This is a genomic window from Rhodoferax sp. (assembly GCF_028714215.1).
GTDB lineage: Bacteria > Pseudomonadota > Gammaproteobacteria > Burkholderiales > Burkholderiaceae_C > Rhodoferax.
The window spans coordinates 1-55,937 of sequence record NZ_JAQTMS010000026.1 but is presented as its reverse complement, the minus strand read 5'-3'; the positions used below and the strand labels follow the sequence as shown (position 1 = coordinate 55,937).

Annotated in this window: 56 protein-coding genes and 2 pseudogenes (1 of these 58 running past the window's edge); 29 read left to right on the top strand and 29 right to left on the bottom strand. The window is 61.1% G+C overall.

Annotation, left to right across the window (positions count from 1 at the left end):
• On the bottom strand, positions 1-142 hold the 5' portion of the coding sequence (locus PHS32_RS13320) for a TetR/AcrR family transcriptional regulator (protein ID WP_301079493.1). Its footprint begins 509 nt before the window's first position; only the first 142 of its 651 coding nucleotides appear in the window; its start codon is at positions 140-142; the stop codon falls past the left edge of the window.
• A 169-nt stretch (positions 143-311) separates the two neighbouring features.
• Between PHS32_RS13320 and PHS32_RS13315 the strand changes: the two genes are divergently transcribed.
• From PHS32_RS13315 to PHS32_RS13300, 4 genes are read left to right on the top strand one after another with little or no spacing between them, the layout of a single operon-like run.
• Positions 312-908: a dihydrofolate reductase family protein gene (locus PHS32_RS13315; protein ID WP_301079492.1), complete on the top strand. Its 597-nt coding sequence runs from the start codon at positions 312-314 to the stop codon at positions 906-908.
• On the top strand, positions 905-2,113 hold the full coding sequence (locus tag PHS32_RS13310; RefSeq protein WP_301079491.1) for a serine hydrolase domain-containing protein: 1,209 nt from the start codon (positions 905-907) through the stop codon (positions 2,111-2,113). Before PHS32_RS13315 ends, PHS32_RS13310 begins: the two co-directional genes overlap by 4 nt.
• 15 nt (positions 2,114-2,128) lie before the next feature.
• Positions 2,129-3,019 (top strand): hypothetical protein, encoded by an 891-nt coding sequence (locus PHS32_RS13305; RefSeq protein ID WP_301079490.1) that lies wholly within the window; start codon positions 2,129-2,131, stop codon positions 3,017-3,019.
• 14 nt (positions 3,020-3,033) lie between these two features.
• Positions 3,034-3,426, top strand: a complete 393-nt coding sequence (locus PHS32_RS13300) for a DUF1801 domain-containing protein (protein WP_301079489.1) — start codon at positions 3,034-3,036, stop codon at positions 3,424-3,426.
• A gap of 6 nt (positions 3,427-3,432) precedes the next feature.
• Here PHS32_RS13300 and PHS32_RS13295 read toward each other — a convergent pair whose 3' ends face one another.
• Positions 3,433-3,870: a hypothetical protein gene (locus tag PHS32_RS13295; RefSeq protein ID WP_301079488.1), complete on the bottom strand. Its 438-nt coding sequence runs from the start codon at positions 3,868-3,870 to the stop codon at positions 3,433-3,435.
• Positions 3,871-3,932: 62 nt separating this feature from the next.
• Here PHS32_RS13295 and PHS32_RS13290 point away from each other — a divergent pair, with 62 nt between their 5' ends.
• Entirely contained in the window at positions 3,933-4,859 is a 927-nt protein-coding gene (locus tag PHS32_RS13290) for an alpha/beta hydrolase (RefSeq protein WP_301079487.1), read from the top strand.
• A gap of 10 nt (positions 4,860-4,869) precedes the next feature.
• Here the strand turns inward: PHS32_RS13290 and PHS32_RS13285 are convergent, their stop codons facing one another.
• The 5 genes from PHS32_RS13285 to PHS32_RS13265 form a co-directional block, all read right to left on the bottom strand.
• Complete coding sequence (locus PHS32_RS13285) at positions 4,870-5,292, bottom strand: hypothetical protein (protein ID WP_301079486.1); 423 nt, start codon at positions 5,290-5,292, stop codon at positions 4,870-4,872.
• Between the two features lie 20 nt (positions 5,293-5,312).
• Positions 5,313-8,426 carry an efflux RND transporter permease subunit gene (locus tag PHS32_RS13280; RefSeq protein ID WP_301079485.1) on the bottom strand — a complete coding sequence of 1,038 codons (3,114 nt, stop codon included), beginning with the start codon at positions 8,424-8,426 and terminating at the stop codon, positions 5,313-5,315.
• Positions 8,427-8,433: 7 nt separating this feature from the next.
• Positions 8,434-9,585, bottom strand: a complete 1,152-nt coding sequence (locus PHS32_RS13275; protein WP_301079484.1) for an efflux RND transporter periplasmic adaptor subunit — start codon at positions 9,583-9,585, stop codon at positions 8,434-8,436.
• Between the two features lie 36 nt (positions 9,586-9,621).
• Complete coding sequence (locus PHS32_RS13270; RefSeq protein ID WP_301079483.1) at positions 9,622-11,124, bottom strand: efflux transporter outer membrane subunit; 1,503 nt, start codon at positions 11,122-11,124, stop codon at positions 9,622-9,624.
• A 151-nt stretch (positions 11,125-11,275) separates the two neighbouring features.
• Entirely contained in the window at positions 11,276-11,698 is a 423-nt protein-coding gene (locus tag PHS32_RS13265; protein WP_301079482.1) for a hypothetical protein, read from the bottom strand.
• 160 nt (positions 11,699-11,858) lie between these two features.
• On the opposite strand from PHS32_RS13265, the gene PHS32_RS13260 reads away from it, so the two are divergent.
• The 8 genes from PHS32_RS13260 (at position 11,859) to PHS32_RS13225 (ending at position 17,079) form a co-directional block, all read left to right on the top strand.
• Positions 11,859-12,701: a helix-turn-helix transcriptional regulator gene (locus PHS32_RS13260; protein ID WP_301079481.1), complete on the top strand. Its 843-nt coding sequence runs from the start codon at positions 11,859-11,861 to the stop codon at positions 12,699-12,701.
• A gap of 160 nt (positions 12,702-12,861) precedes the next feature.
• Positions 12,862-13,476, top strand: a complete 615-nt coding sequence (locus PHS32_RS13255) for a dihydrofolate reductase family protein (RefSeq protein WP_301079480.1) — start codon at positions 12,862-12,864, stop codon at positions 13,474-13,476.
• 92 nt (positions 13,477-13,568) lie between these two features.
• Positions 13,569-13,982, top strand: coding sequence for a VOC family protein (locus PHS32_RS13250; protein WP_301079479.1), 414 nt, complete (start codon positions 13,569-13,571; stop codon positions 13,980-13,982).
• A 68-nt stretch (positions 13,983-14,050) separates the two neighbouring features.
• Entirely contained in the window at positions 14,051-14,458 is a 408-nt protein-coding gene (locus tag PHS32_RS13245; protein WP_301079478.1) for an SRPBCC family protein, read from the top strand.
• A gap of 283 nt (positions 14,459-14,741) precedes the next feature.
• The gene (locus tag PHS32_RS13240; protein ID WP_301079477.1) at positions 14,742-15,215 is read left to right on the top strand and encodes a VOC family protein; all 474 of its coding nucleotides are present in this window, start codon (positions 14,742-14,744) and stop codon (positions 15,213-15,215) included.
• Positions 15,212-15,682 (top strand): VOC family protein, encoded by a 471-nt coding sequence (locus PHS32_RS13235; protein ID WP_301079476.1) that lies wholly within the window; start codon positions 15,212-15,214, stop codon positions 15,680-15,682. Before PHS32_RS13240 ends, PHS32_RS13235 begins: the two co-directional genes overlap by 4 nt.
• Positions 15,683-15,724: 42 nt before the next feature.
• Entirely contained in the window at positions 15,725-16,150 is a 426-nt protein-coding gene (locus tag PHS32_RS13230; RefSeq protein WP_301079475.1) for a DUF6157 family protein, read from the top strand.
• The gene (locus tag PHS32_RS13225) at positions 16,147-17,079 is read left to right on the top strand and encodes a GyrI-like domain-containing protein (RefSeq protein ID WP_301079474.1); all 933 of its coding nucleotides are present in this window, start codon (positions 16,147-16,149) and stop codon (positions 17,077-17,079) included. The genes PHS32_RS13230 and PHS32_RS13225 overlap by 4 nt, the downstream gene beginning before the upstream one ends.
• Before the next feature lie 64 nt (positions 17,080-17,143).
• Here the strand turns inward: PHS32_RS13225 and gap are convergent, their stop codons facing one another.
• Both gap and tkt read right to left on the bottom strand, forming a co-directional pair.
• Positions 17,144-18,142, bottom strand: coding sequence for a type I glyceraldehyde-3-phosphate dehydrogenase (gene gap, locus PHS32_RS13220; RefSeq protein WP_301079473.1), 999 nt, complete (start codon positions 18,140-18,142; stop codon positions 17,144-17,146).
• 50 nt (positions 18,143-18,192) lie between these two features.
• Positions 18,193-20,238, bottom strand: a complete 2,046-nt coding sequence (tkt, locus tag PHS32_RS13215) for a transketolase (RefSeq protein ID WP_301079472.1) — start codon at positions 20,236-20,238, stop codon at positions 18,193-18,195.
• A gap of 224 nt (positions 20,239-20,462) precedes the next feature.
• Here tkt and PHS32_RS13210 point away from each other — a divergent pair, with 224 nt between their 5' ends.
• From PHS32_RS13210 to PHS32_RS13175, 8 genes and pseudogenes are all read left to right on the top strand, one after another.
• Positions 20,463-21,584, top strand: coding sequence for an NADH:flavin oxidoreductase/NADH oxidase (locus PHS32_RS13210; RefSeq protein WP_301079471.1), 1,122 nt, complete (start codon positions 20,463-20,465; stop codon positions 21,582-21,584).
• A 27-nt stretch (positions 21,585-21,611) separates the two neighbouring features.
• A pseudogene (locus PHS32_RS13205) lies at positions 21,612-21,776 on the top strand (sugar phosphate nucleotidyltransferase); the annotation flags it as partial.
• Positions 21,777-21,911: 135 nt separating this feature from the next.
• Positions 21,912-22,331 carry a putative toxin-antitoxin system toxin component, PIN family gene (locus PHS32_RS13200; protein ID WP_301079470.1) on the top strand — a complete coding sequence of 140 codons (420 nt, stop codon included), beginning with the start codon at positions 21,912-21,914 and terminating at the stop codon, positions 22,329-22,331.
• Positions 22,328-22,555, top strand: coding sequence for a toxin-antitoxin system HicB family antitoxin (locus PHS32_RS13195; protein WP_301079469.1), 228 nt, complete (start codon positions 22,328-22,330; stop codon positions 22,553-22,555). The genes PHS32_RS13200 and PHS32_RS13195 overlap by 4 nt, the downstream gene beginning before the upstream one ends.
• Entirely contained in the window at positions 22,552-23,937 is a 1,386-nt protein-coding gene (locus PHS32_RS13190) for an aminopeptidase P N-terminal domain-containing protein (protein ID WP_301079468.1), read from the top strand. Before PHS32_RS13195 ends, PHS32_RS13190 begins: the two co-directional genes overlap by 4 nt.
• Before the next feature lie 10 nt (positions 23,938-23,947).
• Positions 23,948-24,625 (top strand): methyltransferase domain-containing protein, encoded by a 678-nt coding sequence (locus PHS32_RS13185; RefSeq protein WP_301079467.1) that lies wholly within the window; start codon positions 23,948-23,950, stop codon positions 24,623-24,625.
• 158 nt (positions 24,626-24,783) lie between these two features.
• Positions 24,784-25,080: a hypothetical protein gene (locus tag PHS32_RS13180; RefSeq protein WP_301079466.1), complete on the top strand. Its 297-nt coding sequence runs from the start codon at positions 24,784-24,786 to the stop codon at positions 25,078-25,080.
• Positions 25,081-25,104: 24 nt separating this feature from the next.
• On the top strand, positions 25,105-27,624 hold the full coding sequence (locus PHS32_RS13175; RefSeq protein WP_301079465.1) for a glycosyltransferase family 41 protein: 2,520 nt from the start codon (positions 25,105-25,107) through the stop codon (positions 27,622-27,624).
• A 55-nt stretch (positions 27,625-27,679) separates the two neighbouring features.
• On the opposite strand, the gene PHS32_RS13170 is transcribed toward PHS32_RS13175, so the two are convergent.
• The 8 genes from PHS32_RS13170 to sucC form a co-directional block, all read right to left on the bottom strand.
• Positions 27,680-29,263, bottom strand: coding sequence for an O-antigen ligase family protein (locus tag PHS32_RS13170; protein WP_301079464.1), 1,584 nt, complete (start codon positions 29,261-29,263; stop codon positions 27,680-27,682).
• A gap of 238 nt (positions 29,264-29,501) precedes the next feature.
• Positions 29,502-29,918, bottom strand: a complete 417-nt coding sequence (locus PHS32_RS13165) for a pilin (RefSeq protein ID WP_301079463.1) — start codon at positions 29,916-29,918, stop codon at positions 29,502-29,504.
• Between the two features lie 185 nt (positions 29,919-30,103).
• Positions 30,104-32,434, bottom strand: a complete 2,331-nt coding sequence (locus PHS32_RS13160) for an ATPase, T2SS/T4P/T4SS family (RefSeq protein WP_301079462.1) — start codon at positions 32,432-32,434, stop codon at positions 30,104-30,106.
• Between the two features lie 142 nt (positions 32,435-32,576).
• On the bottom strand, positions 32,577-33,167 hold the full coding sequence (locus PHS32_RS13155) for an FHA domain-containing protein (protein ID WP_301079461.1): 591 nt from the start codon (positions 33,165-33,167) through the stop codon (positions 32,577-32,579).
• A 45-nt stretch (positions 33,168-33,212) separates the two neighbouring features.
• Positions 33,213-34,001: a Stp1/IreP family PP2C-type Ser/Thr phosphatase gene (locus PHS32_RS13150; protein ID WP_301079460.1), complete on the bottom strand. Its 789-nt coding sequence runs from the start codon at positions 33,999-34,001 to the stop codon at positions 33,213-33,215.
• Positions 34,001-34,693 carry a TerC family protein gene (locus PHS32_RS13145; RefSeq protein ID WP_301079459.1) on the bottom strand — a complete coding sequence of 231 codons (693 nt, stop codon included), beginning with the start codon at positions 34,691-34,693 and terminating at the stop codon, positions 34,001-34,003. The genes PHS32_RS13150 and PHS32_RS13145 overlap by 1 nt, the downstream gene beginning before the upstream one ends.
• A 118-nt stretch (positions 34,694-34,811) precedes the next feature.
• Positions 34,812-35,705, bottom strand: a complete 894-nt coding sequence (gene sucD / locus PHS32_RS13140; RefSeq protein ID WP_301079458.1) for a succinate--CoA ligase subunit alpha — start codon at positions 35,703-35,705, stop codon at positions 34,812-34,814.
• Between the two features lie 69 nt (positions 35,706-35,774).
• Complete coding sequence (gene sucC, locus PHS32_RS13135; RefSeq protein ID WP_301079457.1) at positions 35,775-36,938, bottom strand: ADP-forming succinate--CoA ligase subunit beta; 1,164 nt, start codon at positions 36,936-36,938, stop codon at positions 35,775-35,777.
• A gap of 254 nt (positions 36,939-37,192) precedes the next feature.
• Between sucC and argC the strand changes: the two genes are divergently transcribed.
• Positions 37,193-38,116: an N-acetyl-gamma-glutamyl-phosphate reductase gene (argC, locus tag PHS32_RS13130; protein ID WP_301079455.1), complete on the top strand. Its 924-nt coding sequence runs from the start codon at positions 37,193-37,195 to the stop codon at positions 38,114-38,116.
• Here the strand turns inward: argC and recX are convergent.
• Positions 38,100-38,543 carry a recombination regulator RecX gene (gene recX, locus PHS32_RS13125; protein ID WP_301079454.1) on the bottom strand — a complete coding sequence of 148 codons (444 nt, stop codon included), beginning with the start codon at positions 38,541-38,543 and terminating at the stop codon, positions 38,100-38,102. The genes argC and recX overlap by 17 nt on opposite strands.
• Positions 38,544-38,571: 28 nt before the next feature.
• Positions 38,572-39,654: a recombinase RecA gene (recA, locus tag PHS32_RS13120; RefSeq protein WP_301079453.1), complete on the bottom strand. Its 1,083-nt coding sequence runs from the start codon at positions 39,652-39,654 to the stop codon at positions 38,572-38,574.
• 282 nt (positions 39,655-39,936) lie between these two features.
• Here recA and PHS32_RS13115 point away from each other — a divergent pair, with 282 nt between their 5' ends.
• The 3 genes from PHS32_RS13115 (at position 39,937) to PHS32_RS13105 (ending at position 42,559) form a co-directional block, all read left to right on the top strand.
• Entirely contained in the window at positions 39,937-40,356 is a 420-nt protein-coding gene (locus PHS32_RS13115) for a MarR family transcriptional regulator (RefSeq protein WP_301079508.1), read from the top strand.
• Positions 40,357-40,436: 80 nt separating this feature from the next.
• Positions 40,437-41,111 carry a response regulator transcription factor gene (locus PHS32_RS13110; protein WP_301079452.1) on the top strand — a complete coding sequence of 225 codons (675 nt, stop codon included), beginning with the start codon at positions 40,437-40,439 and terminating at the stop codon, positions 41,109-41,111.
• Positions 41,108-42,559 (top strand): sensor histidine kinase, encoded by a 1,452-nt coding sequence (locus PHS32_RS13105; RefSeq protein ID WP_301079451.1) that lies wholly within the window; start codon positions 41,108-41,110, stop codon positions 42,557-42,559. The genes PHS32_RS13110 and PHS32_RS13105 overlap by 4 nt, the downstream gene beginning before the upstream one ends.
• Here PHS32_RS13105 and PHS32_RS13100 read toward each other — a convergent pair.
• The 3 genes from PHS32_RS13100 to PHS32_RS13090 are packed head-to-tail and all read right to left on the bottom strand — an operon-like array spanning position 42,556 to position 44,529.
• A complete protein-coding gene (locus PHS32_RS13100; protein WP_301079450.1) occupies positions 42,556-43,212 on the bottom strand; it encodes an SPOR domain-containing protein in 657 nt (218 codons plus the stop codon). The two genes, PHS32_RS13105 and PHS32_RS13100, sit on opposite strands and share 4 nt — an antisense overlap.
• A gap of 28 nt (positions 43,213-43,240) precedes the next feature.
• Positions 43,241-44,041, bottom strand: coding sequence for a biotin--[acetyl-CoA-carboxylase] ligase (locus PHS32_RS13095; protein ID WP_301079449.1), 801 nt, complete (start codon positions 44,039-44,041; stop codon positions 43,241-43,243).
• The gene (locus PHS32_RS13090) at positions 44,038-44,529 is read right to left on the bottom strand and encodes an SET domain-containing protein-lysine N-methyltransferase (RefSeq protein ID WP_301079448.1); all 492 of its coding nucleotides are present in this window, start codon (positions 44,527-44,529) and stop codon (positions 44,038-44,040) included. The genes PHS32_RS13095 and PHS32_RS13090 overlap by 4 nt, the downstream gene beginning before the upstream one ends.
• A gap of 102 nt (positions 44,530-44,631) precedes the next feature.
• Here PHS32_RS13090 and PHS32_RS13085 point away from each other — a divergent pair, with 102 nt between their 5' ends.
• The gene (locus tag PHS32_RS13085; protein ID WP_301079447.1) at positions 44,632-47,601 is read left to right on the top strand and encodes a DNA topoisomerase III; all 2,970 of its coding nucleotides are present in this window, start codon (positions 44,632-44,634) and stop codon (positions 47,599-47,601) included.
• A gap of 56 nt (positions 47,602-47,657) precedes the next feature.
• On the opposite strand, the gene PHS32_RS13080 is transcribed toward PHS32_RS13085, so the two are convergent.
• Genes PHS32_RS13080 through PHS32_RS13070 form a run of 3 tightly spaced genes read right to left on the bottom strand, consistent with a single transcriptional unit; the run spans position 47,658 to position 49,490 of the window.
• On the bottom strand, positions 47,658-48,083 hold the full coding sequence (locus tag PHS32_RS13080) for a YchJ family protein (RefSeq protein ID WP_301079445.1): 426 nt from the start codon (positions 48,081-48,083) through the stop codon (positions 47,658-47,660).
• Positions 48,084-48,086: 3 nt separating this feature from the next.
• Positions 48,087-48,599 (bottom strand): TlpA disulfide reductase family protein, encoded by a 513-nt coding sequence (locus PHS32_RS13075; RefSeq protein ID WP_301079444.1) that lies wholly within the window; start codon positions 48,597-48,599, stop codon positions 48,087-48,089.
• Between the two features lie 9 nt (positions 48,600-48,608).
• Positions 48,609-49,490, bottom strand: coding sequence for a M48 family metallopeptidase (locus PHS32_RS13070; RefSeq protein ID WP_301079443.1), 882 nt, complete (start codon positions 49,488-49,490; stop codon positions 48,609-48,611).
• 62 nt (positions 49,491-49,552) lie between these two features.
• Here PHS32_RS13070 and PHS32_RS13065 point away from each other — a divergent pair, with 62 nt between their 5' ends.
• The 3 genes from PHS32_RS13065 (at position 49,553) to PHS32_RS13055 (ending at position 52,962) form a co-directional block, all read left to right on the top strand.
• Positions 49,553-50,878 carry an AmpG family muropeptide MFS transporter gene (locus PHS32_RS13065; protein ID WP_301079441.1) on the top strand — a complete coding sequence of 442 codons (1,326 nt, stop codon included), beginning with the start codon at positions 49,553-49,555 and terminating at the stop codon, positions 50,876-50,878.
• Between the two features lie 75 nt (positions 50,879-50,953).
• The gene (locus tag PHS32_RS13060; protein ID WP_301079440.1) at positions 50,954-51,658 is read left to right on the top strand and encodes a response regulator transcription factor; all 705 of its coding nucleotides are present in this window, start codon (positions 50,954-50,956) and stop codon (positions 51,656-51,658) included.
• Between the two features lie 20 nt (positions 51,659-51,678).
• On the top strand, positions 51,679-52,962 hold the full coding sequence (locus PHS32_RS13055) for a HAMP domain-containing sensor histidine kinase (RefSeq protein WP_301079439.1): 1,284 nt from the start codon (positions 51,679-51,681) through the stop codon (positions 52,960-52,962).
• A 235-nt stretch (positions 52,963-53,197) separates the two neighbouring features.
• Here PHS32_RS13055 and waaF read toward each other — a convergent pair whose 3' ends face one another.
• The 4 genes and pseudogenes from waaF to PHS32_RS13035 form a co-directional block, all read right to left on the bottom strand.
• Positions 53,198-54,208: a lipopolysaccharide heptosyltransferase II gene (waaF, locus tag PHS32_RS13050; protein ID WP_301079507.1), complete on the bottom strand. Its 1,011-nt coding sequence runs from the start codon at positions 54,206-54,208 to the stop codon at positions 53,198-53,200.
• 60 nt (positions 54,209-54,268) lie between these two features.
• Entirely contained in the window at positions 54,269-54,475 is a 207-nt protein-coding gene (locus PHS32_RS13045; protein ID WP_301079438.1) for a zinc-finger domain-containing protein, read from the bottom strand.
• A gap of 56 nt (positions 54,476-54,531) precedes the next feature.
• Complete coding sequence (locus tag PHS32_RS13040; RefSeq protein ID WP_301079437.1) at positions 54,532-55,470, bottom strand: branched-chain amino acid transaminase; 939 nt, start codon at positions 55,468-55,470, stop codon at positions 54,532-54,534.
• Positions 55,471-55,627: 157 nt separating this feature from the next.
• Positions 55,628-55,937: pseudogene (locus PHS32_RS13035) on the bottom strand (glycerate kinase); the annotation flags it as partial.

Sequence of the window (55,937 nt, the reverse complement as noted above, 5' to 3'; positions counted from 1 at the left end):
GCCGCGTTGCTTCACGCAGCACAACAGCCTCGGGACCACCTTGGCGCGCCAGCTCGATGCCGGCCTCCAGCAATGCACGATGCAGGTCGCCGTGACGGTAGGTGCTGCGCACCGGCGGCGTTATTGTTGATCTGGCAGTCATGGCATTGCGGGTTGTGGACACTGTCCATTATCCCTGCTATTCTATTGTGTACGGCGTACACAATTCAAGCGTATTCCCTCGATGCCGCCAAGTCGGGTTGCTGCGCAAACGGCATGCACCGGCCGGTTGGAAAGGTACAGGTTGGTAATCAGACATTGGAGAAAAGAGCGTGAGAAAACTGATATTGCAAATGCAGATGTCGGTCGACGGCTACGTCGCCGCTGCCAATCCCGATCTCGATTGGCAGGTCTGGAACTGGAACGACCCATGCCCATGGGACCAGCAACTCAAGAGCGACTTCAATGTCATTTTCGATTCGATCGACAGCATTCTGTTAAGCCGCAAGATGGCGGAAGAAGGCTACCTTGAGCACTGGGGCCGGGCTGCCGCCAATTTTCCTGCCAACCCGCACTACGCTTTTGCCCGAAAAATAGTCGATGCAAACAAGATCGTGGTTACCGACAAGCTCCAGAAATCGAAGTGGGACCGCACGGTGGTGGCTGACGGCGGCATGATCAGGGAAGTGAAGGCGCTGAAGCGTCGACCTGGCAGGAACATCATCACTTTTGGCGGCGTCGGCTTCGCGTCGGCCTTGGTCGCGGCTGGATTGGTCGACGAGTTTCAATTTTTCGTGAATCCGACTGCGGTCGGGGATGGATTGTCGATTTTCAACAATCCGCGCGAAGGCCTGAAGCTCAAGTTGCTCGAATCAACTTCCTATAGCTGCGGCATCGTCGTCAACCGGTATCGGTCGCTCGGGAAATGACTACAAACAAACTCAACAGGACGCGCCTCGCGGATCTGCGCCGCGCGATGATGGGCTACGTCGAACACGGCGCTATTCCCGGCATCGTCACGCTGCTAAGTTGTGGCAACGAAATTCACGTCGATGCGATCGGTATGAAGACGGTTGATGGAAAAGATCCAATGCGCCGCGACACCATCTTCCGGGTTGCGTCGATTACCAAGCCGATCACCGCGGCCGCCACCATGATGCTGGTCGACGACGGCAAACTACGGCTTGACGATGCCGTTGAACGCTGGCTGCCTGAGTTGGCCAAGCGCAAGGTGCTCAGGCGCATTGACGCGCAACTCGACGACACGGTTCCCGCCCAGCGCCCAATCGCACTGCGCGACCTGCTGACGTTTTGCTTCGGCTTCGGCAGTGTCATGGCGCTGCCGGGAAGCTGTCCCATTCAGCAACCGATCCGTGACGGGCATCTGGGCGGTGATGGCCCACCACATCCGTCGCTGATGCCTGGCACGGATGAATGGATGCGCCGATTGGGCGAGCTGCCGCTGATGTACCAGCCGGGCGAGCGTTGGGCCTACAACACGGGCTGCGACGTACTGGGCGTTTTGCTGGCCCGTGTTGCCGGGAAATCCTTCGAAGCCTTCCTGCGCGAGCGGCTGTTCGATCCGCTGGGTATGAAGGACACGGCGTTCAGCGTTCCGGCGTCAAAGATGGATCGACTGCCGGGCCTCTATCAGTTCAATCACGATAGCAAAAAACTGGAACTGTTCGACAGTTCGCAGAACAGCGAATACAGTCGCCCGCCAGCCTTCCAATCGGGCGCCGGTGGACTGGTATCAACGGTCGACGACTACCACGCCTTCTGCCGCCTGCTCTTGAACAAAGGTGTCTGGGGTCGCGAGCGACTCCTATCCAAGGCCGCCATCGAAGCGATGACCCGCGATCAACTCACGCCTGAACAGCGACGAGGCGCGCAGATATTCTTCGGCAATCACAGCAGTTGGGGTTTTGGCATGGCAGTCAACATCCACCCGGAGCAGCCATGGACCGTGCCGGGCCGCTTCGGCTGGGACGGCGGTTTCGGCACTTCCGCCTACTCGGACCCGACGCACGACTTCGTCGGCATCCTGTTGACGCAACGCTTGATGGATTCACCGGAACCGCCGGCGGTGTTCAAGGATTTCTGGACCCATGCGTACCGTTCGCTGGAAGCCTGATGGGCGAAGAAAGACATGAAGACGACTATTTTCATCGTGCTCAAAGTCGCCGCCCTGACGGCGATTCTCTTCATCTGCTTTGCCGTGGCAGCCAGCGCAGTGGGCTTGCAGGGCAATGCTCCGGCGCCTGAAAATTCCGGCGCACCGGCGGCCGGGCTGCTGCTGGCGGACTGCTTTTTATGCACGCTGGTTTTGACATATCTTGTTCTTCGCTCCCGCTGGGCCGGCTGGCGGCTTGTTGCGACCGTGTTTTTTGTCTTTTATGGCGTGATGACGTTCATGTCGCAAATCGAGACGGCCGTGTTTGTCACGCGTCTGCCAGCGGGCATGTTGCCGCGCTTGTTTCTGATGGGTGCCCTGATTGCTGCCCCCTTCTCGGCGCTTGCCGTTCTCGTACTGGGAAAGAGGAAAGCCGAAGCCGACGACGACCAGGAACTCAATCCGCGCTTGCTCATGCCCGCGCCGCAATGGGCCTGGCGGCTGGCGGCACTGGCTTTGGCTTACCTCATTGTGTATTTCACTTTTGGCTATTTCATTGCCTGGCGAAACCCTGCGGTGCCGGCGTATTACGGCGGTGTCGACGAAGGCAGCTTCCTCGCCCGCATGAGCGTCGTGCTGACAGACACCTTTTGGCTGATCCCGTTCCAGATCCTGCGCGCCCTGTTGTGGGTGGCGATCGCCTTGCCGGTGGTGCGCATGACGAAAGGGCGCTGGCCGGAGACCGCCCTGATGGTCGGCTTGCTGTTCGCCGTGCTGATGAGTGCCCAGCTTCTGCTACCCAACCCCTACATGCCTGAAGCAGTACGCATGGCCCACCTGAGGGAAACCGCCTCCTCCAATTTCATTTTTGGTTGCCTGGTCGGCTGGCTGCTGACGCTGCGCCATGAGCCCGCGAAACTTTCATGAACCAGGAGCCGAACATGAAAACGCCAGCCGAAAAAATCGCGTCAATCGACCAATACATCCAGGGGTTTCCCGAAGCTGTGCAAGCCATCTTGCAGGAACTGCGATCAGCCATCAGCCTGGCGGCACCCGAGGCCATCGAGAAAATAAGCTATCAAATGCCAACCCTTTACTTCAAAGGCAATCTTGTGCATTTCGCTGCCTTCGAGCGACACATAGGACTCTATCCCACACCGAGTGGGATCGCCCCATTCCAGCACGAGTTAAGAATCTACAAAACCTCCAAAGGTGCCATTCAGTTTCCCATCGACCGGCCACTGCCGCTGAAACTGATCAAGAAAATCGTTGCGTTTCGCGTGCAGGAAAACTCACGGAAGAAAGACCGGAAAATGAAGGTTGAACTGGCGTGATCCCGCCTATTCAAGAGGCCTCAGTTTTGACTGGCGACGGCGGTCTGGTCTTGCCATCTGAGCGGGTGGCAACACACCACGAAACATTTTGGTGATGGCGGCCAACTTGTCGCGCGCCACATGTTCGCCACAATGCGCTGACAGCAGCGCCATCAGATCAATGCGCAAATACCAAAGTGTCTGGATGTTGGCGGCCCGCGATACCTTGGCCCAGACCCGGGTCCAGGGCGCCGATCGTGCGCCCTGCTGATCCGGGAGTTCCGACATGATGGCCAGCATTTCCCGGCGGATTTCCTCGACCCGAATTTCAACTTCTGCGCTCGATGCCGATTCGCCGATAAGGCCCATCAGACTGGTCGTGAAACGGGAAACAAGGGAAAACATTTTTGGAAAATACCGATTAGCTGACAATTTGGGCAGAGCCCATGCCCCCAGTGCCGGCATCTTCCCAGTTGAGTCTTAGGGATTTCTTAAGGTAGAGTGAACAGCCCCTGGAGGAGCAAATCATGATGGTGACGAACCAAAGACCGATGCTGTTGGCGAAGGCGTGGACCCTGGCCCTGTTGCTGGGGTGCGCACTGTGGGCGCCTTCGATGGCGCACTCGGAGCAAGCAATTTCCGACCGGCTGGTGGCCGTCTCGGCGGACATCAAGCTGCGCGTGATCGAGGCCGGCCCAAAGGACGCCCAGGTCATCCTGTTGGTCCCCGGCTGGTGCTTCACGGCGGACATCTGGCGCAAGCAGATCACCGCCTTGAGCGAGCGCTACCACGTGGTGGCGTTCGATCCGCGCTCACAAGGCGGCTCGACCCAACTGGATCACTCGAACAGCCCGGACCATCGGGCCGTCGACATCGCCAACCTGATCAAGACGCTGCATTTGCACAAGCCGGTGCTGGTCGGCTGGTCGCAAGGCGTGCAGGACGTGGCCGCCTACGCGCTGGCGTTCGGTACCGCGGAAGTCGCTGGCCTGGTGCTGGTCGATGCCACGGTGTCGGCCGGCGCCGCCGACGTCGACATCCGGGAGCTGCGCTCAAGCCTGGGACGGATGCCCTTCTATGCAGCTAATCCGCGCGAGTACCTGGAGGCCATGATGCCGTACATCTTCAGCCAACCGCTGTCGCCCGCTGAACTCGACACGATCGTCGGCAATGCCATGCGAACCCCCAGCAGCGTGGGCGTGGCCAATCTGGTGCTCGATTTCATGGGCAAGGACTACCGGCCGGCGCTGCGGCGCATCGAAGTGCCTACCCTGCTGGTGGTGGCCGGCACCGCGGAGGACCGAAGCGAACAGTTGCAGCAGGCGATTCCGCTGGCCAGCAGCGCCGTCGTCGAAGGCGCCGGCCACGCCGTGTTCTACGACCAGCCGGCCAGGTTCAATCAGCTTCTGGTGCAGTTTGTCGAACAGCGCGTCAAAGCCAAGGCGCCCTCGTGAGCTGGCTCGCTCAAGTGGCCTCGGCGTAGACGTAGGATGGCCAGGGGCAGAAGCGCTTGACCGTGTTGAGCCAGTAGTCCTGGTTGGCTTCAACCATGCTGGGCCGGCCATCGCACAGCTCGATCGCCGACTCCACCAGAGCGGCGTCCGAGAAATGCCAGCTCCAGCCGGTGTTCACACCGGCACTGCCGGCGGCGATGGCGCCGTTGACAAAGAGGCTGCGCTGCGCTTCGGGCAGCAGCAGTTGCGCCCGGGCCTTGGCGATGAAGTCGGCCGAGGCGGTTGCCACACGAAACTCCTCGCTGCCGGGAAACCCGTGCAGCCGCATGACGAAGCTGACCGTGCCCGGCGGAGTTGGCGCGTCGCCGCCCCCGCCACAGGAAACCGCCGACAGGCTGAGGAGGGTGACCGGTAGCAGGTGCAGAGATTTCATGTTGCGTGGCTCCTGACTTTTCAATGTGCGTCGGCCGCTGCCGGTGCTGCCGGCGCTGGCGCCACGGCCTCAGGCCGGAAGCGCCGGCTCAGGCTTTGCACCAGATCGTCGACGAAAGTGAACACCACCGGGATCACCAGCAGGCTGAGGAAGGTGGAGGTGATCAGACCGCCGATCACCACGATCGCCATCGGCGCGCGAAAGCTCGGGTCGGTGCCGAAGCCGATGGCAATGGGCAGCATGCCGGCGCCCATGGCGATGGTGGTCATGACGATCGGGCGGGCGCGCTTGCGGCAGGCGTCCAGCAGGGCGTCCCAGCGGTTCAGGCCGTGCTCGCGGCGCGCCATGATCGCGTACTCGACCAGCAGGATGGAGTTCTTGGTGGCGATGCCCATCAGCATGATCATGCCGATCATGGACGGCATGGTCAGGTCGGTGCGGGTGATGAAGAGGGCCAGGATGGCGCCCGGGATCGACAGCGCCAGCGCCACCAGGATGGTGACCGGCTGCACCCAGGCGTGGAACAGCAGCACCAGCACGATGTAGATGCACAGCACGCCGGTGGCCATGGCCAGGCCGAAGCTGGCGAACAACTCGCCCATCGCCTCGGCGTCACCGACCGCGGTCTTGCTGATGCCGCTGGGCAGCTTGGCCAGGCTGGGCAGCGCATCCGCCTCGGCCTGTACCTTGCCGAGCGGCTGGCCATTGAGCTCGATCTCGAAATTGACGTTGCGCAGCCGGTCGTAGCGGTCGATCTGCGCCGGTCCGCTGTCCATCGCCAGCGTTGCCACGTTGCCCAGCGCCACCGGTCCGCGGGCACCGGGAACCGCCAGCCGCTCCAGCAAGCGCAGGTCTTGCCGGGCGGCGTCGGGCAGGCGCACCACCACCGGGATCTGGCGTTGCGAGAAGTTGAGCTTGGCCAGGCCCTGGTCGTAGTCGCCGGTGGTGGCGATGCGCAAGGTGTCGGCAATCGCCGCCGAGGTCACGCCCAGGTCGGCGGCGCGGGCGTTGTCCGGCCGCACCACCAGTTCGGGGCGCTGCAGGCTGGCGGTGGAGGTCACCGCGCCGATGCCGGGAAGGCCGCGCAACTCCTGCTCCACCAGCGCGGCGTGGGCGTTCAGTGCCTCGCCATCGACACCGGCCAGCACCAGCATGAATTTCTCCGACGAGCCGCCGAAACCGACGTTCAGGCGCGCTCCGGCCACGGCTTCCAGGGCGCGGCGCAAATCGCCTTCGATCGCCTGCTTGCTGACGCCGGGGCGTTCGGCGCGCGGCGTCAGGTTGATCGTCAAGGTGGCCTTGCGCACCTCGGCCGCGCCGCTCGACAGGAATGGGTCGGCACCGGCCTTGCCGCCGCCCACCGCGGTGTAGACCATCTTCACATGAGGGTTCTTCTGCACGATCTGGCGCGCCTGCTCGGCCACCGCCAGCGTCTGCCCGAAGGTGCTGCCGGGCGGCAGCGAAATGTAGACCTGGGTCTGCGACAAATCGTCGGGCGGGATGAAGCCGCCGGCGATCTTGCCGACGAACAGGGGCGTGCAGGAGCCCAGCGCGAACAGCACGGTGGCCAGCAGCGTCCAGAGGCGGTGCTTCAGGCACCAGGCGGCCAGGCGCAGATACCCCTTCAGCCAGCGCGGCTCCACGTGCGGCTTCTTCGGCGCACGCAGGATGTAGGCGGCCATCATGGGCGTCAGCATGCGCGCCACCGCCAGCGAGAAGAAGACCGCGATCGCGGCGGTCCAGCCGAACTGCACAAAAAACTTGCCGGCCACGCCGTCCATGAAGGCGGTCGGCAGAAACACCGCGATCAGCGTGAAGGTGGTCGCGATCACCGCCAGCCCGATCTCGTCGGCCGCCTCCAGTGCCGCCTGGAACGGCGACTTGCCCTGGCTGAGGTGGCGCATGATGTTCTCGATCTCGACGATCGCATCATCAACCAGGATGCCCACCACCAGCGACAGCGACAGCAGCGTGATGACGTTGACGCTGAAACCCATCCAGTGCATGGCCGCGAAAGTCGGGATGATGGACAGCGGCAGTGCCACCGCCGAGATGAAGGTGGCACGCCACTCGCGCAGGAACAGCCAGACCACGATCACCGCCAGGATCGCGCCTTCGAGCATCAGCGCCAGCGAGCCGTTGTAGTTCTCGATCACCGGGTCGACGAAGTTGAAGGCCTCGGTGATCGTCACGTCCGGGTGCTGGGCTTTGAGCGTATCGAGCGCGGCGTGCACGCCCTTGGCAACCTCCACCTCGCTGGCGCCGCGCGAACGCGTGATCTCGAAACCGACCACCGCTTGGCCGTTCAGCAAGGCCGTGGCGCGCTGCTCGGCCACCGTGTCGCTGACGCTGGCGACCTGGTTCAGGCGGATGCGCCGGCCGTCACCCAGGGTCAGCTCCAGCGCGCCCAGCTCCTGCGCCGAATGCACGGTGGCGATGGTGCGCACCGATTGCTCGCCGCCGCCCAGGTCGGTGCGGCCGCCGGAGGCGTCCTGCTGGACCTCGCGCAGGCGCCGCGAGATCTCCGCCGCGGTGGCGTTGAGCGCAAACAGGCGCGCCGGGTCGAGCTCGATGCGGACCTCGCGCTGCACGCCGCCGACGCGCCCGACGGCGCCGACGCCGCGCACCGCCAGCAGCGCCTTGCTGACCTGGTTGTCGACAAACCAGGACAGCGCCTCGTCGTCCATGCGCGACGACGACACGGTGTAGGTCAGCACCGGCATGCCGGCAAAATCCATCTTGCTGATGGCCGGGTCGCGCAGCTCGGCCGGCAGGTCGGAGCGGATGCGCTGCACCGCGTCGCGCACGTCGTCCATCGCCTCCTGGGTCGGTTTCTCGAGGCGGAACTCGGCCGTCACGGTGGCCATGCCGTCCTGCACCTTGGTGTAGATGTGCTTCAAGCCCTGTATGCTGGCCAGCGAGTTCTCGATCTTGCGCGCCACCTCGGTTTCCATCTGCGCCGGGGCGGCGCCCGGCAGCGACGCGCTGACGATCACCATCGGCAGATCGATGTCGGGAAACTGCTGGATCTTCATGGCGCGAAAACTCATCAAACCCACCAGCGTGAGCATGATGAAGAGCAGCACCGAGGGTACCGGTTTGCGGATCGACCAGGCGGAAACGTTTATTGCCATGGCCCGCTCACCTCGCCTGCGCGCCACTGGCGCTGGCCGCGCTCTTCGGTGCCGGCGCCGATTCGACCACCCGAACCGTGTCGCCATCCGACAGAAAGCCGCCGCCGGCGGCAACGACACGCGCCTTGGCGTCGAGTCCGCCGGTGATCTCGATGCGCTCGCCGGCGCGCCGCCCGACCGCGACTTTCGTCAGGGCGACCTTGGAATCGGCACCCACGCGCAGCACATAGCTGAAGCCGTCGCGCAGCAGCACCGCGCTCTGCGGCAGCGTCAGCGCCACGCCGCTGCCGGTCTCGAACTCGCCGCGCGCAAACATGCCGGCCTTGGCCGCGCCGTGCGCCGGCAGGTCGACGTAGACCAGGCCCATGCGGGTGGCGGCATCGACCGTTGGCGCCACCATGCGCAGCGTGCCCTTGATGCGCGTCCCGTTGGCCGGCGTGACGCTGGCGCTCATGCCGGGTTTGAGGTAGGCCAGATCGGCCGAAGAGACCTCGGCCCGCCATTCCAGCCGGCCCTGGCGAATCATGCGGAACAACTCCTGCCCGGCCGGTAGCACCGCGCCCACGGTGGCGCTGCGGGCCGAGATCACGCCCCTGTCGGGCGCCAGCACCTGGGTTTGCGCCAGTCGCAGTTGCTGCGTTCTGGCGATCGCGCGCTGCGCCTCGACGCGCGCTTGCGCGGTGCGTTCGGCGGTCAGGTACTGGTTGATCTGCTGCGCGCTGAGGGCGCCGGTAGTCTGCAATTCGCGGGCTCGCTGGGCGTTGGCGGCGGCCTCCGCCAAGGTGGCTTCTTCCTGCGCCAGGTTGGCGCGCATCTGGGCCAGGTCGGCCAGAATCATGTCGGGCGCGAAAGTGGCCAGCACCTGGCCGCGCTCGACCTGGTCGCCGACGTTGACGCGCACCTCGGCCAGCCGCAGGCCGTTGGCCTCGGTGCCTATGCTGGCTTCCTGCCAGGCCGCCAGGTTGCCGTTGGCTTCGATTTTCATTGGCAGCGTCGTCCTCTGCGGCTCGGTGAGGTTGACCGTGAGTGCCGGTTTGACCTGGGCGGCGGGCTTCTTGGCCTCGGGCGTGCGATCGGTGAGGGCCAACGAGGCCAGGCCCAGCAGCACCAGCGAGGCGACTGCCAGCACGATCCAGCGGGGTTGAAGATGGTATTTCATGGACATGCTTGAATGAGGAAGGAAATTCGGGGAAGGTCAGTCCTGGCTGGCGGCCTGCGCCGCGGCTGGCGCCTCGGCGGTCCAGCCACCGCCCAGCGCGCGGTACAAGGAGATCCAGGCGGCGACGCGTTCGCGCTGCAATTCGATCAGGGTACTCTGCGCCTGCAGCAGGCTGCGGCGTGCGTCTTCCAGTTCGAACAGGCTGGCCAGGCCGCCCTTGAAGCGCGCCTCGGTGGCCCGGTACGAGACGGCAAAGCCCGCGCTGGCGACCTGCGCGTCGCCGCTGCGCGCGGCCGTGCTTTGCAGCGTGATCAAGGCTTCTTCGACTTCCCGCACTGCCGTGCGCAGCCGGGCTGCGTAGTTGGCGCCGGCCTCCCGGTAGCGCGCGCGGGCCGCTTCCACGTTGGCGCGGCGCGCGCCGCCGTCGAACAAAGGCAGCGACACCGACACCGGACCCAGGCTCCACAGCGTGTCGTCCAGCGTGCCGGCGGCGCTGGCGAAGCGGGCGGCGGCGATGTTGCCGCTCAAAACAATGCGCGGATAGCGTTGCGCCTGCGACTGGCTCAGGTCGGCGCTGGCGGCCAGCACCTGGCGCGCGGCGTTGAACAAGTCCGGGCGCTGCGCCAGCACTTCGGCCGGAACGCTGCTGACGGCGATCTGCGCCGGCTGCGGCAACTGCGCGCTGCCGCCGGCAAGTTGGCTGCGCAAAGCAGGCTCGGCCAAGCCGGTCAGGGCCACCAGCGACTTGACGCCAAGGTCGCATTGGGCGCGCTGTTGGGTCAGCAGGCTGCTGCCCTGGGCCGCGCTGGCGCGTGCCAGCGCGGCAGTGGCAGAGGTTTGAAAGCCGGCCCTGGTTGCCAGTTCGGTCAGGCGCGCGGTCTCGGCGCGCGAGCTGGCGTCGAGCTGCGTTTGCGCCAGTTGGGCCTCGCAGGCGCGCAGCGCGAGGTAGGCGCCGGCCACCTCGGCCGCCACTGACACGCGGGCTTCATGCCACGACGCCTGGGCGCCGGAGAGCCGGGCTTGCGCCGCGTCACGGCCGGCGGCGTTGCCGCCGAACAGGTCCAACTCCCAGGCCGCTTGCAGGCCAGCCGATGTGCTGCTGCCCAGCGGCAGGCTCAAGTCCTGGCGGCCGCGGCTGGCGCTGAAGCTGGCGTTCAGGGTCGGGCCCAGTGCGGCACCAGCCGCCACCTGCGCCGCGCGCGCTTGCGCGATGCGCGACTGCGCCGCCGCCAGCGTCGGGCTGAGCGCCTGCGCGGCGTCGATGAGCTGCGTCAGCAGCGGGTCGTTGAACTGTTGCCACCAGTGACTGAGGTCGGTCAGTTGACCGCCGTGCGGCAGTGGCGCCTGCCATTGCGACGGTGCCGTCAAGCTTGCTGCTGTCGATGTTTGGTTGGCGCTAGGCGGCAGGCCGGCGCAGGCGCCAAGCGCCAGCGCCAGCGCCAGCAGCGGCAGCCAGCGGCGCTGCCGGTCGGAAAAATGGCGCGCCACGGGCCGGCGCCGGACCACACGGTAGCCCTTGAGGGCTGCTGCAACAAGCATGTAAATTCCCTAAAAACCGAGGCGGCAAGGCGTCACCCAGGCGTTTCAATTTGACTTCGGAGGGTCGAACGCTTCAGGGTACAAGTATTCAATGTGGACGCCATCCACAATTAAATGCTAACACCGATTATGGACACTGTCCACATGCGAATTATAGGGCCACCTTGGCGCTGGTTTGACGCTGCCGGCACAGACCGAAAAACTGCAAGTCGGCCAGCACGCACACCGTCAGCGCCTGAACCAGCAGATACGCCGTGCCAAGCGCGGTGGCTACCACGCTGCCGCTGACCAGCAGCAGCAGGCAAGCCAGCGCCCAGCCCAGATTGCCGGCCAGCAGCAGCCAGACCAGCGGCCGCGGCAGCGGCACGCGGGTGGAGAGAAAGGCCACCAGCGCGGCGTAGAGCAGCAGAAATTCGCCGCTGTACACCAGCAGCGCGGGCGGCAAGCCCGTCAATGGGGCCATGGTGTCGGGGACGACGACCTGCAGCAGGCCGCAGGCCAGGCACGACATTGCATCGGCGCGCAGCACGTTGCGCAAAAAGTTGGGGGCAGACATGAACGAGGTGGTAGACATGAGCAAACTCCTTGGGTTGGGATAGCCGGCAACGGGAGCGAGTCGGCGCAGCGGGCTATCGGATCGCTGCGGCCGGGCTGCATCATTGCGGTGCCGCTGCCGCCAGTCGATGACCTGGCAGGTAATGGAACACCGGCCGGCCAGGCTTTACGATGGCGCCATGAATGCAAGCACCCCATACCTCGGCAGTTCGTCGCGCGGCACGGCGCCGCCGTTTGGCGACCACTTGCGCCACTGGCGTCAGCGCCGGCGCCTGAGCCAGCTTGAGTTGGCGCACGAAGCCGACATCTCGACCCGGCACCTCAGTTTTGTCGAGACCGGACGCTCGCTTCCCAGCCGCGAAATGGTGTTGCGCCTGTCGGCGCGACTGGACATTCCGCTGCGTGAGCGCAATGCCTTGCTGGTGGCGGCCGGCTACGCGCCGATGTACCGCGAGCGACCGCTGGGCGACCCGGCGCTGGATGCGGCGCGCCAGGCGGTGGAACTGCTGCTGACCAGCCACGAGCCCTATCCCGCGCTGGCGCTGGACCGGCACTGGAATCTGATCGCCGCCAACCGCATGCTGGCGTCGCTGCTGGCCGGAGCCGATGCGTCGCTGCTGCAAGCGCCAGTCAACGTGTTGCGCCTGAGCCTGCACCCGCTGGGCATCGCCGGCAACATCGTGAATCTGGCGCAATGGCGCAGCCACTTGTTCGAGCGCCTGCGCCAGCAAATCGGGGCCACCGCCGACCCGCTGCTGGCGGCTCTGCTGGCGGAACTCATGACTTACCCGGTGCCCGACGCGGCCGCCGGTTCAGCGCCGGAAGGCGAACCGGCGGGCATTGTGGTGCCCTTCAAGTTCCGGACCGCGATCGGTGTGCTCAGCTTCATCAGCACCACCACCATCTTCGGTTCACCGGTCGACGTCACCTTGCAGGAACTGGCGCTGGAAACGTTCTTCCCGGCCGACCAATTCACCCGGCAAGCGCTGCTGGCCTTGCTGGCGTCGTCACAAGGCGCTTGATTTCAGTCTGGCCGGCGGCTGTGTGCCGTGGGCTAATTGTTGACACGGCAGTCATGGCATTGCCAATTGTGGACACTGTCCATTATTATTCGCTTATTCAATGTGTACTCTGTACACAAATGAAATCAAATTCGACTTGCACGGGAAATTGGAGACACTTGTGGCTGAACTGACTTTGACGACATTCCTGACGCTCGATGGCGTGATGCAGGCCCCCGGTGCTCCGGGCGAGGACCGCAGCGGCAACTTCCCTTATGGTGGCTGGCTGTTCCCCCATGCCGACGAAGACATGGGCCAGACCATGGTGGAGATCTTCTCGAAGGCGGATGCCTTCCTGCTCGGTCGGACCACTTACGACATCTTCTCGGGCCATTGGCCGCGGGTCACCGATGCCGACGACCCGATTGCCAGCAAGCTGAATTCGCTTCCCAAATTCGTCGCTTCGCGCACACTGACGACGTTCAACTGGAGTGCCAGTTCGCCGGTTCGCGACGTCGTGAAACAGGTCGGCGAACTCAAAAAACGCTTCTCGCGCGAGGTGCAAGTGCATGGCAGTTGCGGCCTGGCGCAGACGCTGATGGCGCATGACCTGATCGATGAGTACCGGCTGTTGACCTTTCCGGTTGTGCTGGGCACCGGCAAGCGGCTGTTCGGCGCCGGCAGCGTGCCGGCCACCTTGAAGTTGCTGCGCTCGCACGCCACCAGCAAGGGCGCCATTGTCAGTGTGTATCGACGTGCCGGAGAACTCAAGACCGGCTCGTTTGCGCTCGATTGAAGCCGGCAGCCAGACCTAAACCCACAAGCAAAAAATCATTCTTCTGATCGATAACTTTGTCCAGCCCTGTAACCACCGAAAAAGGAGTTCCCATGAAAGTCGAGCCCTATCTGTTTTTCAACGGCCAAGGCGAAGAAGCCATCGCCTTTTACCAGCAGGCACTGGGCGCCGAGGTCGTCATGCAGATGCGCATGGACGAAAGCCCCGAGCCACACCCGCCGGGCATGCTGCCGCCGGGTTTCGAGCACAAGATCATGCACGCCAGCCTGCGCATAGGCGAGACCACGCTCATGCTCTCGGATGGCAACAGTGCCACGAAGGCCAACTTCCAGGGCTTTTCGCTCTCCGTCGGGGCGGCGGACGCGGCGCAGGCCCAGCGTTTCTACAACGCATTGGCCAACGGCGGCCAGATCCGGATGCCGCTGGGCAAGACTTTCTTTTCGCCCTGCTTTGGCGTGGTGGCCGACCGCTTTGGCGTGAGCTGGATGGTGATCGTCCCGCAGTGAGCCAGCCGGGCAGCGCCGCAGAAGTCGCTTGATATTGAGTCAGTTGCCATCCCACAAGGAGTCACAGCATGAAAATCAGCGTTGAAACCAGCGTCAAAGCGCCCCTCGCCAAGGTCTGGAGCGCCTACACAACACCCGACGACATCAAGCAATGGAATACCGCATCCGAGGATTGGCACACCACCAAAGCCTCTGTCGATTTGCGCGTGGGTGGAGCGTTCACCTCGCGCATGGAGGCCAAGGACGGCAGCTTCGGCTTTGACTTCGCCGGAACGTACACCAGGATCGTACCGGGCGAGTTGATCGAGTATCGGTTTGGAGACCGTACTGGCGCAGTCGAGTTCGTGACGGACGCAAACGCTGTCACGCTGCGCGTCACGTTCGATGCCGAATCCGAAAATCCGGTGGAGCAACAGCGCCAGGGATGGCAAGCCATCTTGAACAATTTTGCCAGGCACGTTGAAAAACTTCAGTGAACGGGTTGTGTCAGCGATGACCCGGACCGGAGAAGTCACATGCTTAAAACCAGCGTCATCGCCGTGCTCGTGCTGCTCGCCGCCGTCCTGCTCCATGCCACAACCCTGCCGGACACCTTCTACGTGGCACGCAGAATTTTGTCGTGAAAGTCATGAGTCTGTTTTATAGCCTGGACAAAATGGTCGGCAAGGACTTCGAGTTGGGTCTCACCAGGCTCAAGGCGGTGGCGAAAAAGTGGTTTCAGTGCTTGCCCGAAAAGCAGGCGTAAAGGAGTAACACAGCATGCAAAAAATCACCCCCTTTCTGTGGTTTGACCATCAGGCCGAGGAGGCTATGAATTTCTACGTTTCGATTTTCAGGAACTCCAAGGTTCTGACTGTCAATCGTTACGGCGAGGCCGGGCCGGGACCCAAGGGTTCGGTCATGACCGCCAGTTTTCTGCTCGACGGACAGGAGTTCGTCGCCTTGAACGGTGGCCCGGTCTACCAGATCTCTCCCGCCATCTCGTTTGTCGTGAACTGCGAGACGCAGCAGGAAGTCGATGACATGTGGGACAAGCTGGGCGCCGGCGGGCAGGAGGTCCAATGCGGCTGGCTGACCGACAAATTCGGCGTCTCGTGGCAGATCGTTCCGACCGTCCTGGTCAAGTTGCTGAGTGACCCCGATCCGGTGAAATCGGCAAGAGTGATGCAGGCCATGCTGCAAATGAAGAAAATCGATATTGCCGCTTTGCGGCGAGCCCAGGAGCCAGCATGAACGCAGTCAAGCACATCCCCACGGGATTTCACGCCATCACGCCTTACCTTGCCGTCAAGGATGCGAAGGCCGCCATCGAGTTTTACCGGCGCGCCTTCGGTGCCAGGGAGATCGGGCGCATTGCCATGCCGGGCGGCACTGTGGGGCATGCCGAACTGCAGGTCGGCGATGGCCGAATCATGCTGGCCGAGGAGATGCCGGCCTGGGGCAACAAAAGCCCGGCGACCCTGGGCGGCTCGCCGGTGGGCATCGCTTTCTACGTGGTCAACGTGGACGCCACCTTCCAGCGCGCGCTGGATGCCGGCGCGACGCTGATCGAGCCGGTCAAGGACCAGTTCTATGGCGACCGATCCGGCACGCTGCTCGATCCGTTCGGCCACAAGTGGCATATCCTGACGCATATCGAGGACGTGTCGTTCGACGAAATGCAGAGGCGTTGCGACGCCATGTTTTCAGCTCGGCAGTGATGCCTTGAATTTGCCAGCTGCCGACAGAATGAAGGCGCGAACATGAATCCCTGCAACCAGTTCATCCAGATCGCGCCAGACTGCGCGACCCGGACCGCCATCGTGCCGCAAGACCGGGGCCAGCGGCGCTCCATCGCCAGCATCGAATACCAACTGCTGAGCAGCAAACCCTATGGCTACACCCTGGAAGAACTGAAGTTCGCCACCCACGTGCAGCACAAACAAATACCGCCTGCCGTGTTGCAAGCCCAGCGCCAACAGCTATGGGAAGCGTACTTCGTGAAGCCTTGCGCTTGCATGCGGGCCTCGCCGTTGACCAAGAAATACGGTTGGGGCGCGCACTATGACCAGCACGGCCGAATCGCCATCTATGCCGTCGAAAGCGAGGCTTACCGGGGCTTCGTGCAAGACAAAAAAATGAAAAAATATTCCGCCCTGCGCAGCCGGCGCGGAACGCAAGAAACGTGAATTCTCAGGACAAGCGGTCCCGCTATGACGCCCGCATGCACCGGGTGCTCCAGCATATCGACCGGCATCTGGACCAATCGCTGGCCCTCGCCGACCTGGCGCAAGTAGCCCATTTTTCCACCTTCCATTTTCATCGCCTGTTCGCTGCCTGGATGGGCGAGACGCTGGGCGATTATCAGCGCCGGCGGCGGCTGGAGACGTCCGCCACACGTCTTGTGGCGCAGCCACGGGTACCGGTATTGCAGATCGCTCTATCGGTCGGTTTTGGCTCGGCGGAAGCCTTCTCCCGTGCCTTCAAATCCAGATTGGGCTGCTCACCCAGCGCCTGGCGCCGGCAGCAAGCCAGCCGCGGCAAGGCAGATGGCAATCTGAATCAGGCGAAGCGCAAGATCGATCAGGCATCGCAAGGGGTTTCGCCGGAGCATGAGGCCTCCCACAACCAAGCTATGGAGTTCCTCATGGAAGTAAAACTGATAGACCGCAAACCCAAGACCGTTGCCTATCTGCGCCACGTCGGCCCGTATGGCACATCGATCTCCCTGTTCTGGCAAAGCCGGGCGTACCCCTGGCTGCTCACGAATGGACTGCTGGAGCGTCCGCGCTACGGCATCTGCCACGACGACCCGCGCGTCACCGCGCCCGAACAATGCCGTTACGATGCTTGCGCCGAGGTGGCTGACGATTTTGTACCCGCCGGCGGCGCGCAAAAAGCCACCATTCCAGGCGGCAGATACGCTGTGCTTGAGGTCAGGGAGCCGGCGAAGGATATGCCCGACGCCTGGGCTGCCATGCTGGCGCAGTGGTTGCCATCGAGCGGCTTCCAACTCGATTCGCGCCCGTTTTTCGAGTACTACCCGCAAGGCTCGGGTTGCGACCCGGAGACCGGCGCGTTCGATTGCCAGATTTGTATTCCGGTGGCACCCTTGTAAGACTTCAAACGCATAAAAAAGCGCGCCCGGGGGCGCGCTTTGTCGGGGTCGGCGAAGGCCGCGCTTACTTGGCCAGCAGGCGTGCCATCTCCAGGCATTTGCTGGAATAGCCCCATTCGTTGTCGTACCAGGAGACGACTTTCACAAAAGTGCCGTCCAGCGCCATGCCGGCGTCGGCATCGAACACCGAGGTGCAGCTCTCGCCGCGGAAGTCGGTCGACACCACTTTGTCGGTGGTATAGCCCAGCACGCCCTTCATGGCGCCCTCGCTGGCAGCCTTCATGGCGGCGCAGATTTCAGCGTAGCTGGCTTCCTTGTTCAGCTCCACCGTCAGGTCCACCACCGACACGTCGGAGGTCGGCACGCGGAACGACATGCCGGTGAGCTTCTTGTTGAGTTCCGGAATCACCACGCCCACCGCCTTGGCCGCACCGGTGCTGGAGGGAATGATGTTTTCCAGAATGCCGCGGCCGCCGCGCCAGTCTTTGTTGGACGGGCTGTCGACGGTTTTCTGGGTCGCCGTGGCGGCATGCACGGTGGTCATCAGGCCGCGCTTGATGCCCCAGTTGTCGTTCAGCACCTTGGCTACCGGGGCCAGGCAGTTGGTGGTGCAGGAGGCGTTGGAGATGATGGCCTGGCCGGCGTAGCTGGTGTGGTTGACGCCGAAGACGAACATCGGGGTGTCGTCCTTGCTGGGGGCCGACATGATGACCTTCCTGGCGCCGGCGCTGATGTGCTTCTGCGCTGCTTCCTTGGTCAGGAACAAGCCGGTGGCCTCGATCACGATGTCGGCGCCGACCTCGTTCCATTTCAGCTCGGCCGGGTCTTTGACGGCGCTAAGGCGAATCTTTTTGCCGTTGACGACAAGCATGTTGCCCTCGACCGCAATGTCGCCCTTGAAGCGGCCATGCACCGAGTCGAACTGCAGCATGTAAGCCAGGTATTCCGGCTCCAACAGGTCGTTGATGCCCACCACCTCAATGTCCTTGAAGTTTTGCATGGCAGCGCGGAACACAATGCGGCCGATGCGGCCGAAGCCATTGATACCAATCTTGATCGTCATTTGCTTTTTCTCCACTAGTAAAAACTTGAAAATTGAAAACTGAAGTGTTGCTAGGCCCGCAACACCTTTTCCACCGTATCGGCCACATTCTTCGGGGTAAAGCCGAAGAGCTCGAACAACACCGGCGCCGGCGCCGACTCGCCAAAGCTGTCGATGCCGACGACGGCGGCGCAACCGTACTTCCACCAGCCTTCGGTCACACCCATCTCGACCGCGATGCGCGGCACGCCGGCCGGCAACACCGCGCTCTTGTAGGCCGCGCTTTGCCGGTCGAAAGTGGTGTTGCTGGGCATCGAAACCACGCGCACAGCGATCTTGCGGGTGGCAAGGAGTTCCTGCGCCTTGAGCGCCAACTGCACTTCGGAGCCGGTAGCAATGATGACGGCCTGGGTCTTTTTCTTCAGCCCCACTTCGCTCGGCTCGGCCAGCACATAAGCGCCCTTGCTGATGTCGCCCAGACCCGCCTTGGGTGCGTAACAGAGGTTCTGGCGCGACAGCAGCAGGGCCGTGGGCCGGGTTTTGTTTTGCAGGGCCACCGTCCAGGCGACCGCAGTTTCCGCGGTATCGCCGGGGCGCCAGACGTCCAGGTTGGGAATCAGGCGCAGCGAGGCGGCGTGTTCGATCGACTGGTGCGTCGGGCCGTCTTCGCCCAGGCCGATCGAGTCGTGCGTGAAGACATGCACCACGCGCAGTTTCATCAGCGCCGCCATCCGGATGGCGTTGCGGCTGTAGTCGCTGAAGGTCAGGAACGTGCCGCCGTACGGGATGTAGCCGCCATGCAGCGCAACGCCGTTCATGATGGCGGCCATGCCGAACTCGCGCACGCCGTAGTTGATGTGGCGCCCGCCGTTGGCCTGCCCGGTGAAGTCGAAGCGCAGATTGGGCGTGCTCTTGGTGTTGGTCAGGTTGGAGCCGGTCAGGTCGGCCGAGCCGCCCAGCAGTTCCGGCAGGGCGGCGGTGAAGGATTCGAGGGCCAGTTGCGAGGCCTTGCGCGAAGCCACCGTCTCGGCTTTGGTGTGGGCCGCCACCGCGGTGTCGACCGCCACCTGGTTGAAGTTCCTCGGCAGTTCGCCCTTCAAGCGCCGCACCAGTTCCTTGGCCAACTCCGGGTACGCGGCTTGGTAGGCGGCAAACTTGTCCTGCCAGGCTTGCTCGGCAGCGGCGCCGGCGGCCTTGGCGTCCCAAGCGGCGTAGACGTCTGGCGGCACGGTGAATGGTTTGCACGGCCAGCCCAGCGATTCGCGGGTGAGCGCGATTTCTTCGGCGCCTAGCGGCTCGCCGTGGGCCTTGGCGGTGTTGACCCGGTTCGGGCTGCCCTTGCCGATCGAAGTCTTGCAGATGATGAGCGTCGGGGTTTCGCTGGACTTCTTGGCCTCGGCGATGGTTGCGGCCACCAGGGCGGCGTCATGGCCATCGATCGGACCCAGCACGTTCCAGCCGTAGGCGACAAAGCGCAGCGCCGTGTTGTCAATGAACCAGGGCGCTACCGGGCCGTCGATGGAGATGCCGTTGTCGTCGTACAGGGCAATCAGCTTGCCCAGCTTCCACGCGCCCGCCAGGGCGGCGGCTTCGTGGCTGATGCCTTCCATCATGCAGCCGTCGCCCATGAAGGCAAAGGTGTGGTGGTCGACGACGGCATGGCCGTCGCGGTTGAACTCATGGGCCAGCAGTTTCTCCGCCAGCGCCATGCCCACCGCGTTGGCAATGCCCTGGCCCAGCGGGCCGGTGGTGGTTTCCACGCCGGGTGTCACGCCCACTTCGGGGTGGCCCGGGGTCTTGCTGTGCAATTGGCGGAATTTTTTCAGTTCACTGATCGGCAGCTTGTAACCCGTGAGGTGCAACACGGCGTACAGCAGCATCGAGCTGTGGCCGTTGGAGAGCACGAAGCGGTCGCGGTCGAACCAATGCGGGTTGGCCGGGTTGTGCTTGAGGTGGCTGCCCCACAAGGCGACGGCCATGTCGGCCATGCCCATGGGCGCGCCGGGGTGACCCGAGTTGGCGGCTTGCACGCCGTCCATCGCCAGGGCGCGAATGGCGTTGGCCATGGCGGTTGGCTGCGCGGTGTCTTTTGCTTCTGTTTGTGCTGTATCAACCATCTGTGCCAACTCCGGGATAGTTCTGGGTAAGGGTAAACGCGCTATTTTACCGGGGTGTGAAGCGGGCGCTTGCGGTCGCCCGGCGCGGTGCCCTGCGCTGGCATCAAGTCGTCATGGGCTATGCTTGCAATACATTAGCTTTTAATCCAACTTGTCATCCCGGACTCGATCCGGGATCCATGGATTGCGGGTCAAGCCCGCAATGACAACTTCAGGACATTCCCATGAGCAAACTATTTTCCCCTCTGCACTTGCCCTCACCCCGGGGCGGCCTGACGCTGCCCAACCGCATCGTGATTGCTCCGATGTGCCAGTACCAGGCGCGCGACGGCGCGGCCACCGATTGGCATTTGATGCACTGGGGCAACCTGCTCAACAGCGGCGCCGCGCTGTTCACCCTGGAGGCCACCGCCGTCGTGCCGGAAGGCCGTATCACGCCGGCCTGTCTGGGCCTGTGGGACGAGCGTACCGCCAGCGCACTGGCCGATATGCTGAAACGCGCGCGCCAACTGGCGCCGCCGATGGCGGTCTGCATTCAGTTGGCGCACGCCGGGCGCAAAGCCTCCAGCGCCCTGCCCTGGAACGGCGCCCAGTTGCTCGCGCCCGGGCAGGGTGGCTGGGAAACTTTTGCGCCGTCGGCCGAGCCGCATTTGCCCAGCGAGGCAGCGCCCACCGCCATGACCCTGGAGAAGATGGCCCAGACGCGGGACGCTTTTGCGGCGGCCGCGCAGCGCGCCGATGACATCGGCATCGAGGCGGTGGAAATCCATTGTGCGCACGGCTATTTGCTGCATGAATTTTTGTCGCCCATTGCGAACAAACGCAGCGATGCCTATGGCGGCAGTTTCGAGAACCGGATCCGCTACCCACTGGAGGTTTTTGCCGCCGTGCGGAAGGTGTTCGACGGCGTGCTGGGCCTGCGCATTTCGGCCTCCGACTGGGTCGAGGGCGCCTGGGACGTGGCGCAAAGCGCCGAATTTGCCAAGCGCCTGAAAGCCGCCGGTTGCGACTTTATTCACGTCTCGTCCGGCGGCATCTCGCCGGCCCAGAAAATCACTTTGGGCGTCGGCTACCAGGTGCCGTTTGCGCGGCAGATCCGCGCCGCCAGCGGCATGGTGACGACCGCCGTCGGTCTGATCACCGAAGCGCAGCAGGCGGAAGCGGTCTTGCAGGCCGGCGACGCCGATCTGGTTGCCCTGGCCCGCGCCTTCATGTACCAGCCGCGCTGGGGCTGGCAGGCGGCCGCGGCCCTGGGTGCTCAGGTAACTGCCAATCCGGTCTACTGGCGCGGCCTGCCGCGCGAAGCGCAAGCGGTGTTCGGCAAGGTGAGCATAGGCGTGCGATAAGAGCCTTGGTTATGCCGACCACGCGCGTTGCCGCCATGCTGCTGGCCGCTGGCCGCTGGCCGCGGCGAACGCCTGCGCCCGCTGACCGACGCCACGCCCAACCCGCTGCTGACGCTGCGCGGCAAGCCCTTGATGCAGTGGTCCATGGAAGCGCTGTTGCGCGCCGCCATGGACAATGGCCTGGTATCGACGCAACTGTACGATGGCGCCTGGGCCGATGTCGGTACACCGCAGCGACTGGAGCAGTTCAATCAAGGAGTTCGAAGTCTTTCGGGTTTTGATACCGCCAGAGATGCCAAAATGCGCTAAGGAGGGTATCATTGACCCATGATTGTCGTGGATACCAATGTTTTTGTGGGTGCCTGCATGGGCACAGGCGCCTCTGCGCTGATCATCCGCAAATGCTTGAGCCGAGAACTCACGGCGGCCATGGGTTCGGCCTTGTTGCTGGAGTATGAAGATGTCATGTCGCGCAACAGCTTGTTTCAGGGCTGCCGCCTGGACGCCAGCGAACGTGACGAATTATTGGATATATTTCTTGCCCAATGTCGCTGGGTAAAGACCTATTTTTCCTGGCGACCCAATTTGCGCGATGAAGGTGACAATCATGTGCTTGAGCTTGCGGTGGCCAGTGGCGCCAGTCATATCGTCACGTGGAATACGCGCGATTTCGCCGCCATGGAGTTGCGGTTTCCCATGCTTCGGGTTGCCACGCCACCCCAGTTATTGAAGGAGTTGTCATCATGAGTGCATTCACCTTGCGCCTGCCCGATTACAAGCACGAACGACTCAAGGCCATGGCCGAGCAGCGCGGCATGAGTCTGGCTCGACTGCTCGATGAGTTGACCACGCAAGCGCTGGTCGAGTTCGACACCGAGACCCGATTTATGCAGCGTGCCCTGCGCGGCAGCAACCGCGTGGAACGTGGGTTCGAACTGTTGCGCAAGGCGCAGGGGGAGTCCGTGGCATGAGTACTGCACCCTACGCCCAACGCCGCGCCAAGCTGGCCAGCCTGCTGGGACCCAAGGGCCTTGCCATTGTGCCCAGCGCGCCGGAGCAGCAGCGCAACCGTGATTCCGATTTCTTATACCGGCACGACAGTTATTTTTATTATCTGAGCGGCTTTACCGAACCCAGGAGCTGGCTGCTGATCGGCGGCGACGGCACGACGACCCTGTTTTGTCAGCCGAAAGACCTGGAGCGCGAGATCTGGGACGGCTACCGGCTTGGACCGACCGCAGCCGTGGCACATCTGGGAGTGGACGCCGCCTACCCGGTGACCGAGCTCGATGCCAGGCTGCCCGAACTGCTGGATGGACGCGATGCCGTCTGGTACCCGTTTGCCACGCACAAGGCGCTGGAGACGCGCATTGACGGCTGGCTGGGCAGCCTGCGGGCTCGCGTGCGCTATGGTGCGCTGTGCCCGGGGCAGCAGCGCGATCTGTGCGGTCTGCTCGACGAGATGCGGCTGGTCAAGGACAGCCACGAACAGGCCATCATGCGCCGCGCCGCCGAGATCAGTGCTGGCGCTCATGTCCGTGCCATGCGTCTAAGTGCCCGCATGCTGCGCGACGGCCAGGAGGTGCGCGAATACCATCTGGATGCCGAGCTGTTGCACGAATTTCGCCGTCACGGCTCGCAATACCCGGCCTATGGCTCTATCGTGGCAGCCGGCGCCAACGCCTGTGTATTGCACTACCGGGCCGATGCCGGCCTGGTGCGCGACGGCGAACTGGTGTTGATCGACGCCGCTTGCGAGCTCGATGGCTACGCCTCGGACATCACCCGCACTTTTCCGGCCAACGGCAAGTTCAGCGGCCCGCAGCGTGCGCTCTACGAACTGGTGCTGGCCTCGCAGCAGGCGGCGATCGTCGCCACCCGCGCCGGTGCCCGCTTTACCGACCCGCACGAGGCCACTGTCAAGGTGCTGGCGCAAGGCCTGCTGGACTTGGGTCTGCTGGACCGTAACAAGGTGGGTGGCTTGGAGGACGTGATCGAGAAGCGTGCCTACTTCCAGTTCTACATGCACCGCACCGGCCATTGGCTGGGCATGGACGTGCACGATTGCGGTGGTTACATCGAACCGTCGGAGGTCGGCACGGTGAGCGAGCGCAAGGACCCGTTGAGCGGTGAAATCATCAAGGACCGACCCAGCCGGATTCTGCAACCCGGCGTGGTGCTGACGATAGAGCCAGGCCTTTACGTGCGCGCCGCGGAAGGCGTGCCGACACAGTTTCACGACATCGGCATCCGGATCGAGGACGACGCCATCGTGACGCAGACCGGCTGCGAACTTATCAGCCGTGGCGTCCCGGTGACGGTCGCGGAGATCGAGGCGCTGATGCGGGAGTGAGGCCGGGCCTATGATTCTGTTGAACGTCATCAAGAATGTTCTGGGACGCAAAGAGCCCGCGCCAGCAGTTCTGGCGCCCGGCGATGGCGCGACCCGGCGCGTGCTCAATGTGGGCGGCGGCAGTAGGGAGATCGCTATTCCGCAGTGGTACCAAGACTGGACACACCTGCTGCTGGACATAGACCCCTTGACCGGTGCCGACGTGGTGTTGGACGCGCGTCAACTCGGAACCCTGCCAAGCAGCCTGTTTGATGCCGTTTATTGTTCCCACAACCTTGAGCACTACTACCAGCACGACGTCAGCAAGGTTCTGGCCGGTTTCCTGCATGTCTTGAAACCTGACGGGTTTGCCGAAATCCATGTGCCCGACATGCAACAGGTGATGCGCCATTTCGTCGAGAACGGTGGTGATATCCATGGCATTCTGTACCAGTCACCCGCCGGACCCATATCCGTCCATGACGTCATGTATGGCTGGGGAAAACAGATCGCTGCCAGTGGCGTCGATTTTTACGCCCACAAGACCGGGTTTACACCCAACTCCTTGCGCCAGGTGCTGCTGGCGGCGGGCTTTGCCGAGGTCTGGCTGAATGCCTCGAACACCGAGTTTGCTATCGGCGCCCTGGTATTCAAGCAAGCGCCGACAGCGGCGCAACGGTTGCTTCTGAATCTGCCTCCTTCCCAGTGACTGTGAGTTCCATTGAACTGACAGCCTTGCCGTACCGTACGCCCTTTCAATGTCTACGTAGCAATTGCAGATAGCATACGTGCATGTGTGCGATCGAGTGCAGCCGGGCTCGGAGCGTCGTCGTTTTTCAATTTGTCAAGATGAAAATAGGATTTTGTATGCTGTTTAAATGGTTTGATGCAAAAGCCGCAAACGAATTCGGTGCTGAGTTGGCTCGATTTTTTATCGAGAGAATGCCACTGGACACGCACAGAGACGAAAAAAAATTCGCCGTCAAAACCAGCGGCATCCTTGGCAAGCTGAGTCTTCGCCTAAGCCAGTTCAAGGCTGCCAACAAGTTGAACTTTTATACCAAGGCCCAACTTGCTAACAGCTTCAAATGGACCCTCAAAGATGCCGGGTACGACGCTAAATACATTGACGATCTGACTGAGTGGCTGGTAAAGCAGCTGTAATCACCTCACCTCAATTTGACCAACATGAGTAAATGGTTAGGCCGTTTTTTCTTGGGCAAGAAAGCCGGCGCCGACGTCGCTGCCGCAGCACCGCTTGCCAATTCCGATGCATTGGCCGAGAGTGTTGCGCAAAGGCGGCGTGGCAATCAATTCCTGGACAGCGGTGACTTGCATAGTGCCATCGATTGGTACCAGAAAGCTGTAGCTTCAGACCCCAATTCCGCAGACGCTCATATCAGTTTGGGGTTTGCGCTCAAAGAGCTTGGCAAGCTGGAAGCGGCCCAAGAAGCGCTCGATTCGGCGGTAAAACTCAAGCCCGATAACTTTGATGCGGTCTATCTGCTCGGCCAGACCTTTGATGAGTTGCGTCAGTTTGAAAAAGCGGCAGAGTATTTTCAGAAGGCGCTGGACCTGAGACCTGCTTTCGAGCCCCTTTATGGCGAGTTGTGCCACGCATTGTTTCAAATCAAGGAATTGAACAGGGCTCGTGAGCTGATTACAAGCGGCATTCAGCGGTACCCGGAAAACGCATCTTTTTCACTGTTTTTGGGCAACCTCTATTCGTTTATGGAGGAGTGGCCGCAGGCCCGCAGCTGTTACGCAGACGCGCTGAAGGTGGATCCCAATCTGGTGCAGGCGCATACCAATTTGGCAGCGGTATTTCGGGCGCAGGGAGATCTTGATTCGGCGGCACAACATGTGCAATGTGCACTGGACACGGATACAGCTTCACCCGACGCGCACGCCGGCCACGCTGCCAATCAAGATGCGAAGGGAGATCTGAAGGGTGCGCTGGCGAGCTTCGAGAAGGCGCTTGATCTGGATGCCACGCACGTTGTCTCGTACCGGGGCAAGGGCAATGTCTTGCTAAAGATGGGAGAGCGAGAGGCCTCCATTGAGTGTTTCGACACGGCTTTGGCGATTGAGCCGGATTCGGCTGAAACCCATCGGGACCTGGGCCTTGTCTATCTTGAGCTTGGCAAACACCGGGAGGCGGAGCAGCACAGCAGACAGGCCCTCACGCTCAGGCCTTTGTATCCGAGCGCGCTGACCAACCTGGGCAATGCGCTGCTCGCCATGGGGAACTTTGCGGAGGCCGAGAAATACCATCTGGCCGCCCTGGAGATCATCCCCGATTGCGACGTCCTTCTCAGTAATCTTGGAGGGTCGCAGTGGCGTTTGGGGCGATTGCCGGAAGCCATAGAGAGTTTTCGTCGCGCCACTGAGGTCGGTTCGGAACCTGCGGCCTGCGGCGGCAATTTGCTCTACAGCAATCTTTTGTTTGGTCTGAGTCACAGTGAGGAGCACGATGCTCACGCATTGTTTGCTGAACACCGCCGCTTTGCTGAAAAGTTTGAGGCGCCGTTACGCAGCACTTGGCCTGCGCACGTCAACGCCCGCCAACCTGATCGTAAGTTGGAGATCGGATTTGTCTCCGGCGATTTTCGAAGTCATGTGGTAACCCAATTCGTCGGGCCGGTCCTGGAGCGTTTGTCGAAACATCCCGAGTTGTCATTGCACGCCTACAACAACAACGCGGCCGAAGACAGCGAAACCCGGCGTCTGAAAGGATTTTTCGAGCACTGGCACAATGTGGTCGGGCTTCCGGATGCCGTTGTGGCCAAGCAGATTGGCGATGATCGCATCGATATACTGATCGATCTGTCTGGCCATACTGCCTTGAACCGGCTGCGCACGTTGGCCCACAAACCGGCACCGGTGCAGGTAAGTTGGCTGGGTTACCCCGGCACCACCGGCTTGCAGGCCGTTGACTACTACCTGGCAGACCAGCATGTGCTACCAGTCGGGCAATTTGACGATCAGTTCTCCGAGTGCATCGTTCGCTTGCCCGCCCTGGCTCCGTTTCAGCCAAGCGACGTTGCCCCGCCCGTCAAAGCCTTGCCTGCGCTGAGCAATGGCTTTCTCACCTTTGGCAGTTTCAATCGGCCCAGCAAGATCAATCGCACCGTGGTTGCCTGGTGGGCCGAACTGTTACGGGCGTTGCCGAACGCCAAAATGCTGATTGAGGGTGGAGCCGAGGATGGGCAATGTATGCAGTGGCTGGCGCAGGAAGGCATCGCGCGCGAGCGAGTGCACTGGCATGGCCGTGGCGGATTGAAGGCCTACCATGAACTGCATCACCAGGTGGATATTTGTCTAGACACTTTTCCATACAACGGGGCTACCACCAGTTGGAGTGCGGTGTGGATGGGCGTGCCGACCCTGGCCTTGGCTGGTAGCACGCCAGCGGGACGCTATGGTGCGGCCATCATGGGGCAGTTGGGTTTGAACGCGTTTGTGGCCAACGACCAGCAAGATTTTGTGCGCAAGGGGGTCTACTGGGCAGACCACTTGGCTGAGCTGGCTGATTTGCGCGCGGGGATGCGGGAGCGTTTTAGCCAAAGCGCTGTGGGCCAGCCGGGCCTGATTGCGGCCGCACTGGCCGATGCCTTGCGCACCATGTGGCTGCGTTGGTGTAGCGGTTTACCAGCAGAGTCCTTTGTGGCATCAACACCGGCGGACAGCCAAACCGGAGCAATCTGAGGTCATGGGGCGTCGCTCCGGTCGCCAAGGGTTCGCTCGAAACCTGGAGAACGCGTCAGGGCGGCGTGGCAACTGAAGCTGAATCCGGCCAGGGAAGCGCTGCCAGCTCGGGATGCTTCAGCGCTTGATCAGCCCAGTACCTCCTAACAGCTTGGCATTGCGGCTGGGGCTCGATCCAGCACAATTTTTCCAGCCATTGCCGGGCCTCAACCGGTTGCTTGTTCAGCGCCAGTGCCAGCGCAAGTTTAGGGATGGTGGCGCCACCCGGGTAGGTACTGGCAACCCTGTGCATCCAGTCCAGATCATGGGCACTCATGCCACTGGTTGGTTCAAACCGCGACAGGCTAATGGCTTCCCGCCACTGTGTGAGCAGCAGAACATCCGGTGGTTTGCCTGGGCTCTCGGTTTTGATGCGGGCCTGTTCAAAACGCAACTCCTGGTAGCTGGTCTCTACCCTTAAGTAGTCGTGGATGATCGTCGTCAGCAGCGCAACGGATACCAGGCATGGCAAGATCAGGCTCCAGTGGCCGGTCAGCACGATGGGCCGGGAATGGAGTCGGACATTGAGGGCGCCCATGATCAGCCCGGCAGGCAGTAAAAAGTAGGCGTAATGCAAAGGCAGTTCCAGCAGGGCGTGATTGCCGACCACCAGCAAAAAAAGCAACAATACTGCGTCTTCCGCACGGCTGACGGCGCGTAGCCGAAGCCAGAACCAGCGTACCAGGTAGAACGATACCAGTAGGCCCACCGGTATTCCGCACCACAAAATGAGATCAAGAAAGAGATTGTGCGAGTGAGCGAGGAGAAGTTGAAGAGGAGGGCGGTTGAGAGCCACCGTCAATTGTGCAAGGCCGACTTGATTCCACCCATAACCGAGCACCGGATGTTGCCAAGCAGCATCAATAAGTATCGACCAGATCAGCGGCCGCAGCTCGCTGGCAATGCGGACCGCTTCGCTTGCGCCTGCCTGTTTGCTCAGCAGCAGAGCCTGACTCAACCAATCCAGCGATAGGGTACAGACAGCGAAATACAAGGTCAGCCCCGCAGCAAGCCAGGGCCAGAGCCGGTCAGGCCACAAACGGCGCCAGAACCAGCTCGCCAAGACCAGCACACCGACCGCAATCCAGGCAGACCTGGACTGCGTGAGGGCAAGGCCAAACAGCATGTACAGTGCAACAAAAAGTGCCGTCCCGATACCAATGTGGCGGCGAAGCAGCCCCCAGACGACAGCCAACAGGCCCCACAGCAAAAATGTAGCCAACTGGTTGGGCTGGCCAAAATTGGCGAACGGTCGGCCATTGCCGGTCCCCATCGACCAGGCATCCAGTAAATCGAGTGCCAGCCACTGGTGCAACTGCAAAGCTACTGACAGCAATGCGGCCATGCCAATCGCCAGAAACAAGCCATCGGCCAGTTGACCCGGGCTGGCCGACTCCCAGCGTGCACCGGTTAACAAGGCCAGCAGGAAGCCGATCAGGTAGGCGCTGCTGATCCAGGCGGTGCCGGACAATAGCACCAGACCAAAACCGTACTGTAGAACGGGAACAAGGACCAATGCTGCGACCGTCAACGTGATGCCGTGCCAGACTACCGGTCCGGTTGCACGAAAAATCACAGTGATCGAGCCAAGCGCCAGCACGCTGGCTATCCACGCGTCCATGTGAAAACTTGACCAGGGTGGCTGATGGTTGGGCAACAGCCAGCCCGCCGCCAGCGCGAAGGCCCAGCCAATCAGCCAAACAGGCGTCATGACTTGCTTGGTCGTTGCGGTCATCACATCAACGGATCAAAACCAAAGGGGCAAAAGAATTTAAAGTATATAAAAAAAGGCCCCGGAAGGGCCTCTTTTTAGAAGTAAGTATCTTCAACTCTACAAATCAACCCTGGCAGCTTGCCGGACGGTATTTTGCCGGAATCGTGCCGCTGCAAGTCCAAGCAATTTGACCGCTGGTCAAGACAGCCTTCAGGGTAATGGTGCTGGTGCTAATGTTCGTATCACCCGTGGCCGTGGCGGTAATATTCGTTCCGTCCCACGCGACACCGCTGACGTATTTGGAAACCTGGCTATTAATGGCCACTGAAACAGTGCCGGCGGCAGGCAATGCGCCATAGCTGGCCGCCGCTTCCGTGATCGATGTCTTTGCACCAGACGCGGCAAGAATCACCTCAGTCACCTTGGCCCGGGTGGTGTAATCCTGATAAGCTGGCAAAGCCACCGCCGCCAAAATGCCGATGATCGCAACCACGATCATCAATTCGATCAGGGTAAAACCCTTTTGCATAGAACGCTTCATAAATAGCTCCTTAGTTAACAACAAAAACCAATGACGGGACAGGGGTTAAAAGCAGATTTCATGCCATCCATTTTTGCTGGCGAATAGGCTTGTTTTGCGACGGAATTTGGGAAATCCGAAGAAATGAGGCGCATAAACTGACAAAATTTGTCACGGCTGACACTTTTGTCGCCAAGCATCGGTGGCTATTTGATGCAAACCGATCTGACCATCTTGATGTCGGTCAGGCCCATCATGATCTTTTCCATGCCGTCCATCTTCAGGGTGCGCATACCGCCTTCCACTGCGGCGGCAAAAATCTCAGCCACGCGGGCACGCTCCTGGATGAGTTTTTTGATGTCGTCCGAGGCGATCAGCAGTTCGTGCAGACCGACGCGGCCTTTGTAGCCGGTTTTATTGCACTTGTCGCAACCCACGTGGCGGTAAAACCTGAGTTGGCCGTCCTGAGCGTAAGTCTTGTGCCAGCCCTCGATCAATTTCTTGATTTCGCCTTCATAGTCAGCGACCCAGGCCGCCGAGTGTCGGAGTTCTTCGGAATATTCGATTGCAAAAAGGCGCAATTCCTCCGCATCAGGCACATAGGATTCCTTGCAATCGCACAGCTTCTTGGCCAGCCGCTGCGCCAGAATACCCAATAGCGCATCGGCAAAGTTGAAGGGGTCCATGCCCATGTCCAGCAGGCGCGTGATGGACTCGGGTGCCGAGTTGGTGTGCAGGGTCGAGAACACCAGGTGACCGGTGAGCGAGGCCTCCACACCCATCGCCACCGTTTCCTTGTCTCTGGATTCGCCGACCATGATGATGTCGGGATCGGCCCGCAAAAAAGCCCGCATGACGAGCGCGAAGTCAATGCCGGCCTTGCGGTTGATCTGGACCTGGCGCAAACCTTTTTGCGTGATTTCCACCGGGTCTTCAGCCGTCCAGATTTTGGTTTCCGGCGTATTCAGGTGCTTCAGGATGGAGTGCAGCGTGGTGGTCTTGCCGGAGCCGGTGGGGCCGCACACATAGAACAAGCCATAGGGTCGCTCAATGGTGCGAATGACCCGCTCCTTGTTGTGCGGGGTCAAGCCCAGCTTGTCCAGCGGAATCGGCTCGCCGGCAGCCAAGATACGCATCACCACGTCTTCCACGCCACCGGCGGACGGAATGGTGGCAACCCGCAGTTCGATGTCCAGCGGGCCATATTTCTTGAACTTGATCTTGCCGTCCTGCGGCTTGCGACGCTCTGAAATGTCGAGGTCGCACATGATCTTCAGACGGGTCACCATGGCCTGGCGAAAATGCGCCGGCACTTCGACATAGGGTTGCAGGGTGCCGTCAATGCGAAGCCGGATGCCGGTCTTGAGTTTGCCCGGCATCGGCTCGATGTGAATGTCGGAGGCCTTTTGCTGGTAGGCATCGATGATGACCTTGTTGACGAACTTGACCAGTTCGTTGTCGGCCGCCGCCGATTCCAGCGAGTCGTCGTTGCTGCCATCATCGAGCGCACCAACATCCATGTCGGCCAGCAATTCGTCGATCGAACCACCCTCTACCCCGACGCCAAATATTTGTCCCAACGTTTCCGCAAACTCGATCTGGGTGGTGACCCGGTAGGCAAAGCGGGTGATGCGGGGAAAAACTTGCGGTACCACCCGGGCGTTGCGCGTCGCTTCCGGGTCCAGGCACATGACGACCAGGCCCTCCGGCGACTCTTCCAGCGGAATCCAGCCCTGCTCTTCGATGAACTCGCGTTTGAGCGAACCATGAAGCATTTCCGAGCGAATGCGACCCGGGTTGAGCGGTTCATAGGGCACACCAAAAAACTTGGCCAACGAGGGACCAATTTGTGCCGGGTGAACCTTGTAACGGGTGATCAGAAGTTGCTCCACCGGTATGTCTTCGTTGCGTGCCGCCAGCAGGCATTGCGCAAGTTCGTCCGCCGTCATGACACCATCAGCCACCAAGCCATCGTACTTGGTGGCCTTGCGCCGGGCATTCTCGGCCGCCTTCTGGACGCGTTGCCGAATGGCGACCGCCAGCGTTTTGCAAAGTTGCGAAACACCCTCGACTTCGAGCTCGTTGAAGGGTTGGTTGCTTTTGTTGTTGATGACCTGCAACACGCCATGCAGCGTGCCGCCTTCAAGAATCGGGGCTACCAGCATCTGACGGGTTCGATAGCCTGAGCGATGGTCCACCTCCTTCAGAAAGGTGAGTGCCGGATGGATTTTTTTCAGTGCCTGGTCGTCGTAAACGTCCGAAAGGTTGAGCAACTGCTTGCTAAAGGCGACGTAGCCGGCAATGCTCTGGGGCGTGATCGGCAGCTTGAGTTCGCGACTGCTCTTGAGGCCGGTCTTGACCTTGGAGACGATGGCGGTCTGGTCTTCGTTGACGGCATAGAGAGTCAGTCGTTCGGCATTGAACAGCTTGCAGATATCCTGACTCGCCTCCAGCATGATCTGCTCAAGGTTGTCGGTTTCGTGAATGCGGGCGGTTACCTGTTGAAGCTGCTTGTAAAAAAAAGCTTCAAACGTCATACCCTGCTTATCGGCAGGCGAAGTTCCAGTCTCGGAAGATGTGTTCCTGGGATTGCTCTGCAACACCGGGGACTTTATTGCTTCACCCATGACGCAAACTCCTGACGCGTGCGCAAACAGCGAAGGTGGTGTGCACGGTAAATCAGGTCTGGATGAATTGCATCTGGGTACCTGCCAGTTCGATCAGGTCGCCGCTTTTCAAGGGCATCGGCTCGGCCCCGATGGGAATCCCGTTGAGCGCCGGGCGGCCCGCGCCTTCGACATGGTGGACCACAAAACTGCGCTGGCGACGGGTAATCGCGGCAACTGCGACACCCGGTTTTCCGATGGTGGTTACTTCCTTGGTCAAGGGCACCTGCCGGCCTGCCGCGGCACCTGACAGGACCTTGATCGCCGCCTGGAGGTCCGCTGCCTCGCCCGTCAGGGAGGCGGCACTGTCTTCGGCCGCTTCGTTGACAAACTGGATTTGATATTTGCCGACCTCTATGGTGTCCCCATCCCGAAGCAACTGCCTCTTGGTGGCCTTGCCGTTGACGTAAGTGCCATTGGTACTGTTAAGGTCTTCCAGATAGACCTCGCCACCCGCCATCTGCAATACGGCGTGCTCGCCACTGACGGCCAGATTGTCAATCACGATATCGTTATAGGGTCGCCGACCCAAGCTGGTGCTGTCCTTTGTCAATTGGACTTCCTTGATGACAACACCGTCGATCGACACAATCACTTTGGGCATGACCGACTCCTGATACTGAAACTAGTGGTTGAAGTTCTCATGAGCTTACTGTTTTCCAAGCCATCTGGATATTAAACCGCGTTTCTCCGGCGCGCTGTGGGCTTGCGTCAGCAACACAGTGATGTTATCCCGTCCGCCATTTTTATTCGCCTGGGACACCAACTCGTTGGCCATTTGAGTCAAAGCCGAGCCATTTTGCAGGATGCTTGAAATCGCCGTGTCCTCCATCATGTCGGACAGTCCATCCGAACACATCAAGTAAATATCACCGGCCTCCACGCGATGTTCGTTGATTTCGAGTTGCACTTCATTTTCGACGCCCACGGCCCGTGTGACCAGATTTCTGAGGGGAGAAATTGCCGCCTGTCTGGGCGTCAACAAGCCGGCGTCGATCTGCTCTTGCAGCAGCGAGTGATCCTTGGTGATCTGCAGCAACTCGTTGCCACGCAGGCGATAGCAGCGGGAGTCCCCGATATGTCCCAATACCAGCAGGTCTGCTTGAAAAACACCCACCACCAAAGTGGTTCCCATGCCCGCGTACTGAGGGTTTGTGCGGGAAGCAATGAAAATTGAACGATTTGCGTTGTCAACACAAATTTCGAGAGCCCGTCTGACTTCACGGATGCTGGCCTGCTCGCCAGCTTCGGACAGCCACTTGCTCAGCTCCGTTTTGATGAACGCGGTGGCCATGCCGCTGGCAACCTCGCCGGCGTTGTAACCACCCATGCCATCAGCCAAAACGCCCAGGTAGGTGGCGTCATCAAATACCACCGAATCCTCGTTGTTGTCCCGGACCCGGCCTGGATGGGTTTGCGAACAGAAGGTGTAATTCATCAGCTACCTGTCTGAGGGGCCGTGGCATGGCGCCGCTGGAGCGCTCGCCCCAAGCCCAGCACCAAGACAGCACCCGTTGCCGCGCCGGCGTAATGCAGCCAGGGATTGCCGGAGGTCAGCCCTCTTAAAGCCACGTCGCTGACGATGGTTTCGCCCCCGACCCAGCCAATCAGCGCAGCCCCCAGCGTTACGATGATGGGGAAACGCTCCATCAGCCGGATCATCAGCGTACTGCCGAAAATCACCAGCGGAATGCTGATGGCCAGGCCCAATATCAGCAACAGCATGCTGCCTTTGGCCGCCGCTGCCACCGCGATGACGTTGTCCAGGCTCATCACGAGGTCGGCAATCAGGATGGTGCGCACCGCCGCCAGCAGGCTGCCGGTTTCTTTCGCGTGCCCTTCCCCCTCTTCCTCTTCGCTAAGCAATTGAACGCCAATCCACAACAGCAGCAGTCCGCCGACGATTTGCAGAAATGACAATTGCAGCAATTTGGCGGCAACCACGGTCAAGGCGATACGCAACACCACGGCGGCACCGGAGCCCCAGAAAATTGCCTTTTTTTGTTGGTCGGGCGGCAAGGAACGGGCCGCCAGTGCTATCACTACCGCGTTGTCGCCCGACAAAATGATATTGATCCAGACAATCTTGAGCAGACCAATCCAAAAGTCGACACTTTGCAGCAATTCCATCCACGCTCTCCTGTGTTGCCAATGCAAGAAGCGCCCAAAACACGGTGTTTGGAGCGCTTCTTACCTGTCGGTTCGCAAGTGTAACGGCCTCTTGACCGCCCGCTGGTCCGTCTCTTGCCTACAGCAGGGCCTTCAACAACTTGGCCATTTCGGAGGGATTGCGCGTGATCTTGAACCCGCACTCCTCCATCACCGCCAGTTTGGCATCGGCCGTGTCGGCACCTCCGGAGATCAAGGCGCCGGCGTGTCCCATGCGTTTGCCCGCCGGTGCCGTCACGCCGGCGATAAAGCCGACGATGGGTTTTTTCATGTTGGCTTTGCACCAGCGCGCCGCGTCGGCTTCGTCCGGACCGCCGATTTCACCAATCATGATGACGGCGTCGGTGTCCGGATCGTTGTTGAAGGCTTGCATGATGTCGATGTGCTTCAGGCCGTTGATGGGGTCGCCGCCAATGCCGACGGCAGTCGACTGGCCCAAGCCGATCTCGGTGAGCTGGGCCACCGCTTCGTAGGTCAGGGTACCGGAGCGACTGACCACACCGATACGACCCTTGCGGTGAATGTGACCGGGCATGATGCCGATCTTGATTTCGTCCGGCGTAATCAAACCGGGGCAGTTGGGGCCTAGCAGCAAGGTCTTCTTGCCGCCAGCGGCTTCACGGGCGCGCATTTTGTTGCGCACTTCGAGCATGTCGCGCACCGGAATGCCTTCCGTGATGCAAATCGTCAGGTCCAGGTCGGCCTCAACGGCTTCCCAGATGGCCGCGGCCGCGCCGGCCGGCGGCACGTAGATGACCGACACGGTGGCGCCGGTTTGCCTGGCCGCTTCCTTGACCGAGGCGTAAATCGGGATATTGAAGATCGACTCGCCGGCCTTTTTCGGGTTCACCCCGGCCACGAAACAGTTTTTACCGTTGGCGTATTCCTGGCACTTCTCGGTGTGGAATTGACCGGTCTTGCCGGTAATGCCCTGGGTGATGACTTTGGTGTCTTTATTGATGAGGATGGACATGATTCACTTCTTGGTCGGTTGGGGACAGGGCTTGTTCGCTGCGCAGACTGCGGTCCGTCCCGCAAGGTTTTACGAATTGACTGCCGCAATGACTTTTTGGGCTGCATCGGCCATGGTGTCGGCGCTGATGATGGGCAGTCCGGAGTCGGCCAGTATCTTCTTGCCCAACTCCTCGTTGGTGCCCTTCATGCGCACCACCAGCGGCACATTCAGGTTGGTTGCCTTGCACGCCGCCACAATGCCCGTGGCGATCGTGTCGCACTTCATGATGCCGCCGAAGATGTTGACCAAAATGGCTTTGACCTTCTTGTTCTTCAACATGATCTTGAAGGCTTCAGTCACTTTCTCGGGGGTGGCGCCGCCGCCCACATCGAGGAAATTGGCCGGTTCACCGCCAAACAGCTTGATGGTGTCCATGGCGGCCATGGCCAAACCGGCGCCATTGACCAGGCAGCCGATGTTGCCGTCCAGGCTGATGTAGGCCAGATCGAACTTGCTGGCTTCCACTTCGGCCGGGTCTTCTTCATCAAGGTCGCGGTAGGCCACGATCTCGGGGTGCCGGTACAGCGCGTTGGCGTCAAAGTTGAATTTGGCGTCCAGCGCCTTGATGTTGCCGTTGCCTTCCAGAATCAGCGGGTTGATCTCGACCAGGGAGGCGTCGGTGTCCATGTACACCTTGTAGAGTTTTTGCAGCACGTCGACGCACTGCGCGGTGGAACCGGCCGGGACGCCGATACCGTTGGCCAGTTCTGTCGCTTGTGCAACGGTCAGGCCGGTGGCCGGGTCGACAAACGCCTTGATGATTTTCTCCGGCGTGGCGTGCGCCACTTCCTCGATGTTCATGCCGCCTTCGGAAGACGCCATCAAGGCAACACGCTGGCTGGCACGGTCGGTCACCGCCGACACGTAATATTCCTTCTTGATATCGGCGCCATCTTCAATCAGGAGCCGGCGCACTTTCTGGCCTTCGGGGCCGGTCTGGTGGGTAACCAGTTGCATGCCCAAAATTTCACCGGCAAGCTGCTTGACCTCGTCGATCGAGCGCGCCAGCTTGACGCCGCCGCCCTTACCCCGACCTCCGGCATGAATTTGCGCCTTGACGACCCACACCGGGCCACCCAGTTTTTGCGCCGCCTCGACCGCCTCCTGGACAGTGAACGCGGCAATGCCGCGTGGCACCGGTACACCAAAACTGCGCAAGATTTCCTTGCCTTGGTATTCGTGAATCTTCATAAAGTTTCCTAATCAGGTGGGGACAGAGCTGAAGGTCTTTCCCACAAAGTTTCATTCTAAGTTGAGGGCAGGGCTGGCTGGGCCACCGTTTGTCCCGCGCGGCTCAGGAGTGGATGATTCTTGACCTGTCGCAAACTTGAAGGCATTGCGGCAGGCACTGGACAACACGGATTCGGACTGTATCATGCTGCAACGCACCAAACTTTTACCAGTCTTACACCGCATTTCAACCTACGCCGATCGGGAGCCAGTCCATGCACAAGATATTCATCGACGGCGAAGCCGGCACCACCGGACTTCAGATTCGGGAGCGTTTGCAAGGCATGCCCGGCATTGAGCTGGTCAGCATTGCACCCGAGTTGCGCAAAAATGCGGCGGCCAAGCGTGACCTGATGTCACAAGTCGACCTGGTGGTGCTTTGCCTGCACGATCAGGCGGCCGTTGAATCCGTGGCAATGATTGATGCATTGGAAGAGGCCACTGGCCAAGCTGGCCCCAAGATCATCGACGCCTCCACGGCCCACCGCACGGCACCAGACTGGGTCCTCGGCTTCCCTGAATTGACACCCGGCCAGCGCCAGGCCGTGGCCGATGCGCGCCGGGTCAGCAATCCGGGCTGCCACGCCACCGGGGCCATTGCCCTGCTGCGTCCTTTGGTGGATACGGGGCTTTTGCCTTCCGATTTCCCCGTTACCCTGACTTCAACCAGCGGCTACTCTGGCGGCGGGCGCAGCATGATCGAGGCTTATGAAGCCGGTACGGCTCCCTTGTTCGAGATCTATGGCCTGGGACTGGCCCACAAGCATGTACCAGAGATCATGAAACATGGCGGCTTGACGCGGCGGCCGATCTTTGTTCCGTCCGTCGGCAATTTCCGTCAGGGTTTGTTGGTCCTGTTGCCGCTGCACCTTGATGCCCTGCCGGCCAAACCCAGAGGTGTCGACTTGCATAACGCACTGCTGGCCCACTATAAGGGCAGTGAATGGGTCACGGTGGAAGCGCCCACTGAGAACGGTCGGCTGGATGCGCTGGCACTCAATGACACCAACAAGATGGAGTTGCGGGTGTTTACCAACGAGCCCTTGCGTCAGGCCGTGCTGGTTGCGCGCCTGGACAACCTGGGCAAAGGTGCCAGCGGCGCGGCGGTGCAAAACCTCAAGCTCATGCTGGGACTTTGACCACGCGACGGATCGCGTCCGCGCCAAATCCGCGCGCAGCAAGGAAGCGCATTTGCCTGGCGGCTGCCTGGGCATCGGCCGGCGGCTCACCGAATTTTTTGCGCCAGACCTCCAGCGCCCGCTCGCGCTCGTTGGCCTGCAAGCCGACCAGCGCTTGGGCAACCGCCTCGGAGTCCAGGCCTTTGCCCAGCAACTCCTGCTTGATGCGCGTTGTGCCCAACCTGTCAGCGCGGCGATGCAGCACCGATTCGATGACCCGTTGTTCGCTGATAAAGCCTTTGACCTGTAGCTCGTCCAGCACCCGGGCCAGTGCGCCAGGCTCTGTTTCAAAGCTCTCAAGCTTGCGTTCAAGTTCAGCCCGTGAATATTCGCGGCCGCTCAGCAACCGCAAGGCACGGCCTTTAAGGGAAGGCTGGGCAAACGACATGGGAGGCTGCGGGCTGGCTCAAGAGGGGTTAAGCCGCTTTTTTGGCAGCTGGTTTGGCCTTCGCATCGGGCTCCGCCAGACTTGGTAACAAAGGAATGCCCAGCGAAGCACGCACCTTGTTTTCAATTTCATGCGACAACTCCGGGTTTTCGCGCAGGAATTCACGGGCATTGTCGCGGCCCTGGCCGATTTTTTCGCCGTTGTAGGCGTACCAGGCGCCCGACTTGTCCAGGATGTTGGCGTTTACACCCATATCGATGATCTCGCCGTGGCGGCTGATGCCCTCGCCGAACAAGATGTCGAACTCGGCGGTTTTGAACGGCGGCGCCACCTTGTTCTTGACGACCTTAACCTTGGTCTCATTGCCGATCGAGTCATCGCCTTTCTTGATGGTGCCGGTGCGGCGGATGTCCAGCCGCACCGAGGCGTAGAACTTGAGCGCATTGCCACCGGTGGTGGTCTCGGGGCTGCCGAACATGACGCCGATCTTCATGCGGATTTGGTTGATGAAGATCACCATGCAGTTGGTCTTCTTGATATGAGCCGTGAGTTTGCGCAGCGCCTGGCTCATCAACCGGGCCTGCAGACCGGGCAAGGAGTCGCCCATTTCGCCCTCCAACTCGGCTTTCGGCGTCAGGGCCGCGACCGAGTCGACCACGATCAAGTCGACTGCGCCGGAGCGCACCAGGCTGTCGACAATTTCCAGCGCTTGCTCGCCGGTATCGGGTTGGGAAATCAGCAAATCCTGCAGGTTCACGCCCAGCTTTTGGGCGTACTGAATGTCCAGTGCATGCTCGGCATCGATGAATGCGCATTGGCCGCCAACTTTTTGCATCTCGGCGATCACTTGCAAGGTCAGTGTCGTTTTGCCGCTTGATTCCGGGCCGTAGATTTCAACCACGCGACCACGCGGCAAGCCGCCCACCCCCAAGGCAATGTCCAGACCCAGGGAGCCCGTGGAGACCACCTGGATGTCTTCGATCACCTCGCCCTCGCCCAGGCGCATGATGGTGCCCTTGCCAAACTGTTTTTCAATCTGGGCCAGAGCCACTTGCAGGGCTTTTGCTTTTTCACTGCTGGCCGGGCTTACGGTTTTGACGGGTGCGTCCATGAAATTCTCCTTGAATGGCAACAGGTTAGGTCGGGGTTGGACCGGATGCATCCTCTGTTTTTAACAACAGGCTGGATGCTTGAACAGTAGTTTATTACATTTGTTGAAATTCTCAAGTGGTTTTTTTAGTCAATTTGGTTTACTATTTGCAGCGTGATAAACAGCTCCAAAACCATTCCCGCTTCCGCTTCCGCTTCCGCTGGCGCCTTGGCGCCGGGGGAGGGCGCCGACCGGGTGCACGATATCCGGCTGGGCTGGCGGCAAGCGCACTTGGGGCACTGGATGCATCAGGCGCTACAGCGCTTTGATGCCCGTGTCCTGTTCCTGATGTCGCGCAATGAAGATGTGCCGCTGGCCCTGTCCAATCTGGCGGCGCGGGGCTGCCTGAGCGCGTCACACATTCACATCACGCGCCATCTGGCGCTGGAGGGGTCGCGCTTGACGGAGCTGGCCGCGCGCGCCAACATGAGCAAGCAGGCCATGGGCAAGTTGGTGGAGCAATGTGAGGCATGGGGACTGGTGACGCGCTTGGCTGACGCTCGCGATGCGCGTGCCCGGCGCATCGTATTCACCGCGGTTGGACTGAGTTGGCTACAGGCATTTGGCGCTGCGGTAGCGCAGGCCGAGGCTGAATTCCGCGCCGCTGTGGGAGCGCAGGTTGCCACCGTTGTGGCGATCGGCCTGGAGGCGTATGCTGCCTGAGCCAATGGCCGGGCAGCGGCGCCTAGAATTGCGCAAAAAAAGAATGCCGCCCATGGCCTTCGCCCACAATGGAGACAGACATGCGAATTCTGATTGTTGAAGATGACCAGGTACTGGCCGATGGCCTGCTACGCACCCTGCGCAGTTCGGGCGCCGCGGTGGACCACGTGGCCAGTGGCTCCGAGGCCGATGCCGCGCTCATGACCAACACCGAGTTCGACTTGGTCATTCTGGACTTGGGGCTGCCCAAAATGCATGGCCTGGAAGTACTGAAAAAACTCCGGGCGCGCGGCTCGTCCTTGCCGGTCCTGATCCTGACGGCGGCCGACAGCGTGGATGAGCGCGTCAAGGGACTGGACTATGGCGCGGACGACTACATGGCCAAACCTTTCAGCCTGCAGGAACTCGAAGCCCGTGTCCGCGCGCTCGGTCGCCGTGGCATGGGCACGGCCAGCAGCACCATCAAACACGGGCCATTGATATACGACCAGTCCGGCCGGGTGGCCACCATCGATGGCGTCATGATAGAACTGTCAGCCCGTGAACTGGGCTTGCTTGAAGTGCTGCTGCAACGCGCTGGCCGCCTGGTGAGCAAGGACCAATTGGTGGAGCGACTGTGCGAGTGGGGCGAAGAAGTGAGCAATAACGCGATCGAGGTCTACATCCACCGCCTGCGTAAAAAGATAGAAAAAGGGCCGGTCCGTATTGCCACGGTTCGAGGCTTGGGTTACTGCCTGGAAAAAATCCCAGGGTGAACATCTTCCACCAGGAACAGCGCTCGCTGTTTGGGGAAATCCTGGACTGGATGCTGACCCCCATGTTGTTGCTGTGGCCGGTCAGCCTGGTATTGACCTGGCTGGTGGCGCAAAACATTGCCGGAAAGCCGTTTGACAGGGCCTTGGAGTACAACGCCGGCGCATTGGCGCAGTTGGTCAATGTCAGCAATAACCGGGTCCAGTTCAATCTGCCGCTGCCAGCGCGCGAATTGCTGCGCGCCGATGACTCGGACACGGTTTATTACCAGGTACTGGGAGCGCACGGTGAGTTTCTCAGCGGCGAGCGCGACCTGCCATTGCCGGCGGAAGACGAAAAGGTTTTTTTCGGTGAGGTTCGCATCCGTGACGCCGAAGTACACGGCGTGGATGTCAAGATCGCCTACACCTGGGTCAAACTGGCCCTGCCCAACGCCAGACCGGCGCTGGTGCAGGTGGCGGAAACGCTGGAGAAGCGCTCGATTCTGGCGACTGAAATTGTCAAGGGCGTCATGCTGCCGCAGTTTGTCGTGCTGCCGATGGCGGTGCTGCTGGTTTGGTTGGCGCTGGTGCAGGCCATCAAGCCCCTGAACCGGCTGGAAGAGCGCATACGCGCGCGCAAACCCGACGACTTGAGTCCCATTGATGCACAAGCGGTACCGCTGGAGGTGGTTCCTTTGGTGTCTTCCGTGAACGATCTCCTGATGCGACTGAAGGACTCCATTGCCACGCAAAAGCGCTTCCTGGCCGACGCCGCACATCAACTCAAGACGCCTCTTGCGGGTCTGCGCATGCAGGCTGACTTGGCGCAACGCGAAGGGGCCAATACCGAGGAGCTGAAACAGTCGCTGCGCCAGATTGGGCGCTCCAGCATCCGGGCCACCCATACCGTCAACCAATTATTGGCACTGGCGCGGGCCGAAAGCAGCGGTTCGGAAATGCCGCGTACCAGCTGCGATCTGGCCGAACTGACCATGGAGGTGGTGCGGGACTGTGTGCCACGGGCCATCGAGAAGCACATTGACCTGGGCTTTGAGGGCACCCAGCCTGGCGCCGAAGGGGGCCAGTTGGCGGGCAACCCGACGCTGCTCAAGGAACTGATTCGAAATCTGCTGGACAACGCCATCAATTACACCCCCTCCAGTGTTGACAAGCCCGGCGTGATCACGGCGCGGGTACTGACAGATCCTTTTGGCAAGACGCTGGTGCTGCAGGTCGAAGATTCCGGGCCAGGCGTTCCGCTGGCGGAGCGGGAGTTGATATTTCGTCCGTTTTACCGTGCCTTGGGCACCGAAGTCGACGGCTCCGGACTGGGCTTGCGCATCGTCATGGAAATTGCCTATCTGCACAATGCCACGGTGGCCATCGAAGACACGCGGCCCGGACAGCTGCCGCCAGGGGCTCGTTTCAGTGTGCGTTTTGTTGCTGAAACCGGTGCCGCCTCGGCTTAGCGGCAGGGGCTTACCGCTTTGTCCGCCAACACCGGGCGCAACGCTTCGAAACGGGTGCGCAGTACCGGCTCAGCGCCTGACATCCGCAGCATCACGCCGCGCAACTCGGCGCGTTCTTGGATCACTCGCGCGCTGCGCACGCCGCGCCGGCTCAAGGCGGCGAGTCCGGCCGTGGCAGCTGCCTGGGTCTCGAACTGGCCCAGCGACAAACCCAATTGCAGCGTCGGATTGACCAGCGGCTCGTAGCGCAAATTCAATGAGGCCAATTCGGCACGCTTCTTGGCCAAGGCCTCGTCGTTTGGAAATTTGCCCATGTAGACAATCCAGCGTGCCGGTTCCGCCGCGGCGTCCAGTGTCCACGAACCCGGCGGCAAGGTGGCCGCCAGCGCGGTGCGCAACAGCGCACTCTGTGCTTCGTCAAAAAGACCCGCCTGCAGGCAAATTGGCGGCGGGGCGGCACCTGCTGCTGGCTGGGCCTCGGCGGGGCGCGGCTCTGGCGCCGTGAGCAGGTGCAGGCTATCCGGCCTAAGCTGCCAACCCATGCGCTGCGGTTCGGTTTGTTGCTCGGGTGCAAAACCAGGCAACAGCCGGTGCGACCAGGCGAAATAGACGGCGTTGAGCAGCACCAGGGTCAGGGCAACAAGGCGCAACATAAGAGGGTTTACAAAAAAAGCGCGATCGTCACAGTGCGGCCAAAGACGGCGGCGACACGGGGCGCACGCTGACCTCGGCGCTGGTGATTTTCTGCGGACCTTGTGCCGTGTGAAGACGTAAAGCGCCAGCGCCATCGACCCCTTGCGCCACGCCGACCCTGCCGTCGCTCAGCGCAACGCCTAGCCCGCGCAGGGCATCGCGTTCGGCGAAACGCGCCTGAAACGGTGCAAACCCCAGTTGCTCAAACGTCTTGATGGTTTGCAGCAGAGGTGCGGCGATTCGCAGCAGCGCTTGCGACGCGTCCACTGCTGGCAGCAGTTCCTGCAACCAGGCCGCCGGGGTGGCAAGGCCGGCGCTGGCGCGCGGTTTGATGTTGACGCCGATGCCGACCACGGCATAGCGGTTTTCCCCGAGGCTGGCGGTCTCGATCAGAATGCCTGCCAGTTTGCGCCCATGCCACCACACGTCGTTGGGCCACTTCAAGCGCAGATCGGGATGCAGGCTTTGCACCACGCTCAGACCGACGGCCAGCGACAAGCCAGACCAGTCGCGCGGCGCCAGGGGCAGGCCCAGCGAAAAAGTCAGCGAAGATATCGCCCCCACACTTGTCCCCTCCCCACTGAACCACTGGCGCCCCAGTCGGCCGCGCCCGGCTGTTTGCTGCTCGGCCACCAGCAGCACCGGCTCCATTTGCCCGTTGCGGGCGCGCCGCATCAGTTCGGTATTGGTGGAATCAAGCTGTGCCAGCACTTCAACGCGAAAGCCGGGTAGATGGGCTGCCAGCGCCTGCCTGATCTGCTCCACCGGCCATCCCATTGCGCTGCTCATGGCCTCTTCTGGCGGCGTGTGCGTTTGGGGGCCAGCAGCGTGCCGCGGCAGTTCTTGGAGCCGCACCAGCAAGGGTATTCGGCCTTGAGCTTGGGCGTGTAACGCTGGTCGATGATCAGACCATAGTCGTAGTGGAGCTCTTCACCGGCCCGGATATTGCGCAACGCCTTGATGAAAATTCGCCCGTTCTGCTCGTCTGCTTCGCAATTGGGTGTGCAGGCGTGGTTGATCCAGCGCGAAGAGTTGCCGCCGACCAAGGCATCGATGACGCGGGTTTCGTCAAGGTGAAAATAAAACGTGTGGTTGGGATCGGCGGGATCGTGCGGATGACGCTTTTGCGCCTCCGACCAACTGATGATCTGGCCCACGTATTCGATCAGGGTTTCGCCTTCGGCAATATCCTGCAGCGCGAAAACACCTTTTCCATGCACACCGGAGCGACGGGTTTGAATGCGGCGGCCGACTCCGGAGGCAATATTTTTGGACACAGTTTAAAAATTTGGTATGGTGAACTCGTATGGGCGCGTGCGTGCGCGCTCACGTGCATGTGCGTGCGCCCGTGCGCCCGCGAGAAAATGGATTGTAGTCAGATGAAAACATTGGTCATTGCCGAGAAGCCTTCCGTTGCCCAGGACATTGTGCGGGCGCTTACGCCCGTGGCGGGGAAATTCGAGAAACACGACGAGCATTTCGAAAGCGAGAAATACGTCGTTACCAGTGCCGTTGGGCATCTGCTTGAAATTCAGGCGCCGGAGGAATTTGATGTCAAGCGCGGCAAGTGGAGTTTCGCTCACTTGCCCGTGATTCCACCGCACTTCGATGTCAAACCGATGGACAAGACCAGGACACGGCTCAATGCCATCGTCAAGCAGGCCAAGCGCAAGGATGTCGGAGCTCTGATCAACGCCTGCGACGCCGGGCGTGAGGGCGAGCTGATTTTCCGCTTGATCCAGCAGTACAGCAAAGTCAAACTGCCGGTGCAGCGCCTTTGGCTGCAGTCGATGACGCCGCAGGCCATCCGGGATGGCTTCAACGCATTGCGCAGCGACCAGCAGATGCTGCCCCTGGCCGACGCGGCGCGCTGCCGTAGCGAGGCTGACTGGTTGGTCGGCATCAATGGCACGCGTGCCATGACGGCCTTCAACTCGCGCGATGGCGGCTTCTTCCTGACCACGGTGGGACGGGTCCAGACGCCCACTTTGTCGGTGGTGGTGGAGCGTGAGGAAATCATTCGCAAATTCGTTAGCCGGGATTACTGGGAGGTGCACGCCACTTTCGCCACCGAGGCCGGTGACTACAACGCCAAATGGTTCGACCCCAAGTGGAAGCGCTCAGCCGCCAATGTCGCCGCCGGCAACACCGACGAGGTCGATGCCGAGTTGAAGGCCGACCGCCTCTGGAGCGAGCGTGAGGCGCGCGCCATCGCCGAAGCCGTGCGCGGCCAGAAAGCCAGTGTTACCGAAGAAAGCAAACCTGCTACCCAGGCGTCGCCCCTGTTGTTCGACCTGACCAGCCTGCAGCGTGAGGCCAATGGCAAATTTGGTTTCTCCGCCAAAACCACGCTGTCGATCGCACAAAGCCTGTACGAGCGCCACAAGGCCTTGACTTATCCGCGTACCGACTCGCGCGCCCTGCCCGAAGACTATTTGCCGGTGGTCAAGCAGACTTTCGAGATGATCTCCGGCAGCGGCATGAAACACTTGGCGCCGTACGCCGCGACCGCGCTCAAGGGCAACTACCTCGGCAAGAGCAAGCGGATCTTCGACAATACCAAGGTCAGCGATCACTTTGCCATCATCCCGACGTTGCAGGCGCCACACGGTCTAAGCGAAGCGGAGCAAAAAATTTACGATCTGGTGGTGCGCCGCTTCATGGCGGTGTTCTTCCCCAGCGCCGAATATCAGATCACCACCCGAATAACGACCGTCATCCCTCACAGCTTCAAGACCGAAGGCAAGGTGCTGGTCAAGCCCGGCTGGCTGGCGATTTACGGCAAGGAAGCGGCCGACGAGGTCAAAGACGGCGACGACAGGAGCCCTGGCAACCTGGTGCCGGTCAAAGCCGGCGAACTGGTCAAGGCGCAAGCGGTGGAGCCCAAGGCCCTGAAGACGCGGCCCCCGGCGCGCTACTCGGAAGCGACCCTGCTGGGCGCCATGGAGGGTGCCGGCAAGACCATTGAAGATGACGAATTGCGGGCTGCCATGCATGAAAAAGGTCTGGGCACGCCAGCCACCCGGTCGAGCATCATCGAAGGCCTGATTGTCGAAAAATACATGTTGCGCGAAGGTCGTGAATTGATTCCGACGGCGAAGGCGTTTCAACTGATGACATTGTTGCGCGGCTTAGGCGTGGAAGAGTTGTCCAAAGCTGAGTTGACCGGCGAGTGGGAGTACAAGCTGGCGCAGATGGAGCACGGCAAGCTCAAGCGCGAGTCCTTCATGGCCGAAATCGCCGCCATGACCGAGCGCATGGTGAAAAAGGCCAAGGAATACGACCGCGACACGGTGCCCGGCGACTACGCCACCTTGCAGGCCCCGTGCCCCAATTGCGGCGGCGTAATGAAAGAGAACTACCGCCGCTACAGCTGCACCGGCAAAATCGGCAGCGCGGACGGCTGCGGTTTCTCTTTTGGCAAAACTCCGGCGGGGCGGACTTTCGAGATCGCCGAGGTGGAGCAATTCCTGCGCGACAAGAAGATCGGTCCGCTGGACGGTTTTCGTTCCAAGGCGGGTTGGCCGTTTACTGCCGAGATGATCATCAAGTTCGATGACGAGAGCAAGAACTACAAGCTCGAATTCGATTTTGGTGACGACAAGAAGGGCGAGGAAAGCGGCGAACTGATCGACTTCTCAGCGCAGCAATCACTCGGCGCCTGCCCCAAATGCGGCGCTCCCGTGTTTGAACACGGCAAGAGTTACGTCTGTGAAAAATCAGTGCCCACGCTGGCGCAAGCGACCCCAAGCTGCGACTTTAAAAGCGGTCAGATCATTCTCCAGCAACCCATTACACGCGAGCAAATGAGCAAATTGCTGGCCACCGGCAAGACCGATCTGCTCGACAAATTTGTCTCCATGCGCACACGCCGTGGCTTCAAAGCCATGCTGGCGTGGGATGCACAGGCGGGCAAGGTCAACTTCGAGTTTGCGCCGTCGAAGTTCCCGCCGCGCAAGACGACCGCCAAACCACCAGCCAAAGCGGCGGTGGCCACAAAGCCGGGAACCGCTGGTGCCGCAAGCACGGCGTCGGCCGGAAGAAAAGTGCCGGCCAAGAAAGTTGCTGTCAAGCCAGCAACCAAGAGCGCCAAACCCAAGGCGCCGCGCAAAACCAGCAGCGCCGCAGGTCTGCAACCCAGCGCCGCACTGGCGGCCGTCATTGGCGGCCAGGCGGTGGCACGCACGCAAGTCATCAAGCAACTATGGGACTACATCAAAGCCAACGGTTTGCAGGACCCGGCCAACAAGCGGGCCATCAACGCCGACGCCAAATTGCTGGCCGTCTTTGGTAAACCGCAGGTGACGATGTTTGAGCTGGCCGGCATTATCGGCAAGCATCTGACATAGATTTCCTGTTCCGGAGGGAGCCATGAACAACCCCCTTTGCGGCACAGACTTTGCGTCTACTCCGACCCGACCATCTGGCCATCGATGTAATACCAGCGGCCTTCCTGGCGTACAAAGCGGCTGGTCTCATGTAGACGCTGGGCCCGGCCGCCGTCGCGGCAGCGCGCCACAAATTCCACCACGCCGGCGTCGCCCGCGACCTGCGTGTGGCGCACTTCCAGCCCCAGCCACTTGAGCGGTGCCAGCTCCAACTCGCCCGGCGCGGTGGACGGATGCCAGGTGCCCAGCAGATAGTCGATCAGCCCCAGCACATAGGCGCTGTAGCGCGAGCGCATCAGTGCCTCGGGCGTGGCGGCGTGTACACCTTGCGTCAGGCCGCTATGCCACACACCGCAACATGCCGCATAGGGCTGCGCACTACCGCAGGGACAGGGCGTGCGGTCCGATGGCCGGTTTTTCCTTGAAGCGCCGTCAGGTCCCATCGGTCAGAGCGGGATGCGCAAGGTTTTTGCGACCACCTTGATGGCCTCGGGACTGTCCCATTCCTGGGCGCCATAGTATTTGTCGAGCACCCGACCCTGTGCATCGACCAGCAGCGTCAACGGCAATCGATCCGCCCCCAGCATGTGTTCCAGCACCAGCTGACTGTCGATGAAGTGGCTGAAAGTTGTTTTGGCTTTTTTCAGGAAACCCTTGGCTTCTTCGGGGTAGTCATCGGTCGAAATGCCGATCATCGTCAACTGTTTTCCGACTTTGCTGCGGGAGAGTCTTTCCAGCGAGCCCATTTCCTGGCGACAGGGTCCGCACCAACTGGCCCAGACGTTGATGATCAGCGGCTTGCCGCGAAATTCCGACAATTTCCGGGAGCGGCCTGACAGGCCCTGCAGCGTGGCCTCCCGCAGCGTTGCGCCGATCTCGACCTCGCCGGGAGTTTTTGCCGAGGCCACAGATGTTGTGACAAGAAAACACAACAGCAACAAGGAGAGAATCGATTTCATCACCGAAGTCTACCAGCCACTGATTTGCCGGTGCCCGCCCTTTTTGGCCTGCTCGTAGAGGGGCATGACCTTCGGCAGGTTTTTTTCAATATCGGCAATGCGGGACTGGCCGGAAGGATGGGTCGACAGCCATTGCGGCGGCGCGCCTTTGCTGGCGGCGCTCATCTTTTGCCATAGGGCGACACCGGCCCTGGGGTCGTAGCCGGCACGAGCAGCCAGCTCCATGCCCACCAGGTCAGCCTCGGACTCATCGCCTCGGCTGAACTTCAGGGTCAACAGATTGGCGCCGCCGCGTGCCAGTCCATCGGTCAGGCGCGGATCGATGCCCAGCATGCTGGAAGCAACAGCGCCGCCGAGCCGAGCCGCGCCCTGGGTGAGGGCGCTTTTACCCATGCGTTCACGGGCATGCTCGCGCAGGGCATGGGCAATTTCGTGCCCCATCACCATCGCCACCTCGTCGTCCGAGAGCTTAAGTTGCTCCAGGATGCCGCTGTAGAAAGCGATCTTGCCACCGGGCATGCAAAACGCGTTGATCTGTTTGCTGCCAATCAGGTTGACCTCCCAGCGCCAGTCCTTGGCGCGTGGATTCCAGGCCACGGCCAGGGGGATGATGCGTTGGGCAATCGCGCGCAGCCGCTTCACTTGGGGGTGGTCTTTGCCCCCCAAGGCATTCTGCGCGGCTGCCTGTTGCAGCAACTGTGCATATTGCTGACCGGCGGAGCGCTCCACGCCGTCGGCCGGGACCAGCTTGCTGAACGCCGAGTTAGCACCCACGTCAACGCCTTCGCGCGCTGTTGCGAAGGGCATGGTCGCAGGTGACAGCGCCAATAAAAGAGTCGCCACTTGCCGAATCAGGCGATGCGGCGGGCGCCGTTGATGGGTTTGGATCATGGGCTTGTTGGGTCTCATGCTTGGCATCCGGAATTGCACAAGGCGGCGCGTATTATTGACGCATGACACCAAGTGCCGCCGACGCCCGCCAAATCAAGCCCTCCTGGCTTGCCACTTTCAAGGTTTACCTGGAGTTGCCGACACTGCGCATGCTGCTGCTGGGGTTTTCCGCCGGCCTGCCCTTGCTGTTGGTACTTGGCACCCTGAGTTTCTGGCTGCGCGAAGCCGGCATAGACCGCACTACCATTGGCTACCTGAGCTGGGTTGGTCTGGCATATGCCTTTAAATGGGTCTGGGCGCCCTTGGTGGACCGGCTGCCGATTCCGCTGCTCACGAGTTGGCTGGGGCGCCGCCGCAGCTGGCTGCTGCTGGCGCAACTGGCGGTCATGGGTGGCTTGGTGGCGATGTCCTTCAATAACCCGCAAATTGCCTTGCAGCCGGTCGCATGGGGCGCCCTGGCGGTGGCCTTCGGCTCGGCCACGCAAGACATTGCACTGGATGCCTTCCGCATTGAATCCGCCGGCACCGAGCGCCAGGCGGCCCTTGCCGCCGCCTATCAAACCGGTTACCGCCTGGCCATGATCTGGGCCGGCGCCGGTGTCTTGTGGATCGCCGCCCGGGCCGAAGTGGCTGGCGTTTCGAATTATCAGCACGCCGCGTGGCAAACGGCTTATCTGATCATGGCGCTATCGATGCTGCCAGGCTTGCTGACCGTATTGCTATCGTCCGAGCCGGTGCAGCGGGCAATGCCCCGGACAAGGAATGCGCGTGACTGGTTGCATGGCGCATTGGTGGCTCCGTTTGCGGATTTTTTGCAGCGCTACGGCAAGCAGGCGCTGCTGATTCTGGCGCTGATCGCCGTCTACCGGATCAGCGATGTGGTGATGGGCATCATGGCCAATCCGTTTTATGTCGACATGGGTTACAGCAAGGACGAAGTGGCGGCGGTGACCAAGATTTACGGCGTCATCATGACGCTGGCCGGCGCTTTTCTGGGCGGTGCACTGGCATTGCGGCTGGGCGTCATGCGGGTGTTGATGCTGGGCGCCATCCTGAGTGCGGCCAGCAATCTGCTTTTTGCCTGGCTGGGAACGCGTGGCCATGATGTGACGGCGCTGATTTTCGTGATCTCGGCCGATAACCTGTCCAGCGGCATTGCCTCGGCGGCCTTCATAGCCTACCTCTCAAGTTTGACAAACATAAACTACTCCGCTACCCAGTACGCCATATTCAGTTCGATGATGTTGCTGGCGCCCAAGTTCCTGGCAGGTTATTCGGGGCGTTATGTGGATGCTTTCGGCTATCAAAACTTCTTCGTTGCGACTGCTCTGCTGGGGTTGCCTGTGCTATTTCTGGTGGGGCTGGCGTCCAGAGTCAAAAACTCCTAGAGTAGGCCCGTTTTCATTTACTTAACTTTACGATCGCTTCAACCACTTGATCGGGCGCTGCCCTAGACTGCAACCATGAGTCAACACTTGCTAATGATCGAAGACGATGCCCGCCTGGCGCAGATGGTGGGAGAGTACCTGGGGCAGTCCGGCTTTGCGCTGAGCCACGCTGGGGACGCGCAGAGCGGGCTGGATGCGGTGCAGGCCAGTCCGCCCGATTTGGTGATACTGGATTTGATGTTGCCCGACATGGATGGACTGGAGGTGTGTCGGCGCATCCGGTCCATGCCTGGCGCCCTGGCGCAGACCCCGGTATTGATGTTGACCGCCAAAGGTGATCCGATGGACCGCATCATCGGGCTCGAAATCGGTGCCGATGACTACCTGCCCAAACCGTTCGAGCCGCGCGAACTGCTGGCGCGTATTCGCGCAGTCTTGCGACGTCGCGTGGAGGGCCTGCCACAAGCTGGCAAGCAACTGCGGTTCGGCACGCTTGAGATTGACCGCGATGCCCGCACCGTCAGTGTTGCCGGTCAGGTTTGCGACTTGACTTCCTACCAGTTTGATTTGCTGGTGGCGCTGGCCGAGCGCGCCGGTCGGGTGCTGACCCGGGATCAGATCATGGAGGCCGTGCGCGGCCGTGAACTCGACGCCTTTGACCGCTCCATCGATGTGCACATGGGGCGCATCCGTGCCGCCATCGAGGTCGATGCCAAGGATCCCAAGCGCATTCTCACGGTCCGTGGCGTGGGCTATGTATTTGCCCGCCAGCAAGACTGAGAAGCTGCCAAGTTCCAAGCATGTTCCTGAAGAAACTGTACGCGCGCATCTGGCTGGCCGTGGTGCTGGCGGTGGCGGTACTGACTTTTTTGGTCGGCTGGGCCTGGCGACTCACGGTCGAGCCGCCGCTGCGCGACGTCGTCATCCGCAACGAAGCCGGGCAAATCATTGGCAATGGCCATTCCCGCCGCCGGCGCCCGCCCGGCGCTGCGATCATGGCGCGACCCCACGGCGAGCCTGAGGCGCAAGCACCGTCGTTTGGGCTGCAAAGCCAGAATGCCAATGGCCCCGAGTTTGTGGTGCTGATGCTGGACGGTCAAATTGTGCACATGCAATTGCCGCGGCCGCCGCGCTCACCCTGGAATCTGGCCCCGTTCGGGTTTTTCTGGACCCTGGCGCTGGTGGCGCTGGCCGTGGCACTGGCCACGTACCCGATCATTCGCAAACTCACCCGTCGTCTTGAATTGCTGCAAAACGGTGTTGAAAAATGGGGTGAAGGAGATCTGTCGATTCGGGTGCCCGAGGCCGGCCAGGATGAGGTGGCTTTTCTGGCGGCACGTTTCAACCACGCAGCCCAGCGCATTGAAAATCTGGTGAAGTCACATGAATCCTTGCTGGCGTCGCAAAAATCGCTGCTGGCCAATGCCTCGCACGAACTGCGCTCGCCGCTGACCCGGATTCGCATGGGGCTGGAGCTGATGGGCTCACCTTCGTCACCGACCTTCAAGAACGAGATTGCCCGCAATATTGCCGAGCTTGATCAGTTGATCGAAGAAATTCTGCTCGCCAGCCGACTCGACGCCCGGGAGGCCGATCTGGGCACGATAGAGCCGGTTGATCTGATTGGCCTGGCGGCCGAGGAATGTGCCCGGGTCGGTGCCGAGTTCGAATTCCAGGGGGTCAGTGATCCGGCCGCCCCTGTGGGTGCGCAGGACGAGACTTCTGCCTTGCCGGTGCAGGGCGTTACCAAGTTGCTGCGTCGGGTCATGCGCAACCTGCTGGAGAACGCTCGTCGCCATGCGGCCGGCAACATTACCGTGACCTTGGGCCGGCTCGATAGGCAAGCCGTGATCCGTGTTTGCGACCGCGGCCCGGGTGTGCCGCCTGAGTTGCGCGAGCGCATTTTCGAGCCTTTTTACCGACTTCCCGGGGCGACCGAGCGTGATGGCGGTGTCGGCTTGGGACTGGCGTTGGTCAAATCGATAGTCGTTCGTCACGGTGGTACCGTGGATTGCGAGAACCGTCCCGAGGGCGGCGCGTGTTTTGTGGTTCGCTTGCCTATGGATTTGGGCAACAAGGGTTAATCCTTACAAAAAGTTGTCTTTTGGGTGAAAAAAACAGCGTCATATCCCCCAAATGGGGGATGGTGCTCACGCTTGACGCTTGGTAAAGTTGGACCCAACTGCTGTCACAGTGATCATGTGTTGGAGCCTAGTCAAATTTGACAGTGCTCAAGCGCTTCGAAATGTAGCGTTCCAACGAAGTTCCCTCGGGAATTTTTTCAAGCCACCTTCGGGTGGCTTTTTTTTGCCCTATTTGCTACAAATAAGGCAGCACATCGTCGGCTGCAATATCCGTCAGGCAGCGCGTATGCCCTAGTGGGCACAACCGCTCAAAACAGGGTGCGCAGTCGAGGGCCGGCCGGTAAGCGGGATTCTGCTTGAGCCACAGCACGTTGGCCTTGGCATTCAGGGGCGGGGTGTGCAACGGGCTGCTGGAGCCAAAGATGGCAACCTGACTGACACCCAAAGCGGCTGCCACATGCATCAGGCCGGAGTCATTGCTGACGGTTGCTTTTGCGGCAGCTATCACACGCAAGGCATCGGCCAGCGACGTTTTCCCTGCCAGATTGAGGCATTTGCCGGGTTGCTGGGCATTGACCGGTACGGCAATCTCGTTGCACAAGGCAAATTCCTTGTCCGATCCCAGCAACACCACGGTCCGCTCCAGCCGGCGCGCCAATTCGGCAAAATGAGCCGCCGGCCAGCGTTTGGCCGGACCGTATTCGGCCCCCGGCGCAAAAACGTAATAGGCCGCGTGCTGCAAGCCCAGTTGTTGCAGCGCCTGGTCGACTTCGGCGCGGTCGAGTTGCAGCCGTGGTCGATCGTTCGCAATGTTGGCGTCACCGCTGAGCGCCGAGTAAAACACAACCATCGGCGGACGCTGTGACTTGGGCGGGTTTTTCAGACGGTGCGTCAGCAGACCGACCCGTGCTTCGCCCAGATAGCCGATCCGTTTCGGGATACTTGCCAGAAACGGCAACAAGGCGCTCTTCAGGGAGTTGGGGCAGATATAGGCCGTGTCAAAACGGCCCTCGAACTGGCGCGCCAGACTGCGCCGCGCCTTCCATTGCAGGCCGCCATGGGCAAATGGGAATTCAATGACCTCTGCCACTTGCGGCATCAGGCGATAGACTGGTGCCACCCAGGGCAGGGCGCCTACCGTGAGGCGTTGGCCGTGCGTTTTCAGGCGGCGCAGCAGAGGCTCGGTCATGACCGCATCGCCGATCCACTGGGGCGCGATGACGAGGCTGTCACTGCCGCCCTGGATCGGGTCTGCCCCGGGCCTCGATCCGAAGGGCGGGACGGCAGCGCCCGGCTTCACTGTGACTCAGTGCTGGCCGCTGAAGTGCTCGCCGGTCTTCAGTGTGTACACGGTGCCGCAGTAGGGGCACTTGGCCTCGCCGGTGTGGGCCACGTCCAGGTAAACCTTCGGATGGCTGTTCCAGAGCTTCATATCGGCCTTGGGATTGGGGCAATAGACACCGCCTTGGGCGTTCAGGTCTTTGGCAAGAAGTTCAATATTCGATTGGCTCATGTTCTTCCTATGGATGATTCTCTTTGGCGTTCAATCGGGGCCTGTTTGACAAGGGTTCAGACCTTCGATAGCCAATGCGCATATTTCGGGTTGCGGCCATTCACGATGTCGAAGAACGCGCTCTGGATTTTCTCGGTGATCGGGCCGCGCGAGCCGCTACCGAGCACAATCCGGTCGAGTTCACGAATCGGCGTTACCTCGGCGGCGGTGCCCGTGAAGAAGGCTTCATCGCTGATGTAGACCTCGTCGCGGGTGATGCGCTTCTGGATCACTTCCAGCCCCAGGTCCTGGCAGATATGGAACACGGTGTTGCGGGTGATGCCGTTAAGGGCGCCGGCCGACAGGTCGGGCGTGTAGACGACGCCGCCCTTGACCACAAAAAGGTTTTCGCCGGCCCCTTCAGAGACAAAGCCATTGGCGTCGAGCAACATGGCTTCATCGTAGCCTTCGTCGGTGACTTCCATATTGGCCAGGATCGAGTTGGTGTAGTTGCTCACCGCCTTGGCCTGCGTCATGGTGATGTTGACGTGATGCCGGGTGTAGCTTGAAATCTTGACGCGTATGCCTTGGCGCATGCCTTCTTCACCCAGGTAGGCACCCCAAGGCCAGGCCGCCACCATCAAATGAATGGTGTTGCCTTTTGGAGAAACGCCGAGCTTCTTGTCGCCGATCCAGGTCAGCGGCCGCAGGTAGCAGGATTCAAGCTTGTTCTCGCGTACCACCGTTTTTTGCGCCTCGTTGACCTCTTCCTTCGTGAAGGGGATCTTCATGCGCAAAATCTTGGCGCTGTTGAAGAGTCGCTCGGTATGCTCCTCGAGCCGGAAAATCGCCGTGCCGTTGACCGTGTTGTAGGCGCGCACGCCCTCGAAGGCGCCGCAGCCGTAATGCAGGGTGTGGGTCAGTACGTGGATCTTGGCTTCACGCCAGTCCACCAGTTGGCCGTCCATCCAGATTTTGCCGTCACGGTCAGACATGGAAGGGGGTAACGGGTTCATCGTATTTCCTTTTTAAAATATTCAGGACAGAACTGGCTCGTATCGGGTGGCTGAGGTCTGTCCGGAAAAGTCTCAGTTTAGTTGAGCGCAGGGCTGGCGACGCCTGGCGTGACGACAACCGGTCTCGCCAAGTATCAGGTCCTCCAAGATGCCGATTTTACGAGGCTCGGCAGACGCCCGGTTCATTCGCCGCTTCCCCGGCTTGAAGCGGACGCATCAACTCCCATTTTTTCAACTTGCCGTGGTGAAATTCGCAGTTCACATACGACTCGGTGCCATCGGTCCAACGGTACGACTCAGGCTGCACGTCTTTGACGCTTTTGAGTTCACCCAGTGCCTTGGTCAAGGCCACTACATGCAACAGAGTGACGCCGGGCTTGAGTTTGGCGTTGAGCATCACCGCACTATCGACATAACCGATGGGTCGGTTGGCCGCACGCTTGAGCACCTGCATCACGCGGGTGAAA

Coding starts and splice junctions, on each gene's coding strand:
- PHS32_RS13285 (WP_301079486.1), bottom strand. CDS start 5,292: ATGAAATCTCTGCACCTGCTACCGGTCACCCTCCTCAGCCTGTCGGCG.
- PHS32_RS13100 (WP_301079450.1), bottom strand. CDS start 43,212: ATGTTGCGCCTTGTTGCCCTGACCCTGGTGCTGCTCAACGCCGTCTAT.
- PHS32_RS13270 (WP_301079483.1), bottom strand. CDS start 11,124: ATGCTTGTTGCAGCAGCCCTCAAGGGCTACCGTGTGGTCCGGCGCCGG.
- PHS32_RS13065 (WP_301079441.1), top strand. CDS start 49,553: ATGACACCAAGTGCCGCCGACGCCCGCCAAATCAAGCCCTCCTGGCTT.
- PHS32_RS13195 (WP_301079469.1), top strand. CDS start 22,328: ATGAGTGCATTCACCTTGCGCCTGCCCGATTACAAGCACGAACGACTC.
- sucC (WP_301079457.1), bottom strand. CDS start 36,938: ATGAAGATTCACGAATACCAAGGCAAGGAAATCTTGCGCAGTTTTGGT.
- PHS32_RS13310 (WP_301079491.1), top strand. CDS start 905: ATGACTACAAACAAACTCAACAGGACGCGCCTCGCGGATCTGCGCCGC.
- PHS32_RS13235 (WP_301079476.1), top strand. CDS start 15,212: ATGAACGCAGTCAAGCACATCCCCACGGGATTTCACGCCATCACGCCT.
- PHS32_RS13260 (WP_301079481.1), top strand. CDS start 11,859: ATGAATGCAAGCACCCCATACCTCGGCAGTTCGTCGCGCGGCACGGCG.
- tkt (WP_301079472.1), bottom strand. CDS start 20,238: ATGGTTGATACAGCACAAACAGAAGCAAAAGACACCGCGCAGCCAACC.
- PHS32_RS13185 (WP_301079467.1), top strand. CDS start 23,948: ATGATTCTGTTGAACGTCATCAAGAATGTTCTGGGACGCAAAGAGCCC.
- PHS32_RS13300 (WP_301079489.1), top strand. CDS start 3,034: ATGAAAACGCCAGCCGAAAAAATCGCGTCAATCGACCAATACATCCAG.
- PHS32_RS13085 (WP_301079447.1), top strand. CDS start 44,632: ATGAAAACATTGGTCATTGCCGAGAAGCCTTCCGTTGCCCAGGACATT.
- PHS32_RS13240 (WP_301079477.1), top strand. CDS start 14,742: ATGCAAAAAATCACCCCCTTTCTGTGGTTTGACCATCAGGCCGAGGAG.
- PHS32_RS13145 (WP_301079459.1), bottom strand. CDS start 34,693: ATGGAATTGCTGCAAAGTGTCGACTTTTGGATTGGTCTGCTCAAGATT.
- PHS32_RS13060 (WP_301079440.1), top strand. CDS start 50,954: ATGAGTCAACACTTGCTAATGATCGAAGACGATGCCCGCCTGGCGCAG.
- recX (WP_301079454.1), bottom strand. CDS start 38,543: ATGTCGTTTGCCCAGCCTTCCCTTAAAGGCCGTGCCTTGCGGTTGCTG.
- PHS32_RS13115 (WP_301079508.1), top strand. CDS start 39,937: ATGCATCAGGCGCTACAGCGCTTTGATGCCCGTGTCCTGTTCCTGATG.
- gap (WP_301079473.1), bottom strand. CDS start 18,142: ATGACGATCAAGATTGGTATCAATGGCTTCGGCCGCATCGGCCGCATT.
- PHS32_RS13245 (WP_301079478.1), top strand. CDS start 14,051: ATGAAAATCAGCGTTGAAACCAGCGTCAAAGCGCCCCTCGCCAAGGTC.
- sucD (WP_301079458.1), bottom strand. CDS start 35,705: ATGTCCATCCTCATCAATAAAGACACCAAAGTCATCACCCAGGGCATT.
- PHS32_RS13075 (WP_301079444.1), bottom strand. CDS start 48,599: ATGAAATCGATTCTCTCCTTGTTGCTGTTGTGTTTTCTTGTCACAACA.
- PHS32_RS13180 (WP_301079466.1), top strand. CDS start 24,784: ATGCTGTTTAAATGGTTTGATGCAAAAGCCGCAAACGAATTCGGTGCT.
- PHS32_RS13305 (WP_301079490.1), top strand. CDS start 2,129: ATGAAGACGACTATTTTCATCGTGCTCAAAGTCGCCGCCCTGACGGCG.
- PHS32_RS13045 (WP_301079438.1), bottom strand. CDS start 54,475: ATGAGCCAATCGAATATTGAACTTCTTGCCAAAGACCTGAACGCCCAA.
- PHS32_RS13165 (WP_301079463.1), bottom strand. CDS start 29,918: ATGAAGCGTTCTATGCAAAAGGGTTTTACCCTGATCGAATTGATGATC.
- argC (WP_301079455.1), top strand. CDS start 37,193: ATGCACAAGATATTCATCGACGGCGAAGCCGGCACCACCGGACTTCAG.
- PHS32_RS13265 (WP_301079482.1), bottom strand. CDS start 11,698: ATGTCTACCACCTCGTTCATGTCTGCCCCCAACTTTTTGCGCAACGTG.
- PHS32_RS13200 (WP_301079470.1), top strand. CDS start 21,912: ATGATTGTCGTGGATACCAATGTTTTTGTGGGTGCCTGCATGGGCACA.
- PHS32_RS13160 (WP_301079462.1), bottom strand. CDS start 32,434: ATGACGTTTGAAGCTTTTTTTTACAAGCAGCTTCAACAGGTAACCGCC.
- recA (WP_301079453.1), bottom strand. CDS start 39,654: ATGGACGCACCCGTCAAAACCGTAAGCCCGGCCAGCAGTGAAAAAGCA.
- PHS32_RS13275 (WP_301079484.1), bottom strand. CDS start 9,585: ATGAAATACCATCTTCAACCCCGCTGGATCGTGCTGGCAGTCGCCTCG.
- PHS32_RS13250 (WP_301079479.1), top strand. CDS start 13,569: ATGAAAGTCGAGCCCTATCTGTTTTTCAACGGCCAAGGCGAAGAAGCC.
- PHS32_RS13055 (WP_301079439.1), top strand. CDS start 51,679: ATGTTCCTGAAGAAACTGTACGCGCGCATCTGGCTGGCCGTGGTGCTG.
- PHS32_RS13040 (WP_301079437.1), bottom strand. CDS start 55,470: ATGAACCCGTTACCCCCTTCCATGTCTGACCGTGACGGCAAAATCTGG.
- PHS32_RS13155 (WP_301079461.1), bottom strand. CDS start 33,167: ATGCCCAAAGTGATTGTGTCGATCGACGGTGTTGTCATCAAGGAAGTC.
- PHS32_RS13070 (WP_301079443.1), bottom strand. CDS start 49,490: ATGATCCAAACCCATCAACGGCGCCCGCCGCATCGCCTGATTCGGCAA.
- PHS32_RS13175 (WP_301079465.1), top strand. CDS start 25,105: ATGAGTAAATGGTTAGGCCGTTTTTTCTTGGGCAAGAAAGCCGGCGCC.
- PHS32_RS13290 (WP_301079487.1), top strand. CDS start 3,933: ATGATGGTGACGAACCAAAGACCGATGCTGTTGGCGAAGGCGTGGACC.
- PHS32_RS13230 (WP_301079475.1), top strand. CDS start 15,725: ATGAATCCCTGCAACCAGTTCATCCAGATCGCGCCAGACTGCGCGACC.
- PHS32_RS13280 (WP_301079485.1), bottom strand. CDS start 8,426: ATGGCAATAAACGTTTCCGCCTGGTCGATCCGCAAACCGGTACCCTCG.
- PHS32_RS13190 (WP_301079468.1), top strand. CDS start 22,552: ATGAGTACTGCACCCTACGCCCAACGCCGCGCCAAGCTGGCCAGCCTG.
- PHS32_RS13080 (WP_301079445.1), bottom strand. CDS start 48,083: ATGGGACCTGACGGCGCTTCAAGGAAAAACCGGCCATCGGACCGCACG.
- PHS32_RS13295 (WP_301079488.1), bottom strand. CDS start 3,870: ATGCCGGCACTGGGGGCATGGGCTCTGCCCAAATTGTCAGCTAATCGG.
- PHS32_RS13095 (WP_301079449.1), bottom strand. CDS start 44,041: ATGAGCAGCGCAATGGGATGGCCGGTGGAGCAGATCAGGCAGGCGCTG.
- PHS32_RS13110 (WP_301079452.1), top strand. CDS start 40,437: ATGCGAATTCTGATTGTTGAAGATGACCAGGTACTGGCCGATGGCCTG.
- PHS32_RS13210 (WP_301079471.1), top strand. CDS start 20,463: ATGAGCAAACTATTTTCCCCTCTGCACTTGCCCTCACCCCGGGGCGGC.
- PHS32_RS13150 (WP_301079460.1), bottom strand. CDS start 34,001: ATGAATTACACCTTCTGTTCGCAAACCCATCCAGGCCGGGTCCGGGAC.